This window comes from Streptomyces sp. BV286 (assembly GCF_019090165.1).
Classification (GTDB): Bacteria; Actinomycetota; Actinomycetes; order Streptomycetales; family Streptomycetaceae; genus Streptomyces.
This window is the reverse complement of sequence record NZ_JAHRIB010000167.1, coordinates 1-57,671: the sequence shown is the minus strand read 5'-3', so window position 1 is coordinate 57,671 and position 57,671 is coordinate 1. Positions and strand designations below refer to the sequence as shown.

At 68.6% G+C, this 57,671-nt stretch carries 39 protein-coding genes and 1 pseudogene (1 of these 40 running past the window's edge); 10 read left to right on the top strand and 30 right to left on the bottom strand.

Annotation, left to right across the window (positions count from 1 at the left end; all coding sequences use genetic code 11):
* From KUF83_RS30100 to KUF83_RS30090, 3 genes are all read right to left on the bottom strand, one after another.
* Positions 1 to 933, bottom strand: the 5' portion of a protein-coding gene (locus KUF83_RS30100) for a peptidoglycan-binding protein (protein WP_217458143.1). 141 nt of this gene lie to the left of the window's left edge; only the first 933 of its 1,074 coding nucleotides appear in the window; it begins with the start codon at positions 931 to 933; its stop codon lies off the left edge, out of view.
* A gap of 69 nt (positions 934 to 1,002) precedes the next feature.
* Complete coding sequence (locus KUF83_RS30095) at positions 1,003 to 1,611, bottom strand: hypothetical protein (RefSeq protein ID WP_217458142.1); 609 nt, start codon at positions 1,609 to 1,611, stop codon at positions 1,003 to 1,005.
* Between the two features lie 27 nt (positions 1,612 to 1,638).
* The gene (locus KUF83_RS30090) at positions 1,639 to 2,274 is read right to left on the bottom strand and encodes a ParB N-terminal domain-containing protein (protein WP_217458141.1); all 636 of its coding nucleotides are present in this window, start codon (positions 2,272 to 2,274) and stop codon (positions 1,639 to 1,641) included.
* A gap of 454 nt (positions 2,275 to 2,728) precedes the next feature.
* Between KUF83_RS30090 and KUF83_RS30085 the strand changes: the two genes are divergently transcribed.
* The 6 genes from KUF83_RS30085 to KUF83_RS42655 all read left to right on the top strand — a co-directional run bounded on the left by KUF83_RS30085 (position 2,729) and on the right by KUF83_RS42655 (position 7,658).
* A complete protein-coding gene (locus KUF83_RS30085) occupies positions 2,729 to 3,295 on the top strand; it encodes a hypothetical protein (protein ID WP_217458140.1) in 567 nt (188 codons plus the stop codon).
* A gap of 14 nt (positions 3,296 to 3,309) precedes the next feature.
* The gene (locus KUF83_RS30080; RefSeq protein ID WP_302828556.1) at positions 3,310 to 3,570 is read left to right on the top strand and encodes a WhiB family transcriptional regulator; all 261 of its coding nucleotides are present in this window, start codon (positions 3,310 to 3,312) and stop codon (positions 3,568 to 3,570) included.
* A 69-nt stretch (positions 3,571 to 3,639) separates the two neighbouring features.
* The gene (locus tag KUF83_RS30075; RefSeq protein ID WP_217458138.1) at positions 3,640 to 3,984 is read left to right on the top strand and encodes a hypothetical protein; all 345 of its coding nucleotides are present in this window, start codon (positions 3,640 to 3,642) and stop codon (positions 3,982 to 3,984) included.
* Entirely contained in the window at positions 3,981 to 4,955 is a 975-nt protein-coding gene (locus KUF83_RS30070) for a hypothetical protein (RefSeq protein WP_217458137.1), read from the top strand. The genes KUF83_RS30075 and KUF83_RS30070 overlap by 4 nt, the downstream gene beginning before the upstream one ends.
* Before the next feature lie 31 nt (positions 4,956 to 4,986).
* Entirely contained in the window at positions 4,987 to 5,793 is an 807-nt protein-coding gene (locus KUF83_RS30065) for an ATP-binding protein (RefSeq protein WP_217458136.1), read from the top strand.
* A 299-nt stretch (positions 5,794 to 6,092) separates the two neighbouring features.
* Positions 6,093 to 7,658: an ERF family protein gene (locus KUF83_RS42655; RefSeq protein WP_217458135.1), complete on the top strand. Its 1,566-nt coding sequence runs from the start codon at positions 6,093 to 6,095 to the stop codon at positions 7,656 to 7,658.
* Positions 7,659 to 7,676: 18 nt separating this feature from the next.
* On the opposite strand, the gene KUF83_RS30055 is transcribed toward KUF83_RS42655, so the two are convergent.
* From KUF83_RS30055 to KUF83_RS30005, 11 genes are all read right to left on the bottom strand, one after another.
* On the bottom strand, positions 7,677 to 8,237 hold the full coding sequence (locus KUF83_RS30055) for a hypothetical protein (RefSeq protein WP_217458134.1): 561 nt from the start codon (positions 8,235 to 8,237) through the stop codon (positions 7,677 to 7,679).
* Positions 8,238 to 8,550: 313 nt separating this feature from the next.
* Positions 8,551 to 8,874, bottom strand: coding sequence for a hypothetical protein (locus KUF83_RS30050; protein ID WP_217458133.1), 324 nt, complete (start codon positions 8,872 to 8,874; stop codon positions 8,551 to 8,553).
* A gap of 81 nt (positions 8,875 to 8,955) precedes the next feature.
* Positions 8,956 to 9,462: a hypothetical protein gene (locus tag KUF83_RS30045; protein WP_217458132.1), complete on the bottom strand. Its 507-nt coding sequence runs from the start codon at positions 9,460 to 9,462 to the stop codon at positions 8,956 to 8,958.
* 100 nt (positions 9,463 to 9,562) lie between these two features.
* Entirely contained in the window at positions 9,563 to 9,946 is a 384-nt protein-coding gene (locus tag KUF83_RS30040) for a hypothetical protein (RefSeq protein ID WP_308403197.1), read from the bottom strand.
* A gap of 13 nt (positions 9,947 to 9,959) precedes the next feature.
* Positions 9,960 to 13,118, bottom strand: a complete 3,159-nt coding sequence (locus KUF83_RS30035) for a hypothetical protein (RefSeq protein WP_217458131.1) — start codon at positions 13,116 to 13,118, stop codon at positions 9,960 to 9,962.
* Between the two features lie 75 nt (positions 13,119 to 13,193).
* Positions 13,194 to 14,399 (bottom strand): siphovirus ReqiPepy6 Gp37-like family protein, encoded by a 1,206-nt coding sequence (locus KUF83_RS30030; RefSeq protein WP_217458130.1) that lies wholly within the window; start codon positions 14,397 to 14,399, stop codon positions 13,194 to 13,196.
* On the bottom strand, positions 14,399 to 15,397 hold the full coding sequence (locus KUF83_RS30025; RefSeq protein ID WP_217458129.1) for a hypothetical protein: 999 nt from the start codon (positions 15,395 to 15,397) through the stop codon (positions 14,399 to 14,401). The genes KUF83_RS30030 and KUF83_RS30025 overlap by 1 nt, the downstream gene beginning before the upstream one ends.
* A gap of 118 nt (positions 15,398 to 15,515) precedes the next feature.
* Complete coding sequence (locus KUF83_RS30020; protein WP_217458128.1) at positions 15,516 to 16,460, bottom strand: phage tail family protein; 945 nt, start codon at positions 16,458 to 16,460, stop codon at positions 15,516 to 15,518.
* Entirely contained in the window at positions 16,447 to 20,475 is a 4,029-nt protein-coding gene (locus tag KUF83_RS30015) for a hypothetical protein (protein WP_217458127.1), read from the bottom strand. Before KUF83_RS30015 ends, KUF83_RS30020 begins: the two co-directional genes overlap by 14 nt.
* Entirely contained in the window at positions 20,468 to 20,758 is a 291-nt protein-coding gene (locus KUF83_RS30010) for a hypothetical protein (protein ID WP_217458126.1), read from the bottom strand. Before KUF83_RS30010 ends, KUF83_RS30015 begins: the two co-directional genes overlap by 8 nt.
* Positions 20,755 to 21,288 (bottom strand): hypothetical protein, encoded by a 534-nt coding sequence (locus KUF83_RS30005; protein WP_217458125.1) that lies wholly within the window; start codon positions 21,286 to 21,288, stop codon positions 20,755 to 20,757. The genes KUF83_RS30010 and KUF83_RS30005 overlap by 4 nt, the downstream gene beginning before the upstream one ends.
* A 227-nt stretch (positions 21,289 to 21,515) precedes the next feature.
* Between KUF83_RS30005 and KUF83_RS30000 the strand changes: the two genes are divergently transcribed.
* Together KUF83_RS30000 and KUF83_RS29995 are read left to right on the top strand one after the other, a co-directional pair.
* Complete coding sequence (locus KUF83_RS30000) at positions 21,516 to 22,973, top strand: ParB/RepB/Spo0J family partition protein (protein ID WP_217458124.1); 1,458 nt, start codon at positions 21,516 to 21,518, stop codon at positions 22,971 to 22,973.
* A gap of 12 nt (positions 22,974 to 22,985) precedes the next feature.
* Positions 22,986 to 23,891, top strand: coding sequence for a ParA family protein (locus KUF83_RS29995; RefSeq protein ID WP_217458123.1), 906 nt, complete (start codon positions 22,986 to 22,988; stop codon positions 23,889 to 23,891).
* 87 nt (positions 23,892 to 23,978) lie between these two features.
* Here KUF83_RS29995 and KUF83_RS29990 read toward each other — a convergent pair whose 3' ends face one another.
* From KUF83_RS29990 to KUF83_RS29935, 12 genes are all read right to left on the bottom strand, one after another.
* Positions 23,979 to 24,569 carry a hypothetical protein gene (locus KUF83_RS29990; RefSeq protein ID WP_217458122.1) on the bottom strand — a complete coding sequence of 197 codons (591 nt, stop codon included), beginning with the start codon at positions 24,567 to 24,569 and terminating at the stop codon, positions 23,979 to 23,981.
* 104 nt (positions 24,570 to 24,673) lie between these two features.
* Positions 24,674 to 25,027 carry a hypothetical protein gene (locus KUF83_RS29985; RefSeq protein ID WP_217458121.1) on the bottom strand — a complete coding sequence of 118 codons (354 nt, stop codon included), beginning with the start codon at positions 25,025 to 25,027 and terminating at the stop codon, positions 24,674 to 24,676.
* Entirely contained in the window at positions 25,024 to 25,467 is a 444-nt protein-coding gene (locus tag KUF83_RS29980) for a hypothetical protein (RefSeq protein ID WP_217458120.1), read from the bottom strand. The genes KUF83_RS29985 and KUF83_RS29980 overlap by 4 nt, the downstream gene beginning before the upstream one ends.
* 2 nt (positions 25,468 to 25,469) lie before the next feature.
* Entirely contained in the window at positions 25,470 to 25,730 is a 261-nt protein-coding gene (locus KUF83_RS29975; protein ID WP_217458119.1) for a hypothetical protein, read from the bottom strand.
* 71 nt (positions 25,731 to 25,801) lie between these two features.
* Positions 25,802 to 26,335, bottom strand: coding sequence for a hypothetical protein (locus tag KUF83_RS29970; protein ID WP_217458118.1), 534 nt, complete (start codon positions 26,333 to 26,335; stop codon positions 25,802 to 25,804).
* Positions 26,335 to 26,664: a hypothetical protein gene (locus tag KUF83_RS29965; protein WP_217458117.1), complete on the bottom strand. Its 330-nt coding sequence runs from the start codon at positions 26,662 to 26,664 to the stop codon at positions 26,335 to 26,337. Before KUF83_RS29965 ends, KUF83_RS29970 begins: the two co-directional genes overlap by 1 nt.
* Positions 26,665 to 26,670: 6 nt before the next feature.
* Positions 26,671 to 27,561, bottom strand: a complete 891-nt coding sequence (locus tag KUF83_RS29960; protein ID WP_217458116.1) for a hypothetical protein — start codon at positions 27,559 to 27,561, stop codon at positions 26,671 to 26,673.
* 11 nt (positions 27,562 to 27,572) lie between these two features.
* Positions 27,573 to 28,043, bottom strand: a complete 471-nt coding sequence (locus tag KUF83_RS29955; protein ID WP_217458115.1) for a hypothetical protein — start codon at positions 28,041 to 28,043, stop codon at positions 27,573 to 27,575.
* Between the two features lie 66 nt (positions 28,044 to 28,109).
* Positions 28,110 to 28,592 carry an IPT/TIG domain-containing protein gene (locus tag KUF83_RS29950; protein WP_217458114.1) on the bottom strand — a complete coding sequence of 161 codons (483 nt, stop codon included), beginning with the start codon at positions 28,590 to 28,592 and terminating at the stop codon, positions 28,110 to 28,112.
* Positions 28,593 to 28,749: 157 nt separating this feature from the next.
* Complete coding sequence (locus KUF83_RS29945) at positions 28,750 to 30,060, bottom strand: phage major capsid protein (RefSeq protein ID WP_217458113.1); 1,311 nt, start codon at positions 30,058 to 30,060, stop codon at positions 28,750 to 28,752.
* 168 nt (positions 30,061 to 30,228) lie between these two features.
* Positions 30,229 to 32,247 carry a 2'-5' RNA ligase family protein gene (locus KUF83_RS29940; protein ID WP_217458112.1) on the bottom strand — a complete coding sequence of 673 codons (2,019 nt, stop codon included), beginning with the start codon at positions 32,245 to 32,247 and terminating at the stop codon, positions 30,229 to 30,231.
* A gap of 103 nt (positions 32,248 to 32,350) precedes the next feature.
* Positions 32,351 to 33,007 carry a hypothetical protein gene (locus KUF83_RS29935; protein WP_217458111.1) on the bottom strand — a complete coding sequence of 219 codons (657 nt, stop codon included), beginning with the start codon at positions 33,005 to 33,007 and terminating at the stop codon, positions 32,351 to 32,353.
* 85 nt (positions 33,008 to 33,092) lie between these two features.
* Between KUF83_RS29935 and KUF83_RS29930 the strand changes: the two genes are divergently transcribed.
* Positions 33,093 to 33,332: a hypothetical protein gene (locus KUF83_RS29930; RefSeq protein ID WP_217458110.1), complete on the top strand. Its 240-nt coding sequence runs from the start codon at positions 33,093 to 33,095 to the stop codon at positions 33,330 to 33,332.
* Positions 33,329 to 33,592 (top strand): hypothetical protein, encoded by a 264-nt coding sequence (locus KUF83_RS29925; RefSeq protein WP_217458109.1) that lies wholly within the window; start codon positions 33,329 to 33,331, stop codon positions 33,590 to 33,592. Before KUF83_RS29930 ends, KUF83_RS29925 begins: the two co-directional genes overlap by 4 nt.
* Here KUF83_RS29925 and KUF83_RS29920 read toward each other — a convergent pair.
* From KUF83_RS29920 to KUF83_RS29905, 4 genes and pseudogenes are all read right to left on the bottom strand, one after another.
* A complete protein-coding gene (locus KUF83_RS29920; RefSeq protein ID WP_217458108.1) occupies positions 33,567 to 33,800 on the bottom strand; it encodes a hypothetical protein in 234 nt (77 codons plus the stop codon). The genes KUF83_RS29925 and KUF83_RS29920 overlap by 26 nt on opposite strands.
* A 12-nt stretch (positions 33,801 to 33,812) precedes the next feature.
* Positions 33,813 to 56,333, bottom strand: coding sequence for a UvrD-helicase domain-containing protein (locus KUF83_RS29915; protein WP_217458107.1), 22,521 nt, complete (start codon positions 56,331 to 56,333; stop codon positions 33,813 to 33,815).
* A 128-nt stretch (positions 56,334 to 56,461) separates the two neighbouring features.
* Positions 56,462 to 56,674, bottom strand: a complete 213-nt coding sequence (locus tag KUF83_RS29910; RefSeq protein ID WP_217458106.1) for a hypothetical protein — start codon at positions 56,672 to 56,674, stop codon at positions 56,462 to 56,464.
* Positions 56,671 to 57,671, bottom strand: a pseudogene (locus KUF83_RS29905) (hypothetical protein); the annotation flags it as partial. The pseudogene KUF83_RS29905 and the gene KUF83_RS29910, both read right to left, overlap by 4 nt.

Genomic DNA, 57,671 nt, shown 5'->3' with positions numbered 1-57,671 from the left:
CTTGCCGTATCCCTTCTTCACCAGCTGCTTGCCGAGCGTGGTGACGTGGCCGTTGTTCTTGCCGGGGCCGAACTTCTCGCGGCCGGGGAACGGAGGGCTCGGCTTCGCGGTGACCTTGCTGGGCAGGGAGCCCATGAGGGTCTTGAGGCTGAACTCGCCGGGGACGCCGTCGGCGTCGGAGCCGGTGAAACCCAGAGACTTCTGGAACAGCTGGAAGTTGAGGGTGTCGATGTCCGTCCAGACCGGGCCGGGGCCCGACGTGTAGTGCGTGCCGAACCCGGCCTTGACCAGGGCCCTGCCGACTGCGGTGACGTGATCGCCCTCGGCGCCGTAGCCGTACGCCAGATCGTTGATGATGACCTGGTAGCGGACGGCTGACGTACCCGAACCGCCGGAGGGGGTGCCGGGCGGGTTCGGGGCCGCCTCGTAGCCGTTCGCGGGCATGCCCGCCTGCACCCATGCGTACAGATGCTTGCCGGGGCACAGGGTGGCGAAGCCGTCCTTGTGGCCCTTCTTGGCCAGCTTGCGGCCGGTCTTCTTGCACGCCTCGTCGTACATCGCGCGGGCCGCCGCCAGGGCCTTGGCGCTGGGCTTCTGGTCGCCGCCGACCGCGATCTGCACGCCGATGCCGCTGACGTTGTGGGCGGGGCAGTGGGCACCCTGCCGGTTCCAGCCGCGGCCCTCGAAGATGGCGCCTTCCTGGTCGATCACGAAGTTGTAACCGACGCCGCTCCAGCCCTGAGCGAGGTGCTGGGCCTCGATCGCCCGGGGGATGGCGTAGCCGGTGCGCTTGATCGCGCTGCCGCCGTCGTAGTGGATGAAGAACTCGGTGCGCGAGCTGAGGGCGACCGCTGGGGGGCCGGCGTTGAGCGGGTTGTTGTCCCACGGCGACGCGCCCCAGGTGGCGCGCGAAATGATCTTCGGGGATGTCACGGTGTGTCCTCCGGTGCTGGTGAGCAGGGAGGAGCACCGTGCGGGACGCGGCAGGCTAGCGTCCCGGGCTCAGATGGCGCCCGGGTCGTCGTTCTCTTGGTGGTCGCGGTCGGGGTACTGAAGGGCGTGCAGGGTCTCGGCCAGGCGCGTGGCGAGGTCGACGGACGGGCCGGTGTTCTCGACGGTCACGGGGCCGCCTGCGGCGCCGGTCAGCTCGATCTCGACGTGGTCTTCCTTGCCGTACTGCTTACGGTGCTGCCGCTCCAGGTACCACGCTGCCGCACGCCAGTCGGGGGGCGTGGTGATGGTCTCCTCCAGCACCTTGCCCGAGTGCGGATCGAACTTCCTGTGTGTGGTGACGATGCCGCCGCGGCTGGCGCGGCGGATGTCGAGAGCGGCCGACAGTGCGGCCGACGCGCGGGCCCGTTCGACCTTCTCGAAGAACTCGACGAGGTGGTCCAGTTCGGGGTCGGGGTCGTTGCCGGACGCCCGGTCGAGTGTCTCGGTGCGGCCGTATGCCATCCAGCGAAGGAACGTGGCGCGGTGAATGCCTGCGGCGACGGCCGCCAGGTCTACGGCCAGGCCGGCGCGGGACGCTTCGATCAGGCGTGTCTCCACCTCCGGAGTGAGCAGCCGGGCGCGCGGAGTGCGTGAACGGCGTGCTTTGCGGCGGGGCATGGCGGGGACCGTAGATCGACTGCCGCGTTACCGTCCCGGGCTGAACAGGTGGCCACAGGCAGGGCAGCACAGGGAGCCTGAGCGCTCGTTGTCGCCGCTGTCGCTGTATCCGTCGTCCCCGAAGTCGTCGCCGAGCTGGCGATCCCTCTCGGGGGCGTCTGTGCCGTCGGGGCCCTGGGGCAGCCCTTCGGGGTCGACCTGCCGCAGCAGTTCCTCCATCTCGTCGTCGGAGATGCACAGGGAGTCGAAGAGGTCGGCGTCCGAGGTTGCGAGGTCTTCCAGGATCTCGGCGAGTGCGCCCGGGTCCCACCCGCCGGCGGCGCTGAGCCGGTTGAGGAGGATCAGCACGGCGCGGGCCTGACGGTCGCTGGTGGAGGACCAGCCGCGGGTGACGGGGACCAGCCATCCGCCGTCGTCGTCCACCAGCAGGCCGTTGGGGACGCCTTCGCCGCGTATCTGCATCTCGATCAGGGCCTTGCGGCGGCCGTGACCGGCGATGACCAGACCGGTGCGCTCGTCGACGACGGGCAGGTCGATGAAGCCGTGGTCCTTGATGGACTGGATGAGCCGTTCGAGTTCGTGCTTCTTGGGGTTGGCCGGGTCCGGCGGCAGGTCGGTGAGCGGGATGTAGGTGGTGTAGCGGGGGGCGGCGAGACCTGACACGGCTGCTCCTGTCGCGCAGCTCGGACCGGAGTGGTGAGGAGCGGCCGGCGGTCAGCGAGCCCGCGGACTTCAACCGCGGCGTCCCGACTCGCTATCGGGGCGATGCCGTCATGGCCGGACCGTTCGGCCGCTCCTCGGCCGGCGTCGCCCCACATGTCCGGACGGGGGCGTTGCCGGGGCCTGAACAGGGAGTTCGGCGAGTGCGCGTTCCGCCGGTCCTTGTATGGGCCGAGCGGAAGGAAGTCATCCGGAGCGGTCTTGTGTCCTCGCATCACGCACGGACACGGTGTACAGTTTGACTTTGTGGCCGCACGAGCGAGCAGTCACCCCCGGTCTGGTGTAACGAATTCCGGCTTCACTCCGTCCATCACGGCGGAAGGCCACCAGCAGCAGACCTTCAACGCTCCGAAGCCAGTCGTCCTCACGACCGGCAGAACCAAGAGAGGTCCCAGCGATGCCCGAGAAGGACAACGCTCCTGACGACGCCGTGAACGCCAGCGACTTGGCGTTGAGGGCCGCGGTGGCCTACCGCGTACAGAGTCGGGTCGCCAAAATCTGCGAGCCGGTGATCGAAGCCAACGCCGCACACATCCGATCCGCCAAGGGCACGCGCAGCACCGCGGCGGAACTGCCGCTTCCCGAGGGCGGCACCATGCCTCTGGGCACCTTCACCCGCCAGATCAAGAAGCCGAAGTTCGTCATCGACGACCCGAAGGCGCTGCTCGACTACGCCGACGAGCAGGGCGAGACCGAGTACGTCATCCGCCCCGCCTTCCAGACGGCGCTTCTCGCTCGTCTGGTCTTCAGGAACGGCAAGGTCATCGACTCGGTGACGGGCGAGATCGTGGAGGGCATCAGCTACGACCCGGGCGGCCTGAGCAACACCGTCAGCCCCTCGTGGAGCACCGCCGGGACCGACGCCCTGGACGACCGGCTCGGCTTCGTGGACGCCTCGCTGGAGAATCTGCCACGCCTGACGGCCGCCACCTTCTCCCTGCCGATGCTGGAGGCGGGCGAATGAGCACCCCGACGTTTATGAAGCACTCGCCATGCGCGCGCGTTGACCCCGAGCTGATGTTCCCCGAGCCGCAGAACACCCATGCTGTGAAGACGGCCAAGAGCATCTGTGAGGACTGCGCCTTCCTCGCCGAATGCCGCGAACTGGCTCTCGCTCCCGCCACTCGGTCCCCCTACGGGGTCTGGGGAGGGCTCAGCGAAGCCGAGCGGCGCGACGCGATACGCCGCGAGAAGCGGGGCCGCGCCCGGCGCGCCCTCTACCCGGCGAAGGCCGCCTGACCTCTCGGCTCGACTGCCGGCCTCCGCCCACATGGGCGGGGGCTTGGGCACCTGCACCTAGGAACCCTTGTGATCTCCGACTTCCTGCGCCTGAGTCTGCTCGACCGGGCCACCGACCTGGTACACGGGCCCGACACGCCAGCCGTTGAGCGCGCCTACCGCATCGCGCCCGCCACCTTGTTCCTGCTCGCGCAGCACCTGCGGCGCACCGACATCGACCATCACGACTGGCAGTCGTGCACGACGCTCGCCGAGTCCGGGAGCCTCACCCACCACCAGGCGCGCATCGCTGCCGCCCAGTTGGTGAAGGTGGGACTGCTGGAGCGCACCGTCCTACCGCGCCGCATCCGCCGTCAGGACAGCCGGTACACCGTTTACCGGCTCGCCCTCGGCTTCCAGGGGGAAGACGAATGAGCGCCCGCGACCTCGAAGAGGCCGAAGAGCAGAGCAGGGCCGTACGGGGCCGCAAGGCGCCGCTCACGCTGGTTCCCGACTGGGTCACCCTTCACCAGGAGCTCGATCCGCAGGCGAAGGCTGTGTACAACGTCCTGGCGATGCACGTGAATGTCGAGCGCGGCGACGATGAATGCTGGCCGTCCCGCAAAACCATCGCGGGCATCCTGGGCTTCAACCGCGAGCAGTCCGTGGACAAGTACCTGGACCAGCTCGACGCCGCCGACGCGATCGACCGCGAGGACATGACGCGCCCCAACGGTGCGAAGGGCGTCCTCTACATCATTCACCAGACGCCGCCGCCCGGGTACAAGGGCATCACGAACATCAGCGACTACCACAGCCAGCGTCGCACCGCGCTGGCCGCTCAAGGCACCCGGAAGCCCGGCCGTCCCCGGAAGGCGTTGACAGCGGCGGCCGCCGTCCAAACGCCCCCGACACCTGCCAAGACCGCAGCCTCGAAGAGCGGTCCCGCCAAGAAGAAGGCCACCGGGAAGGCGAAGCCCGCGGCGGAGAAGACGCCCGAGCAGATTGCTCTCGAAAAAGAGGCCCAGCAAGGCGCTGACGCCTGGTGGAAGAAGGCTGCGCTGCTGGTCGACCAGAACGAGATGGGCCCCCTGATGGGCTCGGCCAGACAGAAGTCCGGCTACTTCCTGAACCTACGCACCAAGATCAAAGAAGCCCTGGAGGCGGGTTACACGAAAGAGGTGGTCTGGAGCGCGCTGCTCAAGACCCGCGAGTGGTCGCCCGCGAAGCGGGAGTTCGACAGGGCCCTACGGGACGTCACGGGTGTCCGGAAGCCCGGTCGTGGCGGCAGGGCCCCGCTGTTCACGAACGACCAGTGGAAGCAGCAGCAGACCGAGCAGGCCCCGGCAACATCGGCCGCACCAGACCTGAGCGCGTTCGGTGTCCGGTCCCGTGACACAGCCTGATCAGCCCGCCGACGAGAGGAGGACCGACGACATGTCGCTCACCGTGCCCGCCCCCGCAGCCCCCCAGAAGAGGGAGCCTGTACTGGCCGGTGACGCAATGGCGGCCGTCGCAAGCATCTTGCGACGGCGAGGCATTGATCCGGCCAACGCCGCACTCACCTCCGACCGTCCAGACGATACGGATGAGTACCAGCGCGAAGTGAATGCTCAGGCGTGGGTGAATTCGCTTCGTCTTGCCGGGCATCACGATTACGAGCGCTTCAACATATCGAAGCTGCACGAGGACCAGTTCCCCGAGCACCTGCGTTCGTACGTGGATCAGATCGTCGCCGCTCGCACGCACAACCGGGCGCAGATGAGGCTCCCCGCAGGGGAACGGGAGATCATTCAGCCCAGCGTGCAGCACCTGATCCTGCACGGGGCCACCGGGTCCAAGAAGACGGCCGCCGCCGCGGCGGCCGGCGCCTACGCCGTCGAGCGTGGCCTCATGGCGCGGTTCGCATCCCATGCGAAATACCTACGGTGGCTTCGACCAGACAGCGCACCCGGCAACCTCACGCCCATAAAGGTCGTGGAGTACTACGAGCGCTGCGATGTGCTGATTCTGGACGACCTCTGCGAGGAGATGGACGAGTACGCCACGAACCACGTACGGACGGTCACCAACACCCTGATCACGGCGCGGCGCAACTCCGGGCGGGGAACGATCTTCACGACAAACCTCAACTTCGACCAGGTTGAGACGGTCCTCGGCGAGCGGCTGGCGTCTCGCATCGGTGGCGGTGCCATGCCGCTGAAGTATGAGAGCGCGGACGCACGTAAGCCGCAAAGGTGGTAGAAGTCAGCCTTTCTGACGCCACGAGACCTACTTGATGGCGAAGAGCGAGGAGAGGGCCGACGAGCGGGAGCCTGTCGAGGCCGGCTGACTCCACTACTGCCAACGGCGGGCGCCCTGTTCACGGGTGCCTGCCGTTGTCGTTTCCATGGGGTAGCTCCTCTGCCCAACCCAAGGCCAACATGTTAAACTGTACACCGCGCCCGAGAGGGATCTAAAGCCTCTCGACGGCGCATCATGCCCCGGCACGAGCGAGCCGCGGGCACCAACGCTCCAAAAGTCACCAGGAGGACGGTCTACCCATGGCCGACACGACCACAGTGGCCGAAGCCGCCACCGAGAAGAATCTCACCGTCGATCAGGCCATGATCAAAGTCATGCAGGAGATCGGTCCTGTCGGCAAGAACGGCCGGAACATTCACCAGAACTACGAGTTCCGCGCCAACGAGGACATCGTGGCGGCCGTGCGCGGCCCGATGGCCAAGTACGGCTTGCGCATGCTGCCCGAAGTCACGGACCAGAAGCACTTCGTGCGCGGCGAGCGGACGAACGTGGCCATCTTGACCGTCCGCTACCGCATCCGCGGCCCGCTCGGCGACGAAATCGAACCTCCCATCGTCGTCGTCGGCGAGGCCCAGGACCTGTCGGACAAGGCCAGCAACAAGGCCATGACCGCGGCGAAGAAGTACGCCTACTTGCAGGCGTTCGAGATCGCCGACGGCGCCGACGACGGCGACAACGACCACCTGGTGGCTTCCGGAAGCCCGACCGACCGGCCCGCGAAGCAGGGGAACCCGCTTGACTGGTACATCGAGCAGATCAAAAAGAAGGAAGTCTGGTACAGCGAGCAGGCATTGCGCGGACTCCTGAACCGGGCCCAGGCTGCGGGCGTCGACAACCTGCACATGCCCGATCGGTCCGGCCACACCTTCTTCCAAGTGGTCGACGCGCAGGGCGCCAAGCTACACGCCGAGCAGACCGCCCGCGCGCGGCAGCAGGCCGAGGACAAGGAAGCCGCGCGCCGGCAGATGTCCGCCGAGTTCCCCGACCCGCCGGACCCGTATGACGACGAGTGGTCGCAGACCACGCCGGGCCAGTCCGCGCCCGCGCAGGCCCCACAGCGGCCGGCTCCCACGCCCCCCGCCCCCTCGGCCCCGACGCCTCCGGCAGCACCCGCGCAGCCCGCACCACAGTGGCAGCCGCCCGCACTGCCCGACTCGGCCGAGGTTGAGAGTGCATTCGCTGCGGCCATGGCCGACCCGGCGAACTGCTGGCAGTCGCTCCTGGACATGCGCCAGCAGTACGGAACCGTGGCACTCGTGCAGACCACCATCCGCACGGACCCGTGGGGGGAGGTCGACGCCAACAGCGCGATCACCATGGCCCTCACGACCTCGGCAACGCCATCTCAGCCGCCCACATCCCCGCCCACGCCGTCGCCCACGCCCGCGGCTTGGCCCGAACCCACTCCGATCCCTGAGCCGCCTCAGGCACCCCCGCAGCCGACAGAGGAAGCGCCCGCCCTGCCGCCCCTTCGGCTCGCACCGCACACCGCTGGCATGAGAGCTGAGGAACGCGCGCAGGCGAACCTGCGCGCCGAAGCTGAGTTGCAGGCGCAGATGCTCGGGATGGACACCTTGGAGTACGTGGCCGACCTCCTCCCCGAAGGCGGCAGCAGCATCGATGACGTTGCGGGCGGCAGCCGCCTCATGGATCTCATCGCCTCGCACCGGCCGAAGGTCGTCGCAGCGTTCATCGAGCGGGGGATGCCGTCCGCGGCGGAGGCGTACGCGAAGTTCGGTAACCGCGTACCCGCGCGCGACATCAACAAGTTCCTCAAGGATGTGCTCGGAGTCGGCGTCTCCTGACGTGCTGTGCCGACCCCCCTACGGCTTGGCCGAAGCCGCCTGTTCGGCGTCGCGTTCTCTGCGCCGCTCCTCGGCGCGCTCTTGGTCCGCGACCTCTTCCTCGCGCACCAGCTCCAGGAAGCGTTCCGGGTACTCGTCGGCCAGACGGCGCCGCGCGCGGCTACGCGGGCGCGGCTCCGGCAGCAGATGGCCGCGGCGGGCAACGATCCCAGCCCACACCCGCTCCAGGAGTTGCGCCTCGTGGTCCGCTCTCGCCCTGAATTGAGCCAGACGTCGGATACGGGCGTTGTTCGCCTCCTCGGCCAGCGGCAGCAAATACTTGTCCGGCTGTCGTACGAGATCCGGGATCAGCCGCCGAGCCTTCTGGGTCAACTTCGGCGAACGGATCGCGTACGCAACGACCTTGTCTCGGTCCGCTTCGTCCGCTGCGACGAAGGCGGCCAGCTCTGCGCCGAACTGCCGGTTGGTGAGGGTGCTGAACGCTTCGATCTGGGCGGCGACGGCCGCGGGGTCGGGCTCCGTCCAACGGCTTCGACGCGTGAAGTCGCCCTCGGGCGCATCTTGCTGCGGTGCCGCCATCCCGGCTGGCCCTCCTGGACTCTCTTGGCCGGCCGGAGCCGACCAGGTGGTACGGGCAAAGGTGGCCGCCCTGCGACCGATCTCCCCGCGGCCGGATCATCCCGGATAGCGGCCAGTCCCCGACGTTCTGGGCCCACAAGGGGCGCAGTGTCTTGGTGTTTCCCCGAGGTCAACGCTCCGGGTGTAACCAAGAAGGACAACCACCCGAAGAACCCACGGAGTCGCTACCTGCGACGGTGAGATCGGCGGCACGGCGGCCACCTAGAAGCGGATGATACCTGCACGGCCCCGCAGGACCCTGCCGCTCCGGCTGCTATCCGGCTGCTGAGGCTGCGTTCGGGCTGGTGATGGATTCGATGGCCGGAGCGAGCCCGCTCGGCTTCCAGATCAGATCATGGGCGCTCTGGGAGACTGCGAGGACGGCGCCGATCGCGCTGAGCGTCGGAACGCCGTGCTGGAACTGTTCCAGTCCGCCGGCTGCGGCGACGGTGACGACACCGGCGAGCAGCGCCATGACGGCGGCGACGATCTTCTTGTTGCGTGCGGACCATTCGGGGCGCTGAACGACGGCGGTGATCAGCGGCATGATGCCGCCTACGGCGGAGCCGGTGCCGACGAGCTGAAGAGTGCTGGACATGGGATTTCCCGTCTGTAGTGGGTCAAGACGACGGGAGGATGCCGCCCGGCCGGGGCTTGTGTCCCGGGCGCGGGCGGCCGGTCAGGGGCGGTCGGAGCCGATCACGTCGTCTGCGATCTCCTCGGGCGGCTCAGGCGCCGGGCGGCCGAGCGCCTTCGCCACCAGGCCGCGCAGGTCACGGATGTAGTCGAGCGCGGCCACCTTCCACCGGCGGTCACGGCGTTGCTCCTCCTGGAGCTGGCGGACCTCGCGGGTCAGCTCCAGTTGTCCGGTCTCCAGAAGGTTCACGCGCTCCACAGTCTGGGCGTGCATGGTGCGCTCCTGGACCAACAAGTCACGCTGCTGGTCAAGCATGCCTCGCTGCTGGTCGAGCAGCGAGGAGAAGCCGGCCGTGACGGTCTTCATCGCTTCCACGTACGTCTGTCCCTCGGTGGCTTCGGCGTCCGCCCTGACCTTGAGGGTGGCGACACGCTCGTCGGTGTCGCCTCTGCGCTTGACCTGCCGGTAGCTGAAGAAGGCGCCGGTGACGATGCCGAGGGCGCCGCATACGGGGGCGATGATAGGCGCCAGGGAAGTGAGCCAGTCCATGGCGCCTCCTCGTGATGGATGGGGTCAAGGGGTGCGCGGGAGCCGGGGCCCGAAGGCCTGCGGCTCCCCGCAGTCCGGCACGTTGCACTACGGCGAGCGTTTACGTCTCCGTCAGAGTCGGTTGGGCGACAGTGCTTGGGCTGACGCCGCTGATGGAGTTCCACCCGTGGCGGACGCCGTCGAGGAGCTGTTCGTCTGTGATCGCAGCAGCCACAGCGGCAGGATCGGACACTCCGGTGGCCGCGATTGCTGCGCGCATGGGCGGTGTGACGACCAGGCCCACCAGCATGGATTGAGCCTGGGCGTCTGTCGGGCTGAGCACGGTCTTGGCCAAGTTCCACCGCAGTGGGTACCCGAGCGTCGTGGGGGCCTCCATGAACACTTCCTGGGCGATGTAAGCAATGGCCATACGGACGCGAGGCAGTAAAGACGCGTCACACGCCAGGGCGCACATGGAGGTCAGCGGCAGCGGCAGCGTGGGCACGATGGGAGTTTCCTTACGTGGTGTAGGTGACGCGGAGCTTGGGAGGGTTGGTCTGGCCGAAGCCGCGGGCGCGGCCGTAGAACGTGTTCGACGCGCTGTTGGGGTCAAGTGCGATTCCGCGCCACTTGGAGCTGTCGAAGACGGACGTGATGTCGACCCATTTGCCTTCGTTGCGGGCCCACGGGATGGTCTTGGACTCGCCGTCGCTGGAGAACGATGACGGGCGCGATGCGTGCGAGTGAGCCTTGATGACCGCCCGGCCGCCGGCGTTGGCATGCCAGTGATCGAAGTACAGGTAGATCTGTGCCTTCGAGATCACTGCACCGGACAGGTCCGATGAGAGCGCCGCCGGGAAGCCGATCAGGGCGGCTTGCGTGCCGTTGGTGGAGCTGTAGTAGCCCTGGTAGCAGGAGTTCCCGTGGTGGGAGTTGTAGCCGCCTCGGCTGGAGTACGAGCCGGACCATGAGGCGTTGTACGTCTTGGTGTACTTCTGCACCGGCGGCGTGGTGGAGCCGCCGCCGCTGTTGTACTGGCCGGTCCTCGCGATGTACGGGCCGATGTCCTCCACGTAGAACTTGCCGATGGATCCGGCGCCGCTGTACAAGTCCACGGTCTGGCCGGTGGGCCCTGTGGCGTTCGTGAAGGTGAGGAGTAACCGGTGGGTTCCGGCGCCGATTTCTGATCCGGCCGCGACGTGTTCGAGCCGGGCTGTGAAGGAGTTGCCCAGCGCCATCTGATGGACCGCGGTGTGCAGGAGCGTGCTGTTGATCGTGGGCGCTGCGCTTCCTCCGGTGCGCAGTCTCATCTGGAATTCGCCGCCCGCTACGTCGGGGTTGGCGCGGGACTCGAAGACGATCCGGTACATCCTCGTGGCGTCGATGTCTGCTGCCATCTCCACGTATCCCAGCTCGCTGCCCGATGCAGTGACGGTGTTGCCTGCGATGCAGATGGCTTGGAGACCGCGAGGCCCGGCGTTCAGGTAGTCGGTGAGGTCCGATCCGGCGACGGTCAGGGTGTCGGCGACGGCGAGGCGCTGGAATCCTGCGCCGCCGTCCTGGTCGATCGTGGCGACTGGTACGCCGTCCGTGGCCAAGGTCAGGTAGTTGGGGCGGCCGGTCACCAGGGCCACCGCCTCGTCGCCCGCATCGTCGTACAGGGTCAGTCCTTGAGGGCTGATCTCCGCACGCGCGCCGGCGACGCCGGATGCCATGACCATCCGGCATGACACCTTGTCGTACTGGACGGCGCCGGCTGTCGCGTCGACCGAGGACACGGTGACTTGGACCTGGGTGGTGCCGGTGGGGGCCGCCGTTGCGGGAACGCCCTTGAGGGTCGTCCATGCGCCCTTGGCTGTGAGGCCGTCTCCGGGGGTGATCGTGCTGTAGTCCAGGGTGGTGCCAGCTTCGTCGAGCCATTGCGCGAACAGGGCCACGCGCACACCGTTCCAGTCGGCGGCCGCCTGATAGTCCATGCTCAGCCAGACCTTTTGACCGGGCACCGCGGGCAGTTTTGCCAGGATCAGAGAGCGGGTCTCCGCCGTGGCGCTGGCGGCGTTGACCTGAAGGGCCTTCGGGGTGCCGTTGCCGGGGCTGACGATGGACCAGTTCGGATCACCGGCCACCCGTTGCTCGGAGAGCGGGCCCTCGAACGAGGGGTCTGCGATCACGTTGCCGTCGGTACCCAGGGCCAGCTTGTCAGCGGTGATCGCTCCGGCCTTGATGTGAGTGGCGTCAATGACTCCAGCCGCGATCTGCGTTGCGGTCACGCTGTTCACGGCCAGTTTGTCCGTGGTCACGGCGAGCGCGGCCAGCTTGTCGGTGGTGATCGCGAGCGACGCGATCTTCTCCGCCGTGACGGCCAGGGCCAGGATCTTCTCGGCGGTGACAGCCCCGGCGAGGATCTTCGGCGCGGTGATCGCACCGTCCGCGATCTGCACGCCTGGCACGACCGGCAGCACCGCGGCGTTGTCGAACCAGGCCTCGCCTGCGGTGACGAGCGCGACCTGCAGACGGACGCTGGCCCGGGTGGTTCCGGCCGGCGCCGTGGTGGTGCCCGACAGCCGTGTCCAGCCCTCGCGTACGGGGGTGCTGGAGCCGATCACCCCGTAGCCGAGGATGGCTCCCGTGGCGTCTTCCCAGCGCGCCTGGATGTTCAGGGAGGACCCGGCCCAGTCCGCGGACAGGTAGTAGTCCGTCGCCAGGTGCAGTTGGGCGCCGGCGAGCACCGGGAGCAGGGTCAGGGGGACGTCCCGGTACGTGGCGGCCGCCGAACGGGAATCCACCTTGAGCGAGGTGGTGGAGCCGTTGGCGCGCGTCTTGTCCTGCGTCGCGTACGACAGGCCCAGGAGCAGCGCCGCCGTGACCGCGCCCTCGAACGACGGGTCGGGCAGGACGTTGGAGCCGCCGACGATGGTCAGGTGCTCCGCGAGGATCGATCCGGCTGCGATCTCCGTCGCGGTGACCGAGCCTGCCGCGAGCGCGTCCCTCGTGACCGAGTTCCTGGCGAGCTTCTCGGCGAGGACGGCGCCATCGGCCAGGGCCGTGGAGTTGACCGCCCCCAGGGCAATCTTCGCCGCGGTGACCGCGCCCTCGGTCAGCTTGGCCTCGTTGATGATGCCGTCGAGGAGGTCCTTGGAGACGGCTTGTCGGGCTTGGCCCTGTACCGCGGTCGACGGTCCGCCGCCGACCGCTGCGGTGTTCTGTGCGACCAGGCGCACCCATACGACGTCGTAGGTGGGGATGTGGACGGTCACCGACCCGCCGCCGACCGCCCCGATGGTGGCAACCTGCGTGGTCAGGTCCGGGACGAAGTCCGCGGCCGCGCCGACGTGGACTTGCACCAGGGCGAAGTCGCTGGGCGTCTCGTAGCTGTCGTCCCACAAGCCATCCCAGGCGATCGACAGCCCGGCGAGTTCGGAAGCGATGGTGGGTGGAGTCGGGATCGGCGGCGGGGTGGTGTTGATCGGGACGAGGGCGACACCACCGTCGGGCTGTACGCCCACGGACCCCTTGAGGACGCCCTCTTCGTCGTAGATGTCGAGGCTCTGGCCGCCCTCGATTGAGGTGTATCCGGCCTGAGTGGTGCGCTCCAGCGCCTGGAGCCGCCGTTCGTAGTCGGCGAGCATCGCGGCGAAGCGCTGCACGTCCGACTGCGTATCCAGGAAATTCGCCATGGTCGCGGATCTTGTGGACCGCGAACTGTTTGCGTCTCGGGCGGCTGTTCCCCGGGGGAACAGCTACCGCGAGGGTCAGTAGACGAAGGAGTCCGAACGCTTCAGGGTGAGGACACACATGTCGTTCGGGCTCAGCTCGTCGCTGATGATGCGGTGCCAGATCGCCACGTCTCCGACCCACGGCACTTCGACCTGGACGAGGATGTCGTCGCCGATGCTCCAGCTGCCGAAGCGCGCGTTGGGGTGGTTGCGGATCTGGATGGCGGGGATCTGCAGCGCCTGGCTGTGTCCGGTGAGCTCCAGATTGCCGCGGCTGCGCAGGGCGCTGTCCGAGGACAGAGTCTTGTCTACGACGGTGACGACGCGGCGCAGCCGGCCGGTGGTGAGGTTGTAGAGGTGGGCCTTCTTCATCTTCTGGCCCTCGCCCTTGCCGAGGACGTAGACCTCGTTGGCGTATTCGTCTCCCAGCCCCTCGGGCTTGGCAATGGCCGTGAGGTTCTCACCGTCCATGAACCGCAAGTCGGTGCGCTTGCGGCCGAGGCGGGGTTTCCCGAGCTTGATGCGGTGCTTGATCGTGGTGCTGGTGTTGTCCGCCCACGCGTGCGTCTCGGTCCAGTCGAACGGCGTGCTGGTGGTCAGCTGGTCGATCGCCTGTCCGCAGTCCGGGTTGTTCCACCAGGCCAGCTCATAGGGGTCTTCACCGTCCGAGGTTCCGAGGAGCTCGCCCAGGTTGTGCTGGTCGATCTCCATGCCGATGTCGCCGAAGGGCTTGGACTGGATGTGAAACCAGATGTGCCGGAAGGCATGGAACACGTCGTAGCGGGTGCCTGCGTACGGCTTCGGCGGCTTCGGGACCTTCTTCTTCGGCTTTGACCCGTCTATGTACCCATCATGGTTTTTGTCCTTTCCGGCGTATGGGTCCTTGGGGGTGAGCTTCTTGCCTGAGATGAAGTGACCCTCGTAGGGAATGCCGTGCGGGTAGCACGAGAAGCCCTCGCAGTTGATCGTGTACTTCGCGTCGTCGTAGCTGGTCTTCGTGACGACGCCACCCCAGCGGATTTCACCGTCGATCTCCGCGTAGAGCTTGGTGCCCCACTCCTGGAAGAGCGGGTTGCCGTCCTCGCCGATCATGCGCGCGAACTCCGGCTCGATGGTGCCGTTCATCGAGCCGGGCCCGCATAGCTCACGCTTGGGGTTGGAGGAGAGGCTGAGGGGGACGTCCCAGTCGAGGACGGTCTCCGTCAGGGCGCGTTGCGCGATGAACCGCCACCCGGCCGCCATCAGATTTCGCCGTCCTCCGTGGGGTCCTCCACGAACTCGATGTCGCAGAAGATGCTGGCGCCGCCGTCGGCTTCCAGCACACCGGTGCCGAGGCTCGCGTTCTCGGCGCGGCAGCCCTGGAGGACCACGTCGTGGTTGCCGCCTCGCATGGAGGCCGGAATGGACACCGTGCCTCCGCCCATGAATGTGAACCTCTGTGCACTGCCGGACCAGTCGCAGTTGTAGTTCGTGATCGGCGTCGCGACGTCGCCGATCACGGCCCGCAGGTGCCCGTATGAGTCCCGGGGGTTGCGCTGATCCAGCCCGGCCCACGTCGCCATGATCGTCGCGGAGGTCGCCCAGTCGGGTATGTCGAGCCCCCAGCGCGCCCCGTTCGGGAACTCTTCCCAGTTCGGGTAGATGGTGTTCCCGACCTCGTCAGGGTTCTCCCACACGCCGCGAAGGGCTCGCACGACGCGGCGTCGGCGCGGGTTCGCCATCTCCCGCAGATCCTTGATCATGGACTGGGTGATGACGGATGTGTTCTCGGGGATGTCGATGCGGGCGAGAGTGATCGCACTGTCGTTGGGGCGGACCTGCTTGACCTTGGTTGTCGTCCTGGCGACGCCCGAGATGATGCGGGTGAAGACGTACGGGCCGTTCGCCGGGTCGGATGGCTGAGGCCACGTCTCTCCATAGCTGTTGGGGTTCTCGATGCGGGCGACGATCAGGTCTGACCGGGCGGAGTTGCCCGTGGCAGCGACCGAGATCTGATCGGCTGCCGGGAGCCGGGCCGCGTACGCCTGGTACGCGGACCCGGGCGCCCTGTTGAGAATGGCGCAGGCCCCGGTCATGGCGCGGACGCCGGCGCCCGGGGTGCCCAGGGCCTTCACCTGAAGGTCGGCGTTGCCGATGATGCCCTCGGAGCCACCGAAAGCGGCGTAAGCCAGTAGGCGGGCGACTTCACTGGAGTGTTCGGCTTCCCCTTCGGTGAACCAGGGCACGCTGTCCCAAGGCATTGATCAGTCCTTCGCTGCTGGGTGTTGGGCAACGGGACTGTTCACTGCGAGGACAGCTTGCGTCCCGGGCCCGGCTCTCTCATGAGCCGGGCCCGGTGCTGTTCCCCTGGGGAACACCTCAGAGGTAGGTGTAGGCGTCGCGCCAGGCCACGGTCATGTACGCCAGGCCCGTGGCGTCGGCGCCCCGCAGGACCAGGTCTTGACGCCCCTTCGGCAGCCGCATGTCCACCATGCGAGGCGAGGCACGGGTCAGGTTGCCCGCGACCGACGCGGACCCGTTGCGCAGGACCGTCAGCGCCCACGGGCGGGTGTCGATGGTGACGCGGCTGCCCTCTGCGATCGTGAGGTTGAGGCCGACCTTCCACTTCCCGACAACTTCACACGCGGGGTCGGAGATGGGCCCGTGGAAGGTGATGACCGGCCAGGTGGGGCGGTCGCCGCCGATATTCACTGCTCCGGGAACCTTGGTGGCACCCGTGCCGGTCATGCGCAGCGGACTGGTGAGAGGGCCCTTCAAGCCGCGGCGCGGCGGCGGGTTGATCTGAACTGTCTCGGACTTCTCTGTGTCGTCGTAGGCGACGCCGTCGAGGGAGAGGAACGTCGCCACGACCGGGGTGTACCCCTGCCGTGTGAGTCTGGAGGCGGCAGGCGCGCACTTGCGGGGCCGGCCGTAGAAGCGGCGGGCCCTTCCGCCCTGCGTCGTGCGCAGCACTGCGGGTGTACCGAAGCGCCAGCGCACGGCCTCGCCGTCGAAGGCCTGCTCGATGCGAGAAACGGCAGCGAGGTTCGCGCCGTGGCGGCCGAGCCGGGTAGCGGCGGCATCGACGGTGTCCACGCCGATCTCGAAGGAAATGGTGGCGCCGGCGTTCTTGAAATCCTGCCCCAAGCGGATGCCGTCGCGCCGCGGTAGAGCGGTGTCGCCCGCAGCGGTGTCACCGGGGACGATGTCCACCGGGTCCAGCAGGTAGTAGCCGGTGGAGAACGTCCCAAAGGTGAAGTCAGCGCCCGGCAGGATGCCGTTGCCGCTGTAGGAGAGGTTCCACAGCTGCTCAGCCAGTGGCATATGCGCCTCCTCGGCGGATGCGACGCAGCTCGAACATCGCGTCCCCGAGGGCTTCGCTCGGGGACATCGGCTCACTGGTCATGTTCAGGTTGAGGTCGCCGCCGACGAGCGCGGTGTTCCCCTGGGGAACAGAAGCCCGCGGCGCGGTAACGGTCCGGGCTGCCGTACTGCCGCGGTACATGGCGACAGCACCGTTGGCGTACGCCCGTAGTGCGCGATCCGGGTAGACGACCGTGCCGCCGAACATCCGGGCAACCTCGCCGAGGATTGCCTCGCTGCGCTTGCGCTTGCTGCGGGCCAAAGGGAGGTAGGCCTCCCCCTGAGTCTCCGGCTCATTCCATATGCGCATTTCGCCCGGCTTTCCGATCTGCGCAATGTGCCGCTCGGCGCCAGCAGCGAACGCCTTGATGCGGTTGGTGGCCGCGCGAATGCCGCCGTTGGCGTAGTGCACGATGCCGCCGTCAGCGTGCGTCCGCACGACAGAGGGCTTCCCCGACTCTCTGTACTGGACAGTGACGTGCACCGTCCTGCCGGTAAGCCCGTTGATCTTGCTCTGGATCGCCTGCACCTGCGCCAGCGGCGTCCTGTTCGGCGCGGTGATCTTGACCGTCTTGCCGCCCTTGTCCACGTTCTCGATCTTGTAACCGAGATCCTTCAGCGCCGCTTGAGCGGTCTTCGTCGGCGTCTTCACTTCGATGCTCTTGCCCTTGGGCAGGCCCGCGACCTTGTCCTGGACGCTTTTCAGATCGCCGGTGGCTTGCCGGATGATCGCCTCAACAGTGACCTTCTTCTTGCTCGGTGCGGCGGCAATGTCCTGAGCCAGGGTGCTGATGCTGGCGCGAGCGCCGCCGGTCGGGGCCGTCACGACAACGTTCTTGCTGCCCGGGATCCGCTGAAACGTGAAGCCCAAGGCCTCAAGCTGGGTACGGGCCTCGAACGTCGGCGCCTCGATCTGGATGCTCTTGCTCGGCGCGAGACCATCCAACTTGCCCTGAAGGCCCAGTACCTCCGCCGTCGCTGCCGGGACGCCGATCGCCGACACCATCGTCGTCACATGGTCGGGGATGAAACCCATCTGATCCGCGAGAGCCTTCGCCTGCGGCTGAGTCATCCCCAGACTCATGGCCAGCTCGATCGCCTTGGCGCGGGCGTTCTCCATGGCCGTACGGCTCGTGTCCATGGCCTGCGACATGGGAATGATGCTCTTCTCGCCGGCCTCTATCGCGGCCGTCGAGACGCTGAGCATCGAGTCTCGGAGCTGGCCGAGCTGCGTGTTGAGGGTCTGCCCGTTGCGCGTGGAGGTGTCGACCAGACCGTTGCTGTCGAGCAGCGCCTTGCCCCAGCCGTCGGCCTTCTTGGCGCTGCTGTCCATCGTGTCGTTGATCGACAGCATCACCTGGTTGAGCTGCGCCTGCGCATCGTGCACGGACTGGGCGTTTCCCTTGAGGGCGTCCAGCGCGGTCTTCAGCGCGTTCGTGCGCTCGTCCGCGGTCTTCGTGGTGTCACTGAAGGTCTGCACGGCCGCTTGCAGGCGGGTGTACGAGTCCGTGCCGGTGGCACTGGAGTTGTTGATGGCCTCGTTGAGTTCCTTGTGCCGCTTCTGGCTCTCCTTCAGCTCTCCGTTGATGGAACCGAGAGCGTCCACTGCCCTAGCCGCCGCCAGGCCCTGATCGTCATAGACCTGTACGGCGCCCGCCGCGGTGGTCTCCCAGTGGAGTCCGGCGTCAGCCGTCTCCTGCAGCTGCTTCTGGAGCTCCTTCAGGCTCGTGCCTTGTTCCAGGTAGGCGTCCGTGAGCGTGGTGAGATTGACGCCCGCTCCACGCATGACGTCGGTCAGCTTGCCTTTGCCGTCGGCCAGCTTCGTGTCCTGGAGGAGCTGAACAGCCTGCGCTCGAACGTTCGCGTCGATCGCACCGCCCGACTGCTGCAAGGCCGAAGACAGACTGTTGACGCGCTCCCGGTGCGCTTCCGTGGCGCGCGCGGCCTTTTCCTGGCTGCTGGCCCACAAGCCGATTCCGATGGTGGCGACGGTGAGGGCTGCGGCCAGAGGGCCGCCGAAGGCGCCGACGAGCCCGCTGGCCGCGGTACGCATGCCGCCGGCCGCCACACGGACGGCGCTCATCGAGCCAGCGAGCCGTGTGCCGCTGCTCGCCGTTGTCGTGTAGGCGGTGTTCATGCGCTGCCACAGCGTCGTCTGCGTGGCGACGCCAGCGGCCGACGTGGTCGCGACGGTGCCGACGTTGCGGATCGCCGTACCGAGGCCTGTGACGCCGCGGGAGACGGCTGCCGCGACCTTCAGCATGAGGAGCGCACCGAGGAAGACGCCGATGGCCGTTCCCAGACCGGGGACCACGTTCATCAGCCCGTTGAAGGTCTGCAAAAGGCCGTTGAGTGCCATCAGCAGGGTGCCCAGCCCGAAGCCGGCGGAGGAGATAGAGGCGATGGCGCTGGCGACGTTGGAGATCACCGCGATGATCGCCGGGCCGACTGAGCCGCCGATGGCATTGAGGAAGGCCCCGACCGCGGGCATCAGTTCCACGCGGATCTGCCGGACCAGGTCTGTGACGCCGCTGTCCGTGGCCATTCGGCCCAGGCCGCGCATCAAGTCGCCGACCAGCATGTTCAGTTCGTGGAAGGTGGGCCCCGCGTCGGCGAAGAACTCCTTCATCTTGAATTGACCCGCGTCGGAGTTCGCCCACCGGTTGAAGCGCGCCATCGTGCCTTCGAGGCCATTGAGCAGCTGGTTGCCGGTGTCCATTCCGGCGCGGCCGACTCCGGCCAGGCCCTTGCCGAGGTCCACGGTGGTGCGGCCGAGCTGCTTGGCCTTCTCCGCGGCGTGGTCGAGGAAACGTGCGAGTGAGCCGGTCTCGCGGCCGGCCTGTGCTGAGGCCCGCAGCCAGAGCGTGGTGCGCTCCCCGGCTTCGGCGACGCGCTGTACGAACGGGCCGGACGCTACGAGGAAGTGCCCGGTCGCCGCGGCGAGGTTGGCGGTGCCGTCGGTGAGATTGCCGATGACCCTGCTGTTGCTGGCCGCGACCGTTTTGAAGTCCCGGGCGAACGGGCCGCTCTGCATGGCGTCCGCGCCGCGCTTGGCCAGGTTGCCCATCTGCCCGGCCGCATCGCCGAGCGCCCCCTTCAGCAGCGGCAGGACCGCGTTGGACAGGGGCCTGATCTCGTCCGCGACCTTGGAGAAGAAGCGTTCCTGTACGGACTGCTTCATCCCTCGCCATGCGCCGGACAGGCTGGCAACGGTCTTGACGCTGGCTCGGGCTGACGTCGACAGCTTGTTGAGCGACTGATCGAGCGCCTGCTGCTGGGCTTCGGTGAGTTTGGTGCCCTCCGCGAGCTGGCCCTGCGCCTTGAGGGTCTGCCCCAGAGCCTCGCCGAAGCCGCTGAACGCCACGACGGTGCCGATGGCGGCCGTACCGGCTGCCGCGATCAGACCCGGAACCGCTTCGAGGACGCCGACCGCGGGGGCCGCCGCGCCAGCCATGGCGGTGAGCCCCGCACCGTACTGGGTGAGCATGGCGACGGCTGGCTGGAGGAGCGAGACAATCGCGCCCATCGCAATCATGCGGAATCGTCTGCGGCCACGCCGGTTCGGAAGGCTGAACTGAAGGGGCACATGGACCGGTGTCTGGTCGGCCTCGCCCTGTGCCCGGGTCAGTAGCTGCCGGATACGCCCGAGCAGCCCTCCGCCGCTGCTGCCGTCGCCGTCGGGCCGTACGGGAATCCGGACGTCGCTGTCCGCGACCCGGCGGGCCGCGTCGTCGAGTTCGCCGCGCAGCCCCTCGTGGTCGACGCGGACGTTGACCTTGGCGGTGAGCCCCTTCGAGGCTTCCTTGACGGCCGTGCGCAGCCGCTTCCGCAAGCCTTTGTCGACGACTTCGAGCTTGACCTTTGCGGCCAGTCCCTCGGCCGCCGTTTCTACCTTCGTCCGCAGCTCTTGGGCGAAGCCGTCGAGCGCGGCCACCACTGTGACTTCGAGGCGGCCGGCCTGCATCCCCTCAGGCATGGGGGTGCACCCTTCCTCTCCGGGCGGCAGCCGCGAGCATCTTGCGGTGGCCGTTCATCAGGTCGGGCTGCTGCGCCGGACGGACGCTGTTCCCCTGGGGAACAGTCGGGTCGGCGGTGTACGGGCGCGGAATCTCCCGGGGCTCCGGACGACGCCGGTCGGCGGCGAGCAGCGAGATTTCCTCGATCAGCTGCACCAGGAGTTCGACCTGCACCGTCCAGCCGTTGATGGGCGCGGATATGGTGCGGGCCTCTTCGGGCAGGCCGTCGAGGAGGGAGATCAAGCGACGGAGGCCGATGAACCCGGGCTGGCCTGGTCGGAGCCAGATGCCTCGGGCGTCGAGTCCGCTGTAGAAGCGGGAGAGGTCGGACTCGACGTCGCTCCATCGTTCTCGGAGGAGTCGGCCGACCGGAAGAGCTTTCCCAGGTCCACCCCGTAGACGGAGATCAGAGCCTGCGAGAGCCGGACGTAGTCACCGATGGAGGGCCGGACCGTCTTGAAGTCCTGGTAGGTGGCCTCGCCGAGGAGTTCCTTGTAGATGCCCATGACCGCGCCGTAGAACCGGGCAGGGAGCTGCGGCCGACGGAAGATCATCTCGACGATCTCGCCCGTGGTCGTGGTGTCGTTGGCGTCTGCGTTGACGATGTCGCCCAGGACGCCCATGAGGTCCAGCTCATCGCTGAACAGCGGGTCGAGGCAGGCTGCCGGGATCTCTGCGGGGAACAGGAACTCCTCGCCGTGGATCTTGACGGGGATGCCGTGCGGGTACTGCACCTCGCGGCGCTGCGCGTCGAGGTCAATGACGATGCTCATGCGGGTGGTCCTCCCGGGTGGGTGTCAAAGCCCGGGGAACGTAGGAAGCCGGCACGTCTACCGTCTCGGGCACGCGGCACAGAAGCCGGGCGCGGTCCGCAGTCGGCTGCGGCTGTTCCCCTGGGGAACACCTCCGGGGGACAACTCGGGTATGCGGCGCCTGATGTGAGAGGTCGGCTCGCTAGTCTCTATCCCACATCAATCACGCGAGTATCGGAGACACATCTATGCCGTTGGATCTCAAGGGAGGCCCCAACAAGAGGGGCTCGGGTGTCGGTGGGAAGGGAACGGCCCCCGACCAGCCGAAGCCGGCGCAGGCGTTCTACAGCCAGGCCGAGAAGGACGGCGACGTCCTGGACATTCCGCTCGACCAGATCAGCCCCAACCCGTTCAACGACTTGCGGTCGATGGGTGACTTGGAGGGACTGGCAAGGAGCATCAAGGAGGATGGTCTCCTCCAGGACATCGTCGTCATGCACACGGCCGAGTTTGTGAAGAAGTGGCCCGAGTTCGCGGCCGACGACAAGGCCATCACGACCAAGTACGTCATCGCCTTCGGGGAGCGCCGCTGGCGCGCGAGCAAGCTCGCCGAGCTGAGGACGATCCGATCGGCACTGAACAACGCCGTCACCCCCAAGATCCGGCGTGTGCTGCTCATCGAGAACCTGCAACGCGTGGGCTACACGCCGATGGAGGAAGCCCGGAACTTCCTGCGGCTGCACGTCAAGGAGGGGATGTCGTACCGGGAGATCGCCGCGGCGCTGAAGATCGGGTCCACGCACGTCTCTCGACGTCTCCAGCTCGTGAACCTCCCGTTGGTCTGCCAGGAGGCGATCGAAGCCGAAACGCTCTCCGTCACGGATGCCCGGCGCATCCAAGAAGCCTTCAAGGGGCAGGCTGAGGAGCAGGAAGCGGCTTGGCGGCTGTCGGAGGACCGCGACATCCCGGTCAAGCAGGCGATCCTGGCCGTGCAGGCGGAGGGTGTGCCGACCGAGTACGAGAAGCAGTACGAGGACGAACAGCAGCCCGAGGACCAGGCGGGCTTGCCTGAGCAGCGCGCGGGCAGCGAGAACGATGACGCTCCGGTGAAGACGAAGGAGACAGTCGTTCCGGAGGCACCCACGAACAAGGAGGAAAAAGAGAAGGAGGTTAAGCAGAAGCCGGAGCTCAAACCGCCCCCAGTGGCGCCGAAGAGCCGCGTCAGCGTTGCGGCGGATCGGGCTGTTCGTGAACGCAACAATGCGGGAGCCGACCGGACTGAGGCCTGCCTGCATCTGATCCGCAACAACTTCACACCCGACGAGAAGCAGACGGCCGCGTTGTACGCCCGGACTCTGCTGTCCCCTATCCAGCAGGGGCCCGCGAAGACCCGCGCTCACGCGTGGCTGCGGGAGGTGGGCAAGGAAGTGCTGTCGGTAGCCGACCCGGATTCCTACTTCCAAGCAGTCCTGTCTTCCGGCAATGATGACCTGGTCCAGCGCGCCACGTTTGCCACGGCGCTCGCCGCGAGTGAGATCCGCGCGAAGGACAACCGCCGTCAGTGGGACCGCACCGATGCCGCCCACGTCGAACTGCTGATCCAGGCCGCCAACTACGTCCCCTCCACTGAGTGGGAGAGGGATCAGCTCACAAAGTTCAACGTCGCGTTCGACGCGGCCGAGCCTGCCGACGAGCCGGCTCTCTAACGAAGGATTCGTGTGTCAAAGACGACCCTGGCGCGCAACACGCGCCCTAACGGCCGCACCTGGCCTTTGATCATCGCTGCGCTCATCATCTCGGGCGGTAGCGCGAAGACCACCACCGTCACCATCCTCGCCACGATCCTGGCGCTGCGAGGCTGGAAGGTCCGTGTCTTCGACTTCGACCAGCAGCGCAACGCGTCGCACATCTTCGGTGTGAAGCACCTGGACGATGCGCAGTTCCCCACCATTTGGGAGCTGATGCTGGACAAGGTCGGCCTTGAAGAGGCCAGCGTTCCGGCTCGTATCCGTGTCGGTGAGGGATGGGACGATGAAAGTTTCGCCGAGATCCCGAACTTGCAGATCGTGCGCGGCAGCCGCCATGTGAAGCAGTTCGACACTGAGGTCGCTACCGGCACCGGTCTGCTCATGGGCTGGGCTGAGCGGATGTGCCGCGAGTACGACGGCGATGACGACGTGTGGTTGTTCGACCTGCCCGCGAGTCTGAGCAAGTTGTCCGTGTCGGCTCTGCTTCCCCTCCAGGAGGACGACGAGGTCATTCCCCCCGTCCTGGTCACCAATAAGGAGGAGGAAGACCTCGGGTACACCTTCGAGGAACTGGAGCAGATGGTGGTGGACATGACGACGCGAACAACGCGGCCGGCGCCCACCATCAAGAACATCATCATGTGCGCGACCCCGACCAGCCAGCACAAGGGCGTCGAGTTCGAGGAGACGGTGCAGGCGATCGAGAAGCAGTACGGCGAGAACTACACACTGCACAAGATCCGCTGGAGCGGTGTGATCCCCCGGCAGCACCGGTTGCAGCAGACGGTGCCAGCGTTCGCGCCGTCCTCATATCCGATGGAGGACTACAACAAGGTCGCTACCAGCATGGGGTTCATTGACCTCGTAGACGCGTAGCAGTCCTCCGAACGCCAAGAGCCCGTACCGGCCGCGGAAGCTAGCATCTCCCGCGCCCTGTACGGGCCTTGTCGTTTCCGCACCAGACTACGCGGCCGCGAAGGCGGGATCGTTCGTGATCAAGTACCAGGCGTCGGAGTCGTCGCCTCCTTGCACAGCCAAACGCAACGGCAGAACCGCCTCCTTCGCCTTCTGGAGATCGGTCTGTACGCCTTCCATCTGCATGGCGCGCGGCACGACGTACCTGTAGCTCTTGGGGCCGTCGATGACCTCGATCACTCCGGCGATCTCGGTCCGGCCGCCGACCCGCGGCGGCGCGAACCGGTAGTGCTTTGCTCCGGCGCCTCCGGCCGCAGGAGTGATCTCGGTGATCTCGCCTCCACCGAACACGGCCTTGAAGTTCTGGGCGCTCCACTGCTGAAGGTCGACCTCGATGGTCGCGCTGTCGGCGGTCTGGAACGTTCTGGACGGGAAGTCAGTCTGGGCCGACTTGACCTGTTCGAACGAGGGCTCCTCGTTGAATTTCAGGCTGTCCTCGGTCGTCAGGCCGACTGAGAACCAGCCCGCGGGCATCGCCGCCGTGGCGTCTGCGGGCGCTGTGGTGCCGACAGGCGCGAGCCAGACTCGGGTTCGTGCAGGGACAACGATCTGTGTTGCGTTGGTGATCTCGCCAGCCATGGCGGCTGTTCTCCTCGCGGCCGGGGTAAGGGGCCGGGCCACGATGGAGAGAGCGCCTGGTTACCGTCCCGGGCTCTGGAGGGCGGCGGGCAAGCCGTGCGGGATCACCTGTAGACGTGGGTCGCGCGGCCGGAGAACGGCAGTGGGCACGGCAGGACTCCGGCCGCCCTCGCGGCGGCCAGCGCTCGGGCAACGCGTGTGCGTCGGGCGTGCTGCTGGATGGCGCTGAGGGTGTGCTCGCATGCCACGGACAGGGGCGGTAGGACGTGCCGGATCGCGCGTAGCGGCACGGTGATGCTCACGGACCGTGGAGTCGTGAACCAGTGCTCGGGGGCGTCGAGCTCGCAGGACTCCTCGAACTGCACGTCGTCGGCGAACCCGACAGACATCCACGCGCCGGCGTCGGTGGGGTCTGTGCCCACGGGGGCGATGTACACGGTGGCGTCGGTGATGTTCACACGTTCTCCGGGTTGGGGCGTTGGGTGATGAGCAGGCCCATGACCCAGCGGGGTTGGCCTGTCTCCAGGGGCGACTCGATAAGGACGCCGGACGGGCGGACTCTGCTGATGACGGAGCGGCCGGGGACGGGCGGCGCGTCGGGGAGCTGTGCGGCGGCGATGGCGCACACCTTCAGCATCCGGCCGAGGGCTGCCGGACCGGGCCAGCCGCCCGGGTCCCCGTACAACTCCAGCGACACCTCCGGCTCGGTACGCCACGTCAGGTCTGCGAGGTCTCCGCTCGGGCCGGCTGCGACGCGCAGACGTGGCCACGGGGCCTCGCGCACGCCGGAGACGCGGCCTGGCCCGCCGAGCGCTTCCGTGACCTTGGGGTGCTCGGCGAGCCAGTTGAGTACGGCCGCAACCTCGTCCGCGTCGGCGAGAGCGAAGGGGTCGCTCATGGTCAGGCGCGCCCGCGGGCGACGTAGCCGTTGCCGCGGAGCTGGCGGGCGTAGTCGGGCGAGACCTGCGCGGTTTCGCCCGGCTTGTAGTCCCGGCCGTCGATACGCAGGTGGTGGGCGAAAGTGACCGTCTCCGGGCTCTGGCCGTGGCGCAGCGGCGGGCCGGCAAGGGCCGGGGTGTCTTCCGGGGTTGTCTCGGAGTCGGTCTCGGCGGCGGTGTCCGCCGTGGAGGCGAAGGTGGTGGTCTTACGGGTGCTCGTCATGAGGCGGACTGTGCAGGAGCGGACGCGCTTGTGTCGCCCGCTCCCAAACCGGGTGTTCCCCGGGGGAACAGCTACCGCAGGCGTGCGGCGACCGCCGCGGCGGCCCGCCCCATGAAGTAGGCGCCCTTCGCTTCGAGGTTGCCCGGGTAGATGGTGCCGATCTCGGCGGGCACGACCCACTTCCCAGTAGCGATGACCTTCACCGTGACCCTGGTCCCTGTGACGACGGGCGCCAGGGTGCGGATGTTGCGTGAGATGCCGTCGGGGATGCTCTGGGCGTGGCACCGGCAGTTGCGGATGTTCGCGATGGCTCGTGACGACTCGTCGCCGGGTGCCTTCATATAGGTGGTGGGGCCGATGCCGCGGTGCTGCATGTCCCACTGCATCGAGTTGACTTGGAATCTCAGGTTGGCGGGCACTTCCTGGTTGTTCGCGGTGACGTGCGTAGGGCGGACCTTGTCGTCCCCGACGGTGATCCACTTCTTCGTCGGCGGGGCGAACACCTTGGCCTGGCGCTCGACCTGCTTCGCGATGTCGTGGACCTTCGGGGCGATGAGCTGCGCCAGCTTCTGCTCAAGGCCGGGCTCGACGTGGAACTTCGCCATCAGGGCACCTCTGGTGGGTTGAGGTTGCCCACGACGGCGATGTAGTCGGCTGCCCCGTAGCCGGGCACGCGCTTGAGGAGCGCGCTGACGACCGTCCACGTCAGGGTGCCGTCGCTCAGCTCGTCACCGGCTTCGAGCGGCCAGTCCGTGGGGTCGACCCGCAGTGTCCATAAGCCGTCGACCTGCTCGGTGGCGGCTCCGGGCTTGGGCTCGCGCGGCTCGGGCCGGACGTCGGGCGGTGGCGGGACAGGCACGCCGTGAGCGTCCCGGCCCCACGGATGAGCCAGGACGTACGCGGTGAGCTGCCGGTCGGGCAGGAGAACAGTCACGGCTGCTCACCACCTGCTGTAGCGGCGCCCGCGGCCGTAGGGCCACGGTGCGGCGGCCACGACGGGGAGCGGCCGAATGACCAGCTTGCGGTACCCGGCAAGGGAGTCGAGTGCGGGCAGAGCTCCGGCCTGCCCGGCGACCGGGGCGGACTCGAAGCTGACCGACTGGCCCTCGGCGGATACGGAGCTGACGCGTCGCCCCCGGTCGGTCGACGTGGAGCCGGGCGGCTGGGTGGGGCTGTTGCGGATGCCCTCCGCGGCGTGAGCGATGACGTACCGGACGATCGGCCGCTCGGCTGCGGCGTTGAGGCCGACCATGAGCTGTACGTCGTAGGTGTCTTCGCCGTCCGCGTTGTCGCTGTAGCTGGTGACGGTGACCACGTCGTCCAGCTCGTGCACGGGCCAGGCCCGCGGGTCGTACAGGTCGTAGCCGTACAGGGGCTTCACGTCGGTCAGGGTGCGCGGCTGGGGCAGCAGCGGCCGCCCCAGGTATCCGGCGACGTCGCTCTGTGCATCGGCGATGGCGTCGCGGTAGCTCTCGCGCTGGGAGGCCGTCAGCGGGAGCGGCACGCCCAGCTTGTCGGCGATCTGCTCGGCCGATGCGAGGAGTCCGGTGCCCAGCGGGAAGTCCATCTTGACCGTGCGGTCGGTCACGGGTGGCTGGTCCTTGCCCGGAATGAAGGTGACGGTGCACCAGTACCGGCCCTCGGGCAGGCCGTCCGGCAGGGTGAATCGGTAGGCCGTCGCGCGTAGCCGCACGGCCGGCCCGGCGGTCGCCACTGGTGTACCGGTGCGCTCCGCTGAGGCGTACAGGCTGATCTGAGTGGCCTGCCCGCCGCTGGCGCCCGGGTCGTGGAGCGCGCCGCCGTGGACGGGCTGGTAGTCGTACACCGTCACCTGCTCGCTCCCTACTCTGCGGCCGCGTCGAGCTGGGCACGGAGCCGGTTGACGACCCGCTCCATCTGGTGGCGCTTGAGCTGGGCGTCGACCGGCACGAGCAGGCGGGTGGCGGGCGTGTTGTACGCGCCCATCCCCACGTGCTCGACCAGACGGGCGGTGCAGCGGTGGACGTTGCCGTACTGGTCGACGGGCACGAACACCGTGTTGGGGTCGGCCGGGTGCTCGCCGGTGGCCTCGTCGACGATGTCGCCGAGCGCGGTGGCGGGGAGGAGTTGCTGAGCGGTGGTCAGCAGTACTGGTTCGGGGACGGGATCGGGCAGGGACTCGGCCGGGGGCTCCAGCGGCGCCACGATGGGCGTCTTAGTCTCGGTGTGAGCAGGCACCGCCTTGTCCTCGGCGGCTTCCGCCGCGGTGGTCTCGACGGTGTCCGGGATCTGCCCCTCGGGGTCGGCCTCATTCTTGCGAGTACGGGGTGGCACAGGGTCCTCCTGCATGTCGTGGACGTGAAGGAGGACCCTGGCCCTTGCGCGGCCCTACCGTCTCGGTCAGGCGAAGGTGAAGCCGCCGGTCTTGGTGACGGGGCCCGCGTCGTCAGCGGCGACGACGTTGACCGCGCCCGCCGTAGCGGCCGGAGTGGTGACCCGAAGCTTGCCGGAGGACAGCACCTTGAGCGCGGTGCCTGCTGTGGCGCCGAACTTCACCTCGGTGACGCCGTCGAGGTTGGTGCCGGTGATGGTGACGACGGTGCCGCCCGCGGCCGGGCCGGTCTGCGGGCTGACGGCGGCGATGGCCGCAGGCGGGAACAGAGCGTCGATCTGCGAAGCGCGCAGGATCGTGCCCGTCTTGTAGAGCAGGGTCTTGATGGAGCCCTCCGGAACACCGTCACGGCTGTCGGAGGGGCGGGTGCCGGCGTCGTGTGCGCGGGTCGCGTATACGTCTGCGGTGACCCGCTTCAGCGGGTCGGGGGCGTCGGCCGCGGGGAAGGCGGTGCGGGTCAGTCGTGCGCCTGCCGCGTTGAAGACTCCCATGAGGGTTTCCCTTCTCTATGTACGGAGCGCGGGGCCGGACCGTGTGGTCGGGCCCCGCGGATGGTCTGGCTCAGGGTGAGTGTCAGCCCGGAAGGTGAGTGGACTCCTGTCGAAGTTATCCGCGTCCCTGGAACTGGCGTTTTCCCAGGTCAGAGGATCAGTTGCCGGTCGGCTCGGTCCACGAACCGATGACGAAACTCTCGGGTCGCGAAATCTCAAGCGCGACCCTTTCGTCGGCGCGGAATGTCAGAACGCCCCTCTCAAAGTTGTCGCTGTTCTCCGAGGAGACGGTGACCGAGACGTTCTCGCGGTCATACAGCTGGGCTCCCATGCCGAAGGAGCCGATCAGGTAGTTGTCGTCCGGCATGGCGGTCGTCTCGACCACGTTCAGGCGCCATACGCGCTTCTGGGCGCCGACGGCGACCTGGAGCGCTACGCGGAACGCGCCGGTGTCGTCGGTCTCGACCTCCACCTGCTCCCAGCGCGTCGGGCTCAGGACGATGCCGGTCGGCTCGTACTCGGCGAGCAGCGACCTGGTCAGCGCTCGTCGCATCTGGATGCTGAACTTGTCCTTCGGGTCGCCGGTGTAGGTCTGAACGCCCGGGGTGTTGAACAGGCCCGTGATGGACGTGCCGTCGGCGCCGGAGCTGTGGAGCAGGTCGTAATCCTCCGCGAACTTGATGCCCTCCACCAGGCGCGAGTTGATGAACTGCTTCAGCCTCGGCTCGTCCGAAAGGATGTTCTTGTGGCTGTCCAACATGTGCGCAATTTCCGCGATCGGGAAATTGATCGTTTCGAGCTTCAGCTTCGAGCGGGGTGCCCGGCCGAAGACGTCGCTGTCGAGGCCGGTCGGTGCGCTCACGCCGTCGGCGGCCCTGCGCTCCGCGACCTGGCGGGCATTGTTCACCCACCCGGTCTCGCGGATCCCGATGAGCACCGCGCTCTTGGTCTTGGCCTTGGGGAAAAGGTCCCGGATGTGCCACTTGCGGCGCTGTGCCTCAGTTATGCCGAGATCCTGCGCGGAGCCCAGGGCCTGGATGGTGTGGGTGCCAGCCGAGAGGGAGTAGATCGACTTGCCCTCGATCTCGGCGCGGATGTACGGGCGTTCCTTGAACTCGCCCTCGCGGGCGCGCTGGAAGGCGCCGGATTCGACGAAGTAGTCGCCGAGGCTTTTGGCCTCCATGCCAGCGTTCGCGGAGCTGCCGTAGTACTGCCCGGCGGCCGGGGTGCCCTCGGGGGCGTCGAGGTAGCCGGTCAGGGTTTCGGCGCCCTGGGCGGCGTCGAGGAGACCCTTGATCTCCTGGGCGTCCTTGACGGCCTTGACGTACGAGTTGCGCTGATCGGTGCTGACGACGAACGCGCCGTTCTCTTCCTTGAAGGTTCCGGCGATGCGCTCGGCCTCCGCGGACTTCTCCGCGAGCTGGCCCTTCAGGGACCGGATGAGGCTCTTGTCGGTGGCGGTAGCCATGGTGTGGTTGCACTCTCCTGTGCTGGACGGGCGATGGCGTGCGTCGCTCGCCCGGCCAGCACCGGGACGCCTCGAACGCGAGGCGCATGAAAGGTGAGTGCGGGTGTTACCGTCTCGGGCTGCCGGGCACGGAAGTCCACGCACCCGGGAGACCGGTGTCTGTGCAGGTCAGAGGGTCAGTGCGGCGAGTGCGGATTTGACTTCGTCGGCATCCAGGCGGACTTGGCCGTCCGTGTCTTCGTCGTCTGTCATCGGGTCGCCCTCGTACGGCGAGGCTTCCGACTCCGGGCCGCCCTCGCGCGGTACCCCGCTTGGCATGGCGCGGCCATCGCCCTGTTGCGAGGTGTTCCCCGGGGGAACAGGGTCGCCGCCGAGGGCCGACTCGTCCTCGTCGTCCCAGCCGTCGGTGATCTCAAAGTCGGAGTCCCACAGGTCGAGGGAGGAGCCTGCGGGGGCGGCCGAGCCGGTGTGCTTGTCCATGGGGAGGCCCTTCTTCGCGAGTGTGGCGAGGAGTTGGGTGATCTTCGGCTGGAGGTGCTGAAGGTGGTCGGGTCCCGCGCCGGACACCTCGATCAGGGCTGTGGCGTCGTCCAGTACGGCGGCCGTGGGCTGCACGTAGCGGGCAACGGTCTCCTCGTCGCCGCCCACGGGGTGGCTCGCGCCGCCGACGGGGAGTGCCACGGTGGTCAGTTCGACCTCGGTGGGGGTGCCGAGGTCGATGTCCCGGCCGGCTACGACGTAGGGGATGGAGTAGGTGCTGCTGGAGCCGTCTTCGTGGCGGGTGGCGATGACGTGGTCGGGGTAGGTCGCCTCCACGCACACCCAGCAGTCGATCTTCTTGTCGTCGGACTTCCACAGCTGGCGGACGGAGTCGGTGAGGCGGGCGTGCAGCTGCTCGTAAGACAAGGGCATGGGGCGCATGGGGGCGGTCTCCGGGATGGGGGCGGCGGACTTGGCTTCGAGGACGATCTGCGCGGCCGATTTGCGCTCGACCGTGCGGTGGGCGGACTTGGCTTCGAGCACGATCTGCGCGGCCGACTTGGACTCCACCGGCGCAGGAGCCGGGGCAGACGCGGGCGGGGCCGGCGTGGTCGCGTCAGCCTTGGTCTGCCCGAGCGGCACGAACCAGTCGTCTTCGCCTCGTACGACGTGGATCTGATCGAACGTAACCGGGATGGGGCCCACGGGCTCGATGTCCGGGAGGTCGTAGCCGAGGGTGATGTGCGGGGTGTAGCCGTGCGAGTCGTCCAGCTGCTCGGAGTAGATCGAGGTCCCCAGGACTTCCACGACCCGCTGCCTGAGTTCGGCTAGGCCCGGCACGTCCACGGGAACCCAGGCCGGCTCACCGTCCCCCCTGTCGGGGAAGCGGCCGATGCCGCCGATGCTGCCCTTGATGGGGCTGGCCTCGCTGATCGCGGGGGTGACGATGTCGCGCAGGTCGTCGGGGTGGCCGCCAAGCGCCGCGGCGTCCCCGAGGTAGGCCAGGGTGATGTGCAGGTTCTCGGGAGTGGTGCCCTCGGGGTGTGCGATTTTCGCGGCCACCTCCGGCGGGAGGCTCAGCGCGATCATCGCGCCGCGGCCGGCGTTCGTTTCGGCGGCCTTCAACGCCACTGCGGACCAGATCGCCTTGTGTTCCAGGTCTATGCCCGCGGTGCCCGCCACGGCCTTCACTTCGAGACTGCGGGTCAGGGGGTGAGCGCCGTGCAGGACGGGGCTGATCTCGTACAGCTCCAGGTCGTGGATGATCCGTACGCCGTCGTGCCGTTTGGACGCGCCACCGGGGGTGACCTTGTAGCCGATGGAGAACTGCGCTTCACCGTGGTCGTGCCAGTCCTTGACCTGCTCGTAGGCGTCCCGGCCGCGGGAAGTGCGCATGTTGAATCGGACGGTGGCGACCAGGGCGCCCGCGTCGCTCGGCCACACGGCGCCGTCCGGGAGGCTGGCGAACCGGGGATCGCCCGGTCTCCACTCCTCCACCTCAAGCACGGTGCCGACCGGGTCCTTCCAGTCGTGATGCCACACCGACTTCACTCGACGGGTGGCCAGGGTGCGTGTAAACGCCCCGGGCAGGATCAGGTCCTGGACGTCGTCGACGACGCCAGTCACGGCGAAGATGGCACGGGTCATGCCCCGGCCCAGCGGGGCGCGGGTGACCGGCTTGTTGAGCGGGGGCGGGGTACGGGGCACGGGGCTTCCTCCTGGCGGACTTCGCGAGCGCTGCGCACCGTGCCCCCGCCGAGGGGTTACCGTCCTGCGCTGGCTCTTCGGGCGGTCCGCCCACGCATGCGGCTCACTCCCACGGCTTGCCGCCCTTACCGCCCTTGCTCTTGCCTCCCTTCTTGGCCTTCGGCTTCCCCTCTTCATCACCCTGCGGGTCCTCGTCCGGGTCCTCCTCGAACGGGTCCTCGTCGCCGTCGTCCTCGGAGTCATCCGTGTCGTCGCCGTCAGGGTCTTCTTCGGTGTCCGGGTCACCGGCCTGGTCGTCACTGCTACCGGGGGTGAAGGCCTCGTCAGCGGTCCCGAAGCCGGGCGGGCCGGCCTCCTGCCCGGGTGCTGCGCCCGGGTCGCCCGCGACCGGATCCAGTTCCTCGCCCGCAGGCTCGCCGTGCGTGCCGCCGGTCTCCTTCATGCCGGCGTCGTCCACGTCAAGCGCCCAGGTGTCCAGGTCGGAGTACCGCCACACCTGTCCTGTCTCATCCCGCACCCAGCCGGTGAGGGTGCCGTCCTCCGCCTTGTCCAGCCAGGCTTGCTCACCGTTGGGGCCAGAGAGCGCGGCGTAAGCCTGCGCAGGGTCGGTCTCGTCACCCTCGTCGTAGACAGCTCCGGCCCAGGGGCGCCCATCGTCCTCCTGTGGAGGTTGAAGCTCCGGAGGCGGTGGCGCGGCCGGGTCTTCGGCGGCCGGATCGTTGGGCATGGGCAGGTTCTTCAGCGAGTATGCGTAGTCCACGAGGCGCAGACTCATAGCCGGGGCCGTTTACGTCTCGGGCGTGAACCTCTGCCGTGGCCTAGGCCATGCGGCTACCCTCGGGAGCATGACTGAGCTGATGGTGTCCGTTGATGACCGCCTGGCGGGTCAGGTAGCCGAGTCCGCTCGGCGCCATGGCCTGACGGTGGAGGAGTACGTGGCGCGGGTGCTACAGAAGGCGGAGACGCTGGGCACCGATCACGAGGAGCGCGCCCTTGAGAAGGCTCGCGCCGACTTCGAGCAGTGGAATGCTGACGGGCGGCCCGAGACTGGCGCGATGAGCCTCGATGAGGTCTTCGCGCAGTGACCGCGGTACCTGCGCGGATCGCGCCCAACGTCGGCGCGACGATCCGTGACCTCCCCGCCGCCGCCCGCAAGGAGCTGCAGGACGCGCTGCTCCGCGCCTGCGAGGACCCGTGGGGTTGGCCGCAAGCCGATAAGTACGAGATGGACGAGTCGGTGCGCGTCATCGCGACGCGCGCCGCCATCCTCTTCTACGTGATCATTCCGGGGCCGGACCCGCACCTGTGGGTCTTCTCCATCACGCCATCGCCTCTACAACCGTAGTGTGCTCGCGCAGTAGCGCGAGGACCGCGGCCGTGTCCGTGGCCTCCAGCACGCGCTGAGGCCCGTGTGGGCCGAGCAGGACCGGTCTCCCGGTGTGCTGCTCGACCAGGGCCCGCACGCGGCGGGAGCCGGTCACCGGCCGGTCTGTCCGACCGCTGACCTCCACGTCGTAGGCCGCGCCGTCGTCCAGCGTGCCTATGACCCTCATGCTGTTCTCCTTCTACCGGGTGGCGAGCAGTCCAAGGAGGAAGGCCCGCAGGTCATCGTCCTTGTACCAGTCGCCATCGAACATCGTCTCCAGGCCGCGCGGCACCAGGTCGCCGCTGCTGTCCCGCCCATCGGGGTTGCTGAACAGCCGCGCGAGGAGCCTGTCCAGCGCCGTGCGGCGCCGCGCCCCCACACGGCCGCTGTGGGTGCGTGTGAAGGCGAAGGCCTCCTGTGCGGCCAGCAGGTCCGGGTAGTGCTGCTGAAGGTGCGCGAGCAGGGCGTACGCGGCCGTACGTCGGCCGCCGTCCCCGAGGTCGGCGACGGTCGCCGTCCGGTTGTCCGGGTCGTAGCCGCCGGCGTCGCCGCCGCGAGCCGAGATGAACCGGGACTCCGTCGGAGACAGCCAGTCGCGAGGGACGAACTGGGCGATGTCCGTGAGGGAGCGCACGGCGTCCGCATCGCTTCCTTCGGTGGTCACCAGCGTCGCCGTGGTACCCGGCCCCATCTCGCGGACCTCGGCCAGGATGTCGCGCACCACCTCCGGCAGCGACGCGGCGTAGGCCTGCCGCAGCCGGGTGGCTTCCTGCCTAGCGGACTGCGCCTCAACGCGGGCGGCCGCGATCTCCAGATCCGCGTCCGGAGCGCCGCCGGCCGCCGCCGCTTGCAGGTCACGCAGGCGCGCCTCCGTGATGTCGGCGTAGCGGGTGACGTGCCGGACAGTGCCGTGTGGGTCGTCGCCGAGCTCCGGCGTCGCACCGGCAAGGCGGGAGGCCACCTCTGCGTCCACGTCCTGTCCGGCCGCGCGGACTGCCGCCAGGTGGCGCAGGGCCTGCGGGCCGGGCCCGCCGTCCGCGGCACGGTCCGCCATCCAGCGCACACCGTCCTGCACCTGCGGGAGCTGTCCGGAAGCCAGGGACGAGCGGCTGGTCGGCCGGTACCAGCGGGCCCGGCGGGAGACCTGACCGAACCGGCCCGGGGCGGGCATGAGCCGCGCCCAGTGGGCCATGCGGTCACCGAGTGACATGCTGTCGTCCGGCACGGGAACGTTCGCCGCGGCGGCCAGACGGCGCAGGCGCCGCGTCTCCGGCCACGTCCTGATGCGCTGCGCGAGGTTCCGGCGGAACCGGGCCAGGCTCTCGCGGCTGCGGCGCCAGGCCTTGGCCAGGGCCCTCAGGAGAGACGCGATCACGGCGATGACCTTCCGCGCGATGGCGACGAGCGCGGCCACGATGTGCGGCAGGATCGCGGGCCGGTCGGCCGCGGGCAGCGTGGTGGCGATCCGCTGCGCGGTGGCGGCCCGGTCTCCGTCCATGCGGGAAGCCAGCTGCCGCACGATGCGGCCCGCGCGCTCCTCGGTGAGCGGTCCGCCGGCGGCGGCGTCCTGAAGGGCTTCGCCCACTGCGTCGTCCGCGTGCCGGTTCACGGCATCGTTGACGCCGGTGTCGCCATCGCTGCTGTCGTCATCGGCCAGCCGGTTGCGCAGGGCTTCCGGGATCAGGCGCAGCAGGTCAGCCGCCCGGCGGGCGGTGTCCTCTTCCGTCTCTCCGTCCAGCGGTTCCAGGTCGTCCAGCGTGCGCACCGCGGCGCGGATGGCATCGGTGCGGGCGCGGGCGGCTTCCTCGCGAAGCGACTTCACCAGCTCGTCCCGCTCTTCGCCTGTGAAGCCAGCGTCGTTGATCGCGGTCAGCGCCGTATTGCGGGCCCGGCGCATGGCCGCGCGCAGGGCCTGGGGGGTGAGCTGCTGTGCGATCTGCTCGCGGAGTTGGTGGATGCTGCCGGGGGTGGTGGTGCCCTGCACGGCCTCGTCGATCACCGCGCGCGTCACGGAGTCCGCGTAGTCGGAGCGGACCTTGTCCGCGTCCCGTACCGGGTTCGGGTCGCGTTCTTCGTCGTCGGGGTCGGTGGACGGGGCTTCGGGGTCGGGCAGTTGGTACAGCGCCTCGGATGAGGCCATGGACCGCTTGAAGCGCAGTCCGTCGCCGTCCTCGATCGTCAGTGTCCGCACGCCGGCGGGGGCCTCCTCGATGAGGACGATGCGGTAGGCGGTCATGGTGTTCGGGTCGAACTCGTCCGGGAGCGTGACCGTGTCGCCCACGCCCACGGCGCCGATCGTGCCCGGCTCCGGACGGCCGCGCTCGGGCTCGTTGCCCGTCGCTGCGTCCAGGCGGTCTGCGGCTCGCTGTGCGGCCCGGCCTTCCGGGGTGGTGGAGNCGCCCGCCTGCTGGGGGGTGACCGGCAGGTCGTTGGCGACGCGGGCCGCGGCCTGCTGCGCTTCGGGGTCGCTGGCCGCCGCTCCGCTGCCCTCGGTGATGGCGTCCCGCTCCTCTGGGGAGAGCTGCGGGTCCACGGTGGAGTCGGTGACCGGGGTGACGGTCGCGGCCGGTCCGCGGCTGATGATCTCCTCTCGTTTGGCGGGGGCGTCCTCCGGGCCGAGGCGGGGAGTGTTTCCGTCGGCATCCACTACGCGGACGATGGGGCTGCTGGGGATCGCGCCGAATCGGTTAGCGATCTCGCCGGTCGTCGTGTTGCGCGTCTCCAGCCTCCGGCGACCGCTGTGGCCTTCGCTGATCGACAGGATCTCGAACATCGCCGGGCCCTCGTCGTCCCGGAACACCACGTCGCCGACGTTCAGCTCTCCGTACGTCGTCGGCTCCAGGCGCAGGGACGGCGCCCGGCCGTCGGCCTCTCGAACGCCGCCCAGCACACGGAGGGAATCGATCGGCTGCGGCTGTACCCCCCGCGGCGTCGCAACGGCCGCGGTGTCACCGTCCACGCTCTCGACGATGCCGAGCATGTTGCCGTCGCGGTCGCCCACCACGTTGCCTTCGCGCACCAGGTGCCCGTCGAGGGTCCAGCCGGCGGGCCGGCCCGCTCCGCCGTCGGTGACGCTGATGGAGGTGGGGGCATGTTCGTCGTCGGTGCGGTCGTCACCGAACTGGACGCGCACACTGTTGGCGCTCGCGCCGGTGACGACACCCTCACGGCCGTTGTCGTCGGTGACCACGGAGCCGGGGAACAGGCCGTTCCCGTTGGCGTCGGTGGGCACTCGCTCAGCGATACGGCCGGTCAGGACATCGGAGTCCGCACCGGTAAACGGGGAGCCCTGGAACTGGTCTTCGTCGTCGCGGGTGGCGCGGGCCGCCGCACCGTCCATCGGCACGTACACCGGGCTGCCGGTGCGTGCATCGGGAGTATCGGCGATCAGGACGCGCAGCATGTCCTGGGCGCGGCCCTTACGGGTCACCGGCTTCGTCTCCGGCCCGCCCACGACGTACCCGGCGAGGGTGCGGGCGGTGCCTCCCTTGGTGGTGCCGTCGACACGGACCAGGTCGCCGAGCTGAATGCCGCTGACCTGCACCCACTCGGCGGGCCGGCCGCCGACCGACTCGGGCGTCGACGGGCGCTCCGCCGTGGTGGCGGAGGAGCTGGCGGGCTGCGCCCCGCGGCGGCTACCGCTGTCGGTGTCACCGCTGCGCCGGGTCTGGCTGCTGTCCGGGCGCGGCCGGGAGGTCGACGCGGTGCCGTCGGCGGCCGTCGTGCCTGCACCCGTCGCGGAGGACGGGGACGGTGCGCCGCCTCCATCGTCGCCGCCGGTCCCCGCTGCTGTGCCGGTGCCCCCGGTGCTGGAGTCCGGGGCGTCTTCCGGTGCGCCGGTGGCGCGGGACGACGTGCCATTGTCCGGCGTCTCGCCGACCCGGCGCCCATACATGTGCTGGTCGAACGGCAGGTTCACATCCTCGGCCCGCGCGAGGCGCAGCGCGGGGCCGGCCTCGTCAGGAATGATGAAGGTTTCTGCTCCGGAGCGCGTTGCCGCGAACGGGTCCTTCGAGACTGTGATGCGCAGGCCCTTGTAACGCTTCTTGTCCTGCATGTATTTGGTTGTCGTCGGCTTACCGATGACGTAGCCGGTGTACTGGCCCTCGGCGCCCGGGTACAGGCCGGTGATCCGGCCTTTCAGGTGGACAACGTCGCCTTCACGGAGGTCTCCGACCGGTACGTGCTCGGCGTTCTCTTTCCAGTCCGACGTCTGTAGTTCGTCGAGGACCTGGCGAGCAGCGCGGTTCTTACGCAAGTCGTGGTGCTGGGCCCGTGGGTCCTCCGGCCGCAGGATGTCCAGGTACTCGGTGATCTTGTCGGCCATCCAGCCGGGGCCGAGGATGTACCTGTCCTTGAGGTTGGAGGGCTGGTGCTTGTAGTGCGTGGCGTCCAGCCACCGCAGTTCGTCATGCAGGGTCGCCAGATCGTCCGCAACGTTGCCGCTCGGCGTCCTGCCCTGTCCGAGGTCAGCCATCAGTCTGCGCAGCGCCTCATAGCGTTCCATGTCCTGCGGGCTTTCCGGCAGGCTCTCCAGCCCGCGCCAGCTCCCCTCAGGGGGGAACGCCAGCTCGTGGTCGCTCATGCGCAGATTCCAGGCAAGATCAGGATGGACGATGCCCGGGTCCGGCTCGCCGCGTTCCTTGTCCCGAAGCACCAGGTGCGCGACAGCCGCTTCTCGACTGCTGAATTTCAGCTCGCGCAAGGTGAACGGGTTACGGCTGCGCCAGACACTGTCTTCGCGTGATTCGCCCAGGCGCCCGATTAGACGACCGTTGCGCCACACCTGCGCGCCGAAGTCCTGGGGCACAGGAGTGGGGACAGTGCCTTCCTCTGCCAGCTCGTGCTGCTGCTGCGGTGATCCGAAGAGCAGCTGTTCCCCTTCCTCGCTGACAACCTTGTATCGGTCTCCTGCGGTCTCCTGCTCCCGCATCTCGTCCATGGTGGGGATACGGCGGCCGTCCACAGAGCCCGCCAGCCCTTCGCCATGTTCGGCGTTGACGGCATAGCGGAAAGCCGCGCCAGCGGACTGCTGGGCGCCGCCAGTGTTCCCGGCGGCCCCGTCCTCTCCGGCCCCGGTACCAGCCGCCTGACCTACGTTGCCGGTGGTGCCGTCTCCGGCGCCCGGGGCGCCCCCGCCTGTGCGCTCGTCCGTCCGGCTGTCCGCGCCTTCCGTCTCCTTGCTGAAGCTGTCGGGCCGCGCCTCGATCGCGGCCCGGCGCGCCTGGTCGATGGCCTTGCCGAGCGGGTTACCGTCGGCGTCCTGCCACGACCGCAGCCCTTCCGCGTCGAGTTCGGGCGCAGCCCAGTCGATCGGGTCGCCGTTCTCGTCGCGCAGCCCCTCATAGTCACTGGCGAGCCGTAGTGCGCCGTCACGGCCACCGATGGCGTTGCCGTCGGCTTCCCAGCCAGCCAGGTGCACGCCGCTCGCGGCGTGGCCGAACTGCCATGAGCGTCCGCCGTCGTTGGACCACGTGATCAGCCCGCCGCCAGCGGACAGGGCAAGGGTGTCATTGTCGGCCAGGCCGCGCAGGTAGGCGGCGTGCTCCTCCGGGTTCGCGCCCTGTGGTGCGGGAGTCTGGCCGGATCGGTACCGGTCCTTCAGGTTCGCAAGGCGTAGTGCCGGGTCGCCGTCGCTGGAGCCGCGGCCGTCACTGCCGCTGCCCGCCGGGCCGCCATCACCATTGCCGTTGCCCGGAAGGTTTGGCACACCAAGGCCGCGGCCATCGGGGTCCTGGTCGCGGCCCCGGTCCTGGTCGCGGTCCCGGCGACGCCGACGCTTGTTGTCGTCCGACTCCTCGTTCTGGTCGTCGTTGTCGGAGTCAGGGCCGTCGGCGTTCGGGCCGTCAAGTCCGTCATCGCCGTTCGGGCGCTCACGGTCCCCCTCCCTGCGGCGGCGGTCCCGTCGACGTCCGTCCGTATCGGACTCCGAGTCGCTCTCGTCCCGGTCATCATCATCCGCGTCGCCGGAAGGGTCGCTGTTCCGGTTCGGCGGCTCGCCCCCGCGGCCTCCTTCTCCGCCCTCGGCCTCACCCTGCGGTGTCTGGTCGTCCCTGCTCCGGTCCTGATTGCCGTCCTGTCCGTCGCGGACCGACGCCTCGTCGTGAGCGATAACGAGCCCGGCCGTGGCGAGATCCTGGCCGTGCCATACGCGGCGCTCCCCGTCAGGGGTCACGCTCACGTACTCCAGCACCTTGTCCTTGTTGGTGTTGTCGATCCGGCCGACCACTACACCGTCGACCCTGACGGTCCACTCCTTGTTCAGGCCAGGCTTGTCCTTGTCGTCAGCAGTGACTTCAGCTCGGGCCACCAGCGCCTTCACGCGCTCGGGGCCACCGAGCTCGTACGTCTCGTCGTCCACCGGCACTTCCCAATTGGTGAAGATGTCGGTGCGCGCCCGGTTCGTCGCCCTCTTCCTCACGGACGGCTCCGGCTTCTCCACGAGCACGACCCACTCGTCGGGTTCCACCCTGTCGTGGCCACCGTCGGCATCGAGGCCCACCGAGCGGACTGCGCCTTCGACGCCACCACGGTGGGTGTGGATGACGTACTGGGGCGTCTCCATGCCGTCGAAGGTGTCGGTCGTACCGCGCCGCGGGACGCGCATGGTGTGGAAGATGTCGCCCTTGCGAAGTTCGGAACCGCGTGCCCAGCGCATGCCCTTGGGCAGTTCCGCTTCACCGATCTTCAGCTCTCCAGTTCCGGTCCGGGCGTCGGCGGAAGGAGCCATCGGCGCACCGATGCTCTCCCGCCGGCCGTTCGACCAGTGCATCCCGGCCCAGTTCGAGCTGTCGTCCTGCGTGGCCCATCCGGCGAAGGCGGCCCAGTAGGCCTTGCTGTCCGACAGGGCGGCGTTGAGGGGGCGAATGGCTTCGGGGAACTCGCCACGGATGCCGTACGCCTTCTGATCCGGGCTGTCACCACCGACCACGTTGACGAGGAAGTCCTCCGCCTGCTGCTCGGAAAGCCCATGCTCTCCGGCTCCGGCGCGGGCGCGGGCGATCTGCTCGCGTACCGCCTCCCGGACCTTCTGGACCCGCTCCTCGATCAGTTGGCTGCGGAGTTCCTGAGCCTTCTTCCGACCGTTCCGGGTAGCGATGTGGTCCACCAGGATGGGGCGGATGTCCGCGCGCAGTTCGTCGCCCATCTCCCCCACGGAGGTGCGCAGATCCTCGGCCAGGTCTGCGAGGAACTGACGCCCCTCCTGGGGTACTTCCTCCAGGCTGCGGCGGGTGTTCTCGTCGTACTGGGCCAGCGGCTCGACGTCAGCCATCGTGGAGATCCAGAACTGCACCTCGTAGGGATCAGTGCCGGGCGTCCAGCCCTCGTCCTTGTGAGCGAGTACACGATCGAGGTAGACGTTGCGTATCCCGGCCGGCTGCGGCTCCGCCCACATACCGGCCCACCTGCGGATCGGTATCGAACGGGCAATTTCGCTTACGTCCCCGGGGAAGCTCAGGATCGGCTCGGGGTGCGCTTCCGCGACGATGAGGGCAGCGGCGTGCGCGGGGTTGTCGAAGTCACTGCTGCGGTACCACCGGGCACCGACGGGGCCGTGCAGATCATGGTCTGCACGCCACGACGTTCCGCCGTTGAAGTCCCTGTCGTTGTACAGGAGAGAGCCGATCCGCTCACCGTCGAGGTAGACGACGCGGCGAACCTCGTCGGCATGGAAGCGGAACTTGGCGGGAGTGACGTGGATCTCACCGACCTCCACGGTCTTGCCGCCGCGCTCACCGGCCGTCTCCCGGCTCTCCTCCGGACCCTTCCAGCCGCTCGACGGCTGATCCGGCTCAGGCGCAATCAGGGGCTCACTGGGCCGCCACAGCTCACCTGTACGCGGGTCGATGTGCGAGGCAAGGATGCGCTCGGCTTCTTCCTGCGGCACAACGCGGTCGAAGCGGAAGTGGATGCTGTCGGCTCCCTCTCCGTTCTCGTGAGAGCGTGCGATGGCGAGGGCGGCATTCCGAGTGGGGTCGCCATCCTCAGCCCTCCGGGCCAAGAACCATCCATCGACGGTGCCGTGGCGGTCATGTTGTGCCCGCCATGCCCCGTTTTCGGCGTGCAGGAAGCCGATGCGCTGGCCTCCGAGGTAGACGACACGATGGGCATAGCCACCGGTGACGTGAAGTTCGCCGACTTCGACAGGCTGGCCGTCAAAGTCGGCAACCTCCTCGCGGGTCTCCTCCGGGCCTTTCCAGCCCAGAGAGTTGGTGGGCTGCTCCTGGTCATCGTCGCGGGGCGGCTCGGGCGCGGGCAGGCGCTCAACCTTCTGGTCGGTGAGGATCGTCACCGCGTTCTGGGGCGATGGCTCCTGCCCCTGTGGTCCGATGTACAGGCGCCACGCTTTGATGCCCTTGCGGTCACGGGTGGCCGTCGCCTTCTTGGGGGCAGCCAACACGTATCCCTCGCGAACGGCGGTGTTGCCCGCTGTGTTCTGCGTCTCGACACGGACATAGTCGCCCTCAGACACCTGGTCAGGGGCGAGGACGTCGCCTCCTTCGCTGTCTGCGGCGGTGATTTCGTTGGGAACGCCGGCAGCCGGCGCGCCGTCGCCGTCCGGGGCCTGCGAGTCCAGAGCGTTGCCACGCCTGCTGAATGGGTCAGGCTCGCCAGGCGGAGGCATGGTGGCTGAAGCCTCCAGCGCACGGGCCTGGAAGCGCACTCCCTTGGCCAGGGCGAGGTACAGCTTTTCGACGCGCCGCCCGTCTGCGGTGTTGAGGTCCAGATCGTTGGCCTCGCGGTCGATGGCGTCGGCCGCATACCGCATCTGCCCCGCCGACAGCGGCCCGCTGTAGTAGTTCCTCGCTACGAGCCGCAGGGTCTCGTCGTCGCCGTTCTTCCAGCGCTCGGCGAGGTTCCCGAGTTCGCGGAACTGCGCCTTGGTGAGGAGTGTGCCGAGGATCTCACCGCGCATGTCCTCTGGGCTGGTCACGCCGCGCCCGTGGGACGGGTCCACGGTGCTGTGCGCGTCGTAGGCGGCACTCCAAGATGCCTGCTTGATGGAGCGGTACAGGCCGTCTTCGCCCTTGCCCTCGGAAATGGAAATCGCTGGGGTCCTCGGGCTGCCGCCACGGGCATCCTGCGCCATCCACGTGGCTTCGCCCTTGCGCCCGCGGGCGCGAATCCAGGCCACCATCTCGCCGTCCCGCATGATGGCGCCGTGCCCGGCGTCCACGTCGAGGTGGGCCAGCCGGTAACCGTCCATGGTCTTGATCGGTGCGCCTTCGCTGGTGGCGGCAGCCGCCAGCCACTCGTCCTGTGCCTCGCGCTTGGCGCGGGCTTCCGTCTTCCGCGCACGGTCGGCGGCCGACTCACTCTCGTCGGGACGACGCAGCTCGGAGAGGGCGACAGGCCGCATCCCGGAGTCGGTGGCGACCAGGGCGAAGCCGTTGTCCGCGATGTGCCGGATGGCGCCCGGCCCGTGCGGGGTGACAACGTCGTCGCCTTCTGCGAACGCTGTCTGCTCCGGCTTGGATTCCGGGGCGTTCTGGTTGTCACCGTCGTGTCGGGCGGCGGCCTGACGCGCTAGGTCACGGCCCTTACGGGCCTGACCGGCACCCAGGCGGCCGCGGCCGGTGCCGCTCTCGGTGGCCCCCACTTCGGCGGCGAACTGCTCCAGCTCATCGGCGATCTGCCGCATGGTGTCCGCGGGGTCGGCTTCGCCGTTGCGGTAGGCGCTCAGCAGGGCGTCAAGTCGCTCGGTCTGCTCCTGCCCCATGTCGCGTTGCCACTGCTCTGCGGCGAGCAGTTCGTCGATGATGGCTGCGGTCTCGTCCTGCCGGCGCTGGCGCTCGGTGTCGTTGAGGCTGCCCTCAGCGGGTGCGTCCGGGCTACCGGTGCTCTCCTCATCGTTGGTTCCGACCGGCTGCGGGCTGCTGTTGAGATTGGTCAGGTCGGCACGGACCTGCGCCGGGTTGAGGGTGGTGGTGTCGGCGCCGGAGCCGTAACGGCCCTCGGCGACGGCCTGGTCCAGCTCCTCGTCGGAGGCGACGGGGAGCCGCGGAGGGCCCTCGCCGTTGCGGCGCTGCACCTGCGCGACGCTGATCTCCTGCCGCTTCGCGCTCCCTCCGAACTCGTTGCCCTCGCTCTGCACAGTGAGGAACGGCCGGTCGATCTCTGAGACGGTTCCGATGTTCGGGGTGCCGTCTTCTTCCTGGAAGTCGACCCGGTCGCCCGCCTGGAAGTCCTCGATCTCGAAGTCACGCCGGTACTCGCTCTTCGGCGGCTCGGTGGGGTCTTCGTCGTTGACGGCGCGGAACACCCAGCCGAGTGAGCCGGCGTCGAGTACTTCGGTGGCCCGGGTCACCGCGACGTAGGCCACGCGGAGCGCTTCGTCGTCCGGGATGGTGTCCCAGTCGATGGTCCCGTTGTCGGTGTCCTCGGGGCCCTTGAAGTCGTCGGCGATACGGACGCGCGCAGACTCCAGCCCCTTGGCCTTGTGCGCGGTCGTCACGAGCACGTCGTGCGGTTCGGTGTCCGGGACGAGACGGCCCTTACCCTCCTCGGCGTCCTCCTGTGGGTACAGCCGGTCGAGGTAGGCGTCGATGCGCTGCTGCGCCTCTTCCAGCGACAGCTTGTTGTCGACTTTGGTGACGCCGGAGCGGCCGTTCTTCATCTTCCACGGCACGTCTCGCTTGCCGGGCTCGTAGTAGTAGCGGCGCGTCGCCGTGTCGTAGAGCAGGCGGCCGACGCCGTTGTTCTTGTCCTTGAACCAGTCCTTCAGCTGGCTGGCTTTCGGGGCGTTCCAGTCGAACTTCACCCATACGCGGTCGCCCACGAGTTCGGTGCTGGCCGGGCGCGCCCCGGACTCCAGCAGTGCGTCGATGTCGTCGCCGTGCTTCTCCAGCAGTGCGAACAAGGACTTGAGCTGCTGAAGGTCGGGGTCGCTCTTGACCTCTTCCAGGATGTCGTCGTACGGCATGCCGTTGAAGCGGGCCAGTTCGGCGTGATCGGTTTCCTCGCCCTCGGCCAGGGCGTTGGCGGCCTGCACGAATTCCTGCAGTGCCTTCACGCCGCCGGACACCGCGACCGTGCGGCCCGCGGTGAGGGCCTGCACCGCGGCGAGCGCGACGCCGGCGTTGGTGCGGGCGATGACCATCGTCTCGTCGCCCGGGTCGATGGTCTCGATGCGCGACTGCTTGCGGTCGAATCCCTTCAGCCGCATGCGGGTGCCGAGCAGCCGCAGGAAGCGGTTGCCGACGTCGGCGACCGCCGGGCCGAAGCGGAAGGACTGAGTCAAAGTGGCGCGGGCGTCGACCGGGAGCTTCGACAGGGCGTCGGAGGCGCCCCTGAAGCCGTAGATGGCCTGGTTGCTGTCGCCGACGGCGACGACCTGCACGCCCTGGTCGAGCGCGGCACGAACGACGCCCTCCATGACCGGGTTCACGTCCTGCGCCTCGTCCCAGAACAGGACATCGGCGTCGAGCTTGTACCCGCTCATCGCCCACTGCTTGACGATGTAGTCGAAGTCCATCGGGAGGTCCCGGTCGGCGTTGCCCGCCTCGGGGTCGGTCAGGTTCGCCCACATCCGATCGGCGAGCGGTTTGACCGCGTTGAACAGGTCCCTTCGCTCTCGCTCGGTCTCGCCGGGGACGTGCTGCGGGCCCATCTCGGTGTCCGCGGACTTCGCCCACGTGCGGATCATGCGCTCGGCGACGGTGGCCGCGCCGCCCGGGGAGATGTCCCGGTTCCCGGCCTTGACGGTGTCGTACCAGCGCATCCGGTCGGCGATCTGCTGAGCGGACAGCTTCTTGAAGCCGCCGGCCCTGTTGCTGGGCAGACGGTCGTTCAGGCGCCGGTCGGCGACGCGGGCCGCGTACGCGTTCGCTGTGGAGGCGAGCATGTTCTTCGCGTACTCGCCGCGGGCCTGCGACTCGCGGGCCTCCGCAGCGACCGACCGGTTGAAGGCCAGGTAGACGATGTTCTTGCCCGGCATGCGGTGGCTGAGCATCTTCAGCGTGGATGACTTGCCGGTACCGGCGAGCGCCATGACCGCCATGTTCAGGCCGCGGCGGGCCGCGCCCTGGATGATGATGTTCTGCTCGTCGGTCGGGGCGTACGCCTCGTTGGCCGCCGCCGCGGCGTCGATGCGCGCCCACTCCTCATCGGAGAAGCCGCCCGGCTTCGCGTCCGGCAGATCCTCCACCCGGGTCACGAGGCCCTGCGCTTCGGCATCGTTGAGGCCGTAGCCGCTGAGCCGGTCGCGGACGACCGAACCGCGCGACCGCTCGACCTCCTTGCCGTTCTCGTCGTACTCGGGCTCGGGCGTCCAGCGGCGCCGCTCTTCCTCCTGGTGCTCGAACAGCTGCTGCTCAATGCGGCGGCGCATGGCCAGGTCCAGCGGATCAGTGGACTCGGTGAGCGGGCTGAGCTGTGCTTCCAAGTCATCGATGGCGTCGGTGAGCTGGTCGTTGGTCATGTCGGCCGGGGAACGCTGCGGCTCCGCCGGGGCGCTGTCCTCTGCCTGGCCGGTGGAACGCTGCGCGGTGGGGGCGTCCGGCTGTGCCTGTCCGCTGCCCTGAGCCGGCGCTCCGGCCGGGGTCTCGCTCGACGCCGGTACGGGGCGCTGCTGGTTCTGTTCGTCGTTCTGCCGCGCCCGGCGCGGAGGGTCGTCCTGGAACTGGCCGTTGCGGGTACGACCGACCATGTCGGCGTACCGCACTTCGAGTTCGTCGTCCCCGTTGGGCGCCCGCAGCACAGCCGCGTCGGGGCCGGCCGCGCGGACGTACACGCCCCTGCGGTCGGGGTTGAGACGGTTGGTGTCCCAGAAGTGGACGGTGTCGCCGGGCTCGAAGTCGCTGTCCTGCCAGCCGCGGCCAGCGGTGGACGCGGCAGGCTTGTTGCTGGGCTGCGCCTGCCTGCCGCCTCCGGCCGTGCTGGTGCGCGGCGTCGGGTTGGTCGTGGTGCCGGTGTCATCGACGCCCGTGTCGGGGGTCGGGGTGCCCGGCTGTGGATTCGTTTCCCCCTGGAGGGCCGGAGCCCTGTCCCCCTTGCTCTGATCCCTCGTAGAAGCGTCAGATTCGGCGTTGGGGGTCTTAGACGGGGAGGGAGGCGTGGGGGAGGCCTGCGCGTGGCGGTCGCGGTATTCCTGCTCGACCTGAGCGCGCGCCGCATCATCGATGCGACGGCTCTGCTCGTCCTCGCCCTGCCACTTCGCACGGCTCGCCCGGTGGCGGGGGAGGAAGCTGTCGATCGCGTCGAGAAGCTGACGCAGCGGACCTTCCATCTCGCCGCGCTCACTGTCTGTGAGGGTTTCCAGCAGGCCGAACGCATGCTCTCTGGCGTCGACAAGACGCCGCTCAGCGTCCTCGTAGTCATCGTCTTCCAGTGCGGCCACCGCGTCGAAGATCGCGCGGCGGACCAGCGGCACTGCGCCGGGAGCATTGTCGTCCCTGCCCCAGAGCGCGGTCGCGGCGCGGCTGAACTGCACCTCGGCCGCGTCCACGGGCAGCAACCCGATGCGCCATTCGGCGAACGAGGCGTACGGCTCGGCAGCCGGGGAAGTCTGTGCAGCCTCGTCGTCGGCCGGAGCGGTCTTCTCCCTTTCGGGGGACGCCTCGGTCAGCCTGTTGCGGCGCTGACGCAGCACGTCCGCTACAGCCTTGACCTGCTTCCCGAAGCGACCCTCACGCTCCTCGGGGGTCATCTCCTGGTCGTGCAGCGCCTCGGCCAGGTGGAGAGCCGTGTCGCTCGCCGGCCCGAAGACGCCGCCCGCTGCCTCTCCCCACTGCTGATCGAGGAAGGTGAAAAGCTCCTCGGACAGCTGCTCGACCCGGTCGCGGCCCTGGTCGGGGAACTGGTTCCGATAGGTCTGCTTCAGCCTGTCGAGGGCCCGTGTGTTGTCCGCCTTGCTGTCGGTGAACAGGTCGCCGACGGCTTCCGGAGCGTCGACCGACGGGGGAGTCGTGTCGGCTGCGGCGTCCGTCTCGGACTCCGGAGCGTTCTCGGTGCCCCCGCCCTGTGCCGCCCCGGGGGCCGGGACGCCTTCGCGCAGGGACTCCAGGTCTTCGCGGACCTTTTGCGGGTTGAGGGTCGTCTGCGCGGTACCGGCGGCCGTGCGGCTGGCCTCCCGGCGCTCGGACCGCTCGCTGCGAGGCTTCGGCTCCGGCTTGCGGAACGTCTTGGCACGTTCCTGTTCGGCCATGGCCTCAAGGGCGCGGGTCTCCTGCTGGACCTCCTTGAGCCGCTGCTTCAGGCGTGCGCTGTCCGGGCTCGCGCCCACCTCCTTGATGCGGTCGGTGAGCTTGCGGGCCTCCTGGTGGTGCATGACCATCTCGGTGAGGGCCTGCACGCGTCGCTCGGTGGATTCCACCTGCTCCTCGAAGGGGCTCGTGCCCTCTTCAAGGTGGTCTTCGGCTGTCTCCCGGCCGACGCGGGCTCCGTCGAGTTCCTTCTGACGCTTCTCGATGTCCGAGTCGAGGGACTTGAGCAGGTTCTCCAGCGACTGAATGGCGCCGCGGCCGGACGAGTCGCTGACCTTCCGCGCGGACCACAGGCCACGAGTGTCGGGGGTCGACGAGTTGGCGTACGCCGGGGCGTGGTCCAGGCGCAGCCGCAGCATGCGGTTGCCCTCACGGTCGTACTCGACGGTGGCGATGAACCCGACGCCGCCGATCTCGCCGAGCGGGATGTCGGAGCCTTCGCCGTGGCGGGTGTCTTTGGCGATGGCGTCCATGCGCCGGCCGAGTGCTTCGGCGGCGTCCGCCCGGTTGTCGAAGTCGACGCCATCGATGGCGGCCGCGAAGTTGTCGCCGCTCACGTCCTGGCGCGCGGCCAGGGCTTCGCGCATGCCGGGCAGGGCCGCTTCGAGAGACGCGATGCGGCTGGTCAGGTGCGTGATGCGCTCACGGCGCTCCTGCTGCTGCTCGTACCAGTCGGCGTTCTGCCGTTGGATCTCCACCAGCTCGCCCTGTGCGAGGGCGCGTTCGGCGATGGCAGGGTTGCCGGAAGCGATGGCCTTGAAGGTGCCCAGGGACACGGCGGCGTCGCCGATGTCCTCCATCTCGCGGGCCTTGAAGTCCCGGCGGGCCATCTGGTTGATGAAGACGGCCTTGCGCTCCAGCGTGCCGAGACGGAATTCGTCGAACGTCCCCTCGGTGATGTAGTACATGATCCGCACGTCCGTGGGCGTGCGGCCGGGCGCGGCGGGGAAGTTCGGGGTGTTGAGGTTGCCCTGGCGCTCGATACGGCCGTCACGCTGTTCCATGTCGGCGGGCCGCCACGGGAACGACAGGTGGTGCAAGGCGACCGCACGGTCCTGAACGTTCGTGCCTGTGCCCATTTTCTGCGTGGACCCGATGAGCACGGCGACCTTGCCGTTACGGGCCTCCTCGAACAGCTTGGCCTTGGCCTTGTCGTCCTTGGCCTCGTGGATGAAGCGGATCTTTTCGCGCGGTACTCCCTGCGCGATCAGCAGATCGCGTATCTCTCCGTACGCGTCGAACTTGATCTTTCCGGTCGAACCGGGTGTGCCCTCGTCGAGAAAGACAAGTTGAAGGCTTCCGGGCAGTTCCTGCGGCGTGAGGTCGTTGCGGGAGACCGGGTAGACGGTGTCCTTGTGCTCTTCGTAGAGCTTGGCGATCTGCTCGGCGGCGGCCTCCAGTTTGCCGCCCTCGTGGTTCGAGCCGCCCTGCAGACGCATGTCGATCGCGGCGCGCGAGGCGAAGCCGATGGCCTTCAGGACACCGCCCGGCTCCGTGATCCAGTCCTCGTCAGCCAGGGACTGCACGTACTGGCGCTGCTCGGCGGAGGCCGGGATGGAAATGACTTCACCGCGGCGGCCGTTCTCGCCAGCGCGGACGGTTGGGGTAGGCAGGCCGAGGTCTGAGGCAGTCTGGATGTCGGCGAAGGTGCGGTAGCCGACCAGCAGCTCGGGGACGTTGAAGAATTTCGCGAACCGGGCCTTCTCGCGGTAGTCGCCACTGCCGTCAGGGGCCAGTTCCAGGCTGGTGATGACCTCGCCGAACGTTGCCGCCCACGAGTCGAAGTCCTCGATGCCGGCTTCTTCGAGGATGTGCGGGGCCAGGTAGCGCATGAGGACGTACGCCTCGGTCACCGAGTTGGCGATCGGGGTACCGGTGGCCAGGGACGCGACGCGCCCGCTCTCGTTGTGCTCGCGCAGGTAGCCCAGCGCCATGTGGAGCTGTGTGGCCTGCCCGGAGCCGGAGATCGCTGCGCCGGGGAGGTTCGAGACGGTCCGCAGGTTCTTGTACTCGTGGGCCTCGTCTACGAACAGGTAGTCGATGCCCGTGTTCTCGAAGAAGATGCCGCGCTCGTCCTTGAGCGTGTCCAGGCGCTCCTTGAGCTGTTCCTCCTGGTTGGCGAGCGTCTGCTCCATCTGCTTGAGCGACGGGTCGTCGCCGTCCCGCTCTTTGATCTTCTCGATCTGGGAGCGGAGGAGCGCGAGCTCCTCGTCCATGTACGCCTGTTGCGTCTGCGGCGTCATGGGCATGGCGTTGAAGGCGTCGTGTGTGAGGACCACGGCGTCCCAGTCGCCGCCCGCGATCTTCGCGATGAACTTGCGGCGCCGCTTGTGGTGCAGGTCCTTCCGGGAGATCGCCAGTACCTTGGCGCCCGGGTAGAGGCCGACGGCCTCACGGGAGAACTGCTCCAGCATGTGGTTCGGGACCACGATGGCGGGCTTTTTCGCCAGGCCGGTGCGGCGCAGCTCCATGGCGCCGCCGACCATGGTGGCGGTCTTGCCGGCGCCCACGACGTGCCCGAGGAGAGTGGTGGGTTCCTGCGTGATGCGTCGGATCGCGGCGTTCTGGTGCGGACGCATCCGCCAGCCGGTTTTGATGCCGGGGAGGGTCAGGTCCGAGTCGTCGTAGTCGCGCAGGGCGATCGAGTTGAACTTGTCGTTGTAGATGCGGCCCAGGCGCGAGGCGCGCTCAGGGTCGGACATGACCCACTTGTGGAACTCGGCGGCCATGTTCTTGGCCTTGGTGCGAGCCGCCGACGTGGCCTTCTGGTTGACGTACGACTTGGTGCTGCCGTCGGGGAGCTTCTGGGACTCCTTGATCGTGATGAGCTTCTGGTGCAGCAGCGAGTCGAAGAGCTGGTAGGCGCTGCGGCCCTTGACGCCCCACACCTTCTTGGCGATCTCGCCCTTGTCGCTGCCGTCGACGCCCCAGCGGTTACCGCCGAAGTGGATGACCTGGGCGTCGGACAGACCGAGGTGGCGAAGGAAGCCCTCGTAGACGTCGATGGGCACCCACGGGGCGCCGATCTTCACGCGGATGTGCTCGGGGCGGATGTCCTTGGGGACGACCCGCTCCAGCGCGGCGACGTTCACCGCGTACTTCGGGTCCTCGGACAGGACGGCGCGGGCCTCTTCGAGCTTTTGCCGGACGTTGCCGGACAGGTAGGCGGAGCGGGCTTCCAGCCGGCCGGTAGCCGGGTCATCGAACGCGAGGTCACCGAGCGCTTCGCGTGCCGCGTCCTGGTCCATGCCCAGCAGCCGGGCAACGGTCGGCAGGTTCAGGCGCCCGCCGTCGTGCTCCAGCGCGATAGCGACGGCGTCTTCGGGGCTGTCGGCGCTGTCAGGGATCTCACGCGGCTGAAGGACACGCTCGGAGAGAATGTTCAGCTTGCGAGGGGCCTTGGCGTCGGCGTCCCAGCGGTCGAGGCCGAACACCATGTGCCCGTCGGGGTCCTCCTCGAACAGCGCGAGGGCGGTAGGCGTTTTCCACTCGTCGGGGACGTCCTTCAGCCCTTCGGCCCTCTTGCGGGCCAGGGCCTCGGGAGTGGAGAACTGGCGGCGCTGGGAGGGCTTGTTCGGGGAGGGGTGCTTGCGCAAGTACGCGTCGTAGGCCCGGTTCAGGGCGGCACGGGCCTCGCGCATCTCGCTGGTTTCGCCAGCCGCCTTGGTGCTGGCTTCGAGCTCCACCAGCCGGTTGGCGACGTCCTTCAGCTCCAGCAGCCGGCCAAGCTGCTCACGCTGCTTGGGGTGGACGTCCAGCTCGACCCAGTTGCCGTTCTCGACGGTCATGAACGCGCCGTTCTCACCACGGGCGATCGAGCCGTCGCGGGCGTCACCGGCAAGGTCCAGGGAGAGCGCTTCGTTCTGCCCCGACGCGTCGTACTCCAGGCCGTCGGCGTCGGCGTCGGCCGCGATGCGGCCTAGCGCGGCGCGCAGCGTGACCAGGGTGTTGCTGTCGCCCTTGACGGTCAGGTCGTGGTCAGTGAACTGGCCGCGGCCGACCTCCATCCGGCCGAGGACGTTCTTCGGGTTGTCCTGGAAGTACTGGTTGACGGCGACGTCATGGCCGCCGATCTGCACCTTGTTGGACGACAGCCACGAGTCGTCACCGCGGTTGTGGCGGTACTTCGACGGTTCCCGGCGCCGGAACAGCAGCAGGTCGGTGACGACGTGCGTGCCGGCGGCCCGCTGGTGTGCGCCCTCGGGCAGACGTACGGCGCCGACCAGGTCGGCCATGTCGTACATGGCACGGCGGGCGGAGTCGTCCTCGGCGTCCATGGTGTAGCGGGAGGTGATCATGGCGACGTAGCCGCCGGGCCGGACCCGGGCCAGGGACTTGAGGATGAAGTGGTCGTGGATCGAGTGGTGACGGCCCGGGTTGTCCAGCGGGTCGTGCAGCTGGTAGCGGCCGAAGGGGACGTTGCCGATGGCCAGGTCGAAGCTGTCCGGGGGGAGGCGCAGATCCTGGAACGGCGCGTTGATGACCTGCGCGTCCGGGTAGAGGAGTTGCGAGATTGCGGCGGAGGTCGGGTCGAGTTCGACGCCGACCATCTCCGCGCCGTCCGGGGCGTGCCCGATGAAGTTGCCGGAGCCCGAGCCGGGTTCCAGGACGCGGCCCCGGCGGAAGCCGAGGGCACGGATCGCGTCCCACACCGGCTGTACGAGCGCAGAGTCGCTGTAGTGGGCGTTGAGGGTGTTCTTGCGGGCGGCGGCCCATTCCTTGTCGTCGAGCAGCGCCCTGATCTCGGCGCGCTCGTCAGCGAAGGCTTCCCAGCGCTTCAGCGCGCGGGCGTAGGCCTCGGGGTTCGGCTCGCCGTCTTCGTCGCGGAACTTCTTGTCGTTCGGGTTGGGCTTGTCGGAGAGGACGACCGGCAGCGATCCCCAGCCCGACCAGCGGGCCAGGATCTTCTGTTCATCCGGCGTCGCGGGCCGCTCCTCCGCCTGGATGAGGCGCAGCGTTTGGACGGCGGCGACGTTCGCTTTCGCTTTGGCGCGCTCGCCGGAGGGGGCGAGGTCGTCTTGCGAGCCCGGCCGGAACCGGGCTGCGTCTACTGCTCCTGCGGCTGGTCCAGCGTCTCGCCCAGTTCCAGGCGCTCCGTCCCGGGCTCCTTCGGCAGGAACATCTCCTCGTCCAGCACGATTTCCGTTGCCTGCGACCGGGCTTGCTGCCGGGACCCCAGTACGTCCAGCGTCGTCTCGTGCGGCAGCTTCTTCATCAGCTCCTCGGCGAGATCCCCGATCTTCACCTGAATCCGGTTGCCCAGAGCCTCGAAGAACGCGGTCTGCTCCGCCTCGCTGCCCAGGGACCGCAGCCCGGCCGGACGGTACGTCGTCCAGTACGTCTGTGCCTGCCTGCCGTACCTGTTCACTGCTGTTCGCTCCCGTGTCGGCCGGCGGTGTGCGCCGGTTCGAGGTGTTGTCGCTGGCGCCGAGACGGGCCTCAACCTGCATGAGCGCCTGGCGGGCTTCTGCGAGTTCGTTGAGCCAGTACCGCTTGGAACTGTCGTCCAGGCCGTCGGTGCGGCCCCGAATGCCCTGCTCGACTTCCGCCAGGATCTCACTGAGATCCGCGGCGCTGTCCGTCTCCCCGTTGCGGACGCCTTCGATGAGGGCCTGCGCCCGCTCGATCTGGCCGCGGGAGGTCTCGTCATCCTGAAGTGTGCCGCGCTGAGCGAGGATCATCTGATCCAGGGCCAGTTCGAGTTCCGCAGCGGCAAGTTCCCGGTCCTGCGGCTGCGGGCGGTCGGCTCCGGAGTTCTCGGGCGTGCGCTGACGCCGAGCCTTCGGCCGGGCCGCCGCCAGCTTGCGGGCCTCGCGGACGTCGCTGAGCGCGTCGTCGGCGAACTGCTGGAGGTACCGGCGCTCGGCGCTGTTCAGGCTCTTCTTCGTGGACAGCTTCCGCTTGGCCTCCTGGATCAGGGATTCCAGCTCGTCCAGTCCCTGCGTCTGGTCGCCGCCGTCGGCGTCGTCATCCAGGGCGCGGCGCGCGGACCGGCCAAAGCGCTTATGAAGTCGCTCGTCGTCGTCGAACTCGTTCAGAACGGGCCCGAGGGAATTGGCGGCCCGGTCGAGGTACGCCTTGACCGGCGAGGTCGCGGTGCCCTGCTCACCCTCTGGCGCGTCCTCGGGAGACCCCGCGTCGGTCTCCTGCAGCTGCTCGTTGTCCTGCGCGCTCTCGGGCGTGTCCTCAGGGGAGTCGGTGCTGCGCTCGTCCTCCTGGCCGTCGCCCTCCGGAACGTTCTCCGGGGTTTCGGGAACGCCGGGGTTCTGTCCTTCGCCGCCGGTCTGCCGCTGTTCCCGCTCGCGTCGCTCGCGCTCGATGGAGTTGCGAGCGGGGTAGCTGTCGGTGGCGCCGCGGTCCCGGTCGAACTGGCCGGCGAGGCGCCAGATAGCGCTACGGGCGGGCTGGCCGTCCTTGTCCCTGAAGTCCTTCAGCTCGTTGTTGAGGCGGGGGCCACCCCAGTCGACGGCTCGGCCGTCCTCGTGCCGCAGGTTGCTGCCCAGGTACAGGGCGAACCGGTCCGCGGTGTCCCGGTCGGCGAAGTTTCCGTAGGTTTGCAGGCCACGCCCGCCGAGCCCGGACAGGTGGCGGCCGGTGCCGGCGCCGAGGAGCTGGTAGCGGAATTCGTCGTTGCGGCTGGTGTCCTCCGTGATGGCGAAACCACGGTGGTCGGCCAGGTAGAGGTTGTACTTCGGGTCCTTGGCGTAGCGGCGCAGTACGTCGCGCTGGGCTTCCGGAGTGTCGTCGCTGCCGCCGCGCTTCCAGAACTCGCGCAGTTCCGCGTCGTTGCGGGGGCGGCCCCGCTCATCGCCGAATCCGTCCGGTCCGCCTACGTGCCCGACGCCGACGTTGGCCGCCGGGATGCCGGTGGTGTCAGCGATCTGCTGCTCCGGCGAGGGCGCTGGAGTCTCGGGAGCGGGCTTCGTGCGGGCGGTGGCGCCCTCGCGCTTCTGCGCGGCGCGCGCGGCGAAAGCCGCACGAGTCTCCTCGAACATCTCGCGGCCCAGCCGCATGCCTTCGTCTGTGCGGAAGATGTCGAAGGAGTCGGGCTTGTCCCAGTCGACCGGCTTACCGTTGAACTCAGCGGCCTCCATGCGGTTGGCGAAGTCGAGGCCTTCGCCCTTGCGTGGAGCAATGGCCATCCGTACGCCGGTGTCGTTGTGGATGACACCCCAGCCGTAGGGCCCGTCAGCCGGGTTCTTGGCGGGCAGCTTGCCGACGGTGAAGTGACCGTTACGTGAGAGCTGCGGCTTTTCGAGCCGGTCCATGAACGACTGCATGGTCGCGGCGTGAGACGCCTGCCGCTCCTCGTCCGTGCTGAACGGCCGCAGGTTTCCGCTGGCCCAGTGAGCGCGTACATCGTCCACGGACTTGAAGCGGCGGTTGGGGTTGCGACGGCGGCTCGGCTTCGCGTTCATCTTCGCGACGACCTTCACCGGCTCCCAAGCGCTGGGGAGAGGCTGAGCGTTCTTCCTCGGTTTGCTGATCGGCTTGTCGCCGTGGGCGTCGAACCTGATGGCCGCGAGTTCCAGAGCGGAGGAAAGCGTCGCCGCAGCCTCGGCAATGTCGGTCTTGCCTGCACGATCGGCGATCTCGGCCAGCTCGTCCGCTTGCGACGACATCGACGGCAAGTCGTCGATTGCGTACTCGGTGGGCCTGTCGTGGGCTTGATGGTTGACCTCGATGTCGAACCCGCTGCCGTCGAGCAGCGCCTCATACAGGTCCCTGGCGTCGCTGTCGTCCCATCTGCCGTCCCAGACCCTTTGCAGCTCTGCCAGGTAGTCGTCCTTCAGCTCGGCGACGGCGGCGTTGGCATGGTCAGGGCCCTGGAAACGCAGGTGGCTGCCGTTGGCCTTCGGCGTTCCCCGAGGGGCGCGAAGCGCCTCTCCCTGCCCGACCCGGTGCCGGGCGTGGCGAGACTCCGGCATGGGCAGAGCAGTGGGGTAGCGCACCCGCTCCGGGTTCTGGGTGGCCGCCTCGCCGTTCTGGAACACGCGGCCGCGAGGAAGCACCGGTTCGTCGTCTTCGGGCTCGGGGCCCGCGCCGAGGTCTTCGCCGTCGGCGTCTTCCCCGATGTCCTCGCCCTGGTCGTCCTGGTCGTGCGGATCGTCAGGGGTGTCGCCGTCGTCACCGGGGTCGTCACCGGGGTCGTCGCCGGCGTCGTCGGTGGGGGCGCCGGTGCCGCGCCGGGGGTCAGCGGTACGACGCTCGTCCTCGTCGCGGACCTTCTTCTTGCTCCTGGTCGGGCGCGAGCCGTCGGGCCGAGTCACCATCGTCAGGCGGGAGGCGTGGATGGTGGATCGCTGATGGGTGGCGGTGTTCTCAACCAGGACGTTCCGGCCGCCGAGGGCACGCACGACGCGGGCCAGACCCCCGCCCCAGAGCCGGGCGATACCGCCCGTCTCGACAAAGCGTCCCTTGGAGTCTCGCGGGTGCAGATCGGAGTTCCAGGGGCGTCGGGCCCGCTTCGTTTCCACGTCGGTGGCGAGACGGTCAGCGGCGTTCGTGATCTGCATGCGGCGGACCATGCACAACCGAAGTGGTTAACGTCGCGTCCTAACCCGGCAGGCAAAACACTAGGCCTCTGCCGGGGCATTCACCGGCACAGGCGCCGGGAAATTTGACCGTCGGCGTGGTGTGTCGGCTACATCGTCTCGGTGAGGATGTGCAGCAGGAACCAGCCGCTGAAGCCGAGCCAGCCGACGGTGAAGACAGCTCTGCCCGCTTTCGAGGTGCGGGTGCGGAACAGCGCCCGGGTGTTCTCGCTGAGGGTGTCCCCGGGCTTCTTGTTGATGAGCGCCCACGTCTCGAACAAGGCGAACAGGACGGTCCACAGGGCCCAGATGGTCCAGCTCACAGCGTTTCTCCTTCGGTGCGGTAGCGCAGACGGCAACGGCAGTTGACGGTCAGGTAGAGGGGGGCGAGTTGATCGCCGGGGTAACGCAGGGAGGACCCGTCGACCTCGTACGGTTCGGCGACGGGCAGGGTGGTGCCGTTCACCGCGGCGTGCGCGGGACGGACCCGCGCGTCACCTCGGGTGACCCAGGTGCGGACGATGCCGGGGCCGATCGCCACGGCGGTGGCGTCGGCGGTGCCGTTGACGATGCCGACGGCTGCGCTCTCGGCGATGCTGGCGGCGACACGGGGCCCGATGTCGGCGAACGCCGTCCGTACGAGGGCGAGCAGGTCGTCGAGATCGTCGGTGACTTCTTGTGCCTGCTCGAGAAGCCCGAAGAGGGTGTTGAGGAAGGCTCTCGCGGCGTCTTCGGCGGCGTAGACCGCATCGAGTACTGCAGCCGTGACGCGGGCTGAAGCAGTCGGCGGGGGCTCCGTCGCGCCGAGGGCGGCGGCCGTGCGTTCGGAGATGCTGTGTGCGAGGCCGGCCAGGACGCGCATGAGGGTGTTGTCGAACTCGGTCACCCACCGGTCCGTGTCGACGATGCGGGCCATGTCCAGCCACATGTCGCCGCCGCGGGTGTCGGTCGGCCCGTCGGCCTTCCAGAAGCGAGTCCCCTTGCGGGCCTTGGGGGAGCGCAGGCGCGCGGTGATGACGCCTTGCTGCCGGTCGAACAGCGGCCCCAGCGCGGCGGCGATGGCCTGCTGCGCCGAGTCGAAGTCGGTGTCCGTGACCTCGAAGCCGGCGGCCGCGCGAGGGTTGAGGGCCTTGACCTGAACACTGCGGGCCTCGGCGACGGCCGCGGCGGCGTCGCCGGGCGTCTGTTCCTCGGTCTGGCGGGCGGACTCCACCGCGGCGGCTGCGGCTCCCGGCTGTCCGCCCGGCTCGATCTCGGCGCGGGCTTCGGCGACCGCTGCCGCCGCTGCCGCCGCGGCGCCGGGAGCCGATGAGCCAGGGC

Excerpts from the sequence above, each read along its gene's own strand:
- KUF83_RS30095 (WP_217458142.1), bottom strand. The coding sequence starts at position 1,611 with ATGCCCCGCCGCAAAGCACGCCGTTCACGCACTCCGCGCGCCCGGCTG.
- KUF83_RS30085 (WP_217458140.1), top strand. The coding sequence starts at position 2,729 with ATGCCCGAGAAGGACAACGCTCCTGACGACGCCGTGAACGCCAGCGAC.
- KUF83_RS30080 (WP_302828556.1), top strand. The coding sequence starts at position 3,310 with ATGAAGCACTCGCCATGCGCGCGCGTTGACCCCGAGCTGATGTTCCCC.
- KUF83_RS30070 (WP_217458137.1), top strand. The coding sequence starts at position 3,981 with ATGAGCGCCCGCGACCTCGAAGAGGCCGAAGAGCAGAGCAGGGCCGTA.
- KUF83_RS30065 (WP_217458136.1), top strand. The coding sequence starts at position 4,987 with ATGTCGCTCACCGTGCCCGCCCCCGCAGCCCCCCAGAAGAGGGAGCCT.
- KUF83_RS42655 (WP_217458135.1), top strand. The coding sequence starts at position 6,093 with ATGGCCGACACGACCACAGTGGCCGAAGCCGCCACCGAGAAGAATCTC.
- KUF83_RS30055 (WP_217458134.1), bottom strand. The coding sequence starts at position 8,237 with ATGGCGGCACCGCAGCAAGATGCGCCCGAGGGCGACTTCACGCGTCGA.
- KUF83_RS30050 (WP_217458133.1), bottom strand. The coding sequence starts at position 8,874 with ATGTCCAGCACTCTTCAGCTCGTCGGCACCGGCTCCGCCGTAGGCGGC.
- KUF83_RS30045 (WP_217458132.1), bottom strand. The coding sequence starts at position 9,462 with ATGGACTGGCTCACTTCCCTGGCGCCTATCATCGCCCCCGTATGCGGC.
- KUF83_RS30035 (WP_217458131.1), bottom strand. The coding sequence starts at position 13,118 with ATGGCGAATTTCCTGGATACGCAGTCGGACGTGCAGCGCTTCGCCGCG.
- KUF83_RS30030 (WP_217458130.1), bottom strand. The coding sequence starts at position 14,399 with ATGGCGGCCGGGTGGCGGTTCATCGCGCAACGCGCCCTGACGGAGACC.
- KUF83_RS30025 (WP_217458129.1), bottom strand. The coding sequence starts at position 15,397 with ATGCCTTGGGACAGCGTGCCCTGGTTCACCGAAGGGGAAGCCGAACAC.
- KUF83_RS30020 (WP_217458128.1), bottom strand. The coding sequence starts at position 16,460 with ATGCCACTGGCTGAGCAGCTGTGGAACCTCTCCTACAGCGGCAACGGC.
- KUF83_RS30015 (WP_217458127.1), bottom strand. The coding sequence starts at position 20,475 with ATGCCTGAGGGGATGCAGGCCGGCCGCCTCGAAGTCACAGTGGTGGCC.
- KUF83_RS30005 (WP_217458125.1), bottom strand. The coding sequence starts at position 21,288 with ATGAGCATCGTCATTGACCTCGACGCGCAGCGCCGCGAGGTGCAGTAC.
- KUF83_RS30000 (WP_217458124.1), top strand. The coding sequence starts at position 21,516 with ATGCCGTTGGATCTCAAGGGAGGCCCCAACAAGAGGGGCTCGGGTGTC.
- KUF83_RS29990 (WP_217458122.1), bottom strand. The coding sequence starts at position 24,569 with ATGGCTGGCGAGATCACCAACGCAACACAGATCGTTGTCCCTGCACGA.
- KUF83_RS29980 (WP_217458120.1), bottom strand. The coding sequence starts at position 25,467 with ATGAGCGACCCCTTCGCTCTCGCCGACGCGGACGAGGTTGCGGCCGTA.
- KUF83_RS29975 (WP_217458119.1), bottom strand. The coding sequence starts at position 25,730 with ATGACGAGCACCCGTAAGACCACCACCTTCGCCTCCACGGCGGACACC.
- KUF83_RS29970 (WP_217458118.1), bottom strand. The coding sequence starts at position 26,335 with ATGGCGAAGTTCCACGTCGAGCCCGGCCTTGAGCAGAAGCTGGCGCAG.
- KUF83_RS29950 (WP_217458114.1), bottom strand. The coding sequence starts at position 28,592 with ATGGGAGTCTTCAACGCGGCAGGCGCACGACTGACCCGCACCGCCTTC.
- KUF83_RS29945 (WP_217458113.1), bottom strand. The coding sequence starts at position 30,060 with ATGGCTACCGCCACCGACAAGAGCCTCATCCGGTCCCTGAAGGGCCAG.
- KUF83_RS29930 (WP_217458110.1), top strand. The coding sequence starts at position 33,093 with ATGACTGAGCTGATGGTGTCCGTTGATGACCGCCTGGCGGGTCAGGTA.
- KUF83_RS29920 (WP_217458108.1), bottom strand. The coding sequence starts at position 33,800 with ATGAGGGTCATAGGCACGCTGGACGACGGCGCGGCCTACGACGTGGAG.